The organism is Methylomicrobium lacus (assembly GCF_041897535.1).
Taxonomy (GTDB): Bacteria; Pseudomonadota; Gammaproteobacteria; order Methylococcales; family Methylomonadaceae; genus Methylomicrobium; species Methylomicrobium lacus_A.
Genome location: NZ_CP169217.1, coordinates 689,666 through 746,461, shown reverse-complemented (window position 1 = coordinate 746,461; position 56,796 = coordinate 689,666). Strand labels below are relative to the sequence as shown.

Sequence of the window (56,796 nt, the reverse complement as noted above, 5' to 3'; positions counted from 1 at the left end):
TGGACATCGCCGTGCGCCTGTACTGGCAGGGCGTCGAGGCCATAAATCTGCCGACAGCCGTACACTACCCTTACGATGGCGTGTCACATTTCAGGTTATGGCGTGATAATGTCATGATTGCAAAAACGCATGCCAAATTGTTTTTTGGGATGTTGATACGGATTCCGCAATTACTCTTAAGACACTGGCGATGAAAAAAACACTGCATTGGACGCAAATGGAAGAGGGCGGCGTGATTTGGGGCATGAGGCTTCTGTTGCGTATCTATTTGCTGTTTGGTCGCACGGTTCTGCAACTGTTTTTATACCCGGTCGTGATTTATTACTGGCTCATTAACCGGCAGGCCAGGCAGGCCAGCCAGGCTTATCTGAACAGACTGGCGGCTTTTGCGCCGTCATTAAAACTGAGCGGAAGTTTCCTTTGGAGCTTCAGGCACTTTATCAGTTTTGCCAATGCCATCATTGACAAGCTTGCCGCCTGGTCCGGGGCGCTTACGCGGGCTGATGTGCAGTATCATGGTCGAAATGAAATCATAGCGCAAATCCGCAAAGGGCAGGGCGTTGTATTGCTGGGCTCTCATCTCGGTAATCTTGAAGTTTGTCGGGTGATTGCGGATTTCGATAAAACGCTACACATTAATGTGTTAATCCACAACAAACATGCCCAAAAATTTAATCGGCTGTTAAAGCAGACCAGTGACAGCAGCCAGTTAAATCTGATTCAGATCACTGAAATTACCGCGGCTACGTCGATGTTGCTTCAGGATAAAATTGAGGGGGGAGAACTCGTCATTATCGCCGCCGACAGATCACTGCCGGGCAGCCGGCAGCATGTCGCCAAGGTTAACTTTCTGGGGGGCGAAGCGTTGATGCCACAAGGACCGTTCATCCTGGCCGGCTTGCTGAAATGTCCGGTTTATACCGTGTTTTGTCTCAAACAGCAGGGCAAGCATGTCATTTATTTCGACCACTTTAGTGACATGCTGAACTTCCCCAGAAAAACGCGCGAGCAAGCCATGCAGCAAATAATCCAGCGCTATGCGGAACGCTTGCAGACTTATTGTTTAAAAGAACCGCTACAGTGGTTCAATTTTTTCGATTTTTGGCGTGTTTCGCATGATGATGAATAACAAAAATACCACCCACTTTATTGATTTCCTGTGACATATAAATCAATCCGCAACTGTTTTTTCATCGCGATCAGCATTATGGGTTTGTTGGCTGCGTTTTTTGGAATCAGTCTGGGGTGGCTGGGAGTGCCGGTCATCGTTTATCTGGCATTAGTTACTTATGGTTCGGTCATCATTCAATCCAACTTTCACGTTCAAGCCCATTGTCATGCCAATCCGTCAGAAAAAGTCATTGCCTTGTCGTTTGACGACGGTCCTAACCGGGAGTACACCCCTCAGGTGCTCTCGATATTGGCTCAGTACGGTGCAACGGCAACTTTTTTTGTGATCGGGAAAAACATTCAGGGCAATGAAAGCCTTTTGCAACAGATAGATTCAGGCGGACACAGTATTGGAAACCACAGCTATACGCATTCTTTTTTTATGGATTTTAATGGCTTGCAAGGCTTTAAGGATGAACTAAATCAGACCGCAGAGAGTGTCTTCAATATCATAGGCAAACGGATGAGGTTATTTCGGCCGCCCTATGGCGTCACCACACCCAAACTTGCGCAAGCCTCAAAGGCGTTGAATTACAGCGTCATCGGCTGGAGCATCCGCTCGTTCGATACAACGGCCGCCTCCGCACAATTCATCACCCGGCGCGTACAAACGCAAATAAAACCGGGCGCCATTATTCTGTTTCACGATCGTTCGGATAAAACCCTCCAGGTATTAAAACAAACGCTTAATTTTGCGAAACAAAATGGCTATAAAATTGTCACTGTAGAGCAGCTTTTGAAAATCAAAGCCTATGAATAACTGAACAGGGTTCTGTTGCAAATTTTTCAAAGGGGAAAACATCGGACGCTAATTGACGGAAGATAATTTTTCAACCCTTGGCTAAAAATTCAGTAGTCATCATCATTCATTAGCTTATGTGCTGCGCCGCACCGACCGAGGTCGATTTAACGGATATCCTGATTATTATGCAGTAATCAAAGAAACCCTCTAACAAAACGTACAACAATAGGATACTACTATGAAAACTAAAGAAATTATAGCGATTGGTTTAGTGGCTTTGGCATTGCTGGCTGGCTGCAGCAAAGAAAAGGAGTCCACCTCTTCCACCACGAAAATCGTTACAACACCAGCTCCGTCGGGAGAACCAGCTACAACTAAAACTCAGGAATCGACCTCCACCACGGAAAGCGTTACAACACCAGCTCCGGCTCCGGCTGAACAGCCAGCTACAACCAAAACTCGGGAATCGACCTCCACTACAACCGAGACAAAATAATTAAGGTACGATTTGCCGGTTCCCAATCTCCTGATTGGGAACTCAATCGTGCAAGCTCCGGCCATTCAGCAAGGGAGCGCTAGTGCCTAAGCACGGCCATACACCGGCTCTTTAGCGAAAATCAAAAGAGAAAGTGTTATCTTTTCTGACTGTCAGGAAGATTTGTTAACGTGGACATTTGATTGTCCTCATGGTGAATTTTGGGCGGCTTCACGCAGAGTAACAAATTCTTCGGCAGCAGTAGGGTGTATGCCGATTGTCGAGTCAAAGACCGACTTGGTTGCGCCGGCTCGAATGGCAACCGCCATGCCCTGGATAATTTCAGGGGCGTCAGGCCCTACCATGTGTATGCCGACAACCCGGTCCGAGCTGCGTACCACGACCATCTTCATCAGGGTTTTTTCATCCATTCCGGAAAGCGTATTTTTCATCGGCGTGAAACTGGTTTTATAAATGTCGATGTCCGGGTATTTTTCGCGCGCCTGTGTTTCGGTTAGGCCTACCGTACCAATCGTGGGCTGGCTGAAAACTGCAGTAGGAATGTTGTCATAGTCTACCGGCCTTGGTTGATTGGCATACAATTGATTCACCAGCGCCATACCCTCTGCTATCGCTACCGGAGTCAGGTTCATCCGGTTAGTCACATCACCCAGTGCATAGATCGACGGCACATTGGTTTGATAGTCACTGTTGACTTTAATCGCACCTTCCGTGTCCAGTTCGACGCCAAGCGTCTCTAGTCCGAATCCGGTTGAATTGGGTGTTCTGCCAGTGGCATACATCACCAGGTCTGTGCTCACTTTGCCGCCATCAATTAACCGCGCGGAGAAGCAATCGCCCGATCTTTCTATCGTTTCAATATCGGTATTGAGAAGAATATGAATGCCCTTCTTGGTCATTTCATCAGTCAGAAAATCACGTATATCCTCATCAAAACCACGAAGCAATTTGTCTCCACGATGACAAATTGTCGTCTTCACTCCAAGGCCATGAAGAATGCCGGCAAATTCCACCGCGATATAGCCGCCACCGACAATAACGATACGTTTGGGCAAATGTTCGAGGAAAAACATGGCATTCGATGTGACGATGTGTTGCTTGCCGGGTATGTCGGGAACAGACGGCCAGCCCCCTGTTGCAATCAGTATGCGTTCGGCACTGTATTCGGTACCACCGACAGCGACAGTATGAGCATCGAGCAAATTTGCTCTGCCATTGATAATACTGACGCCTGATTTTTGCAGCAGGTTGTAGTAGACAGTATGTAGGCGCTCAATCTCCTGATTTTTGTTGGCGAGCAAGCTTGTCCAGTTGAAAGTCAATTTACCCACTGTCCAGCCAAAACCCGCTGCCGCATTGAACTGATCTTTGAATTGGGAGGCATAAACAAACAGTTTTTTGGGAACACAACCCACATTGACACAGGTGCCGCCTAAATAACGCTCTTCAGCGATGGCTACCCTGATGCCACGACCGGATGCCATACGGGCTGCACGCACGCCTCCTGAGCCTGCGCCAATTACAAACAGGTCGTAGTCGTATTGAGTCACTGGAGATTCCCGTTGATCAATAAAAGGTACGGAATGAAGGGCAATGCAGGTTATTTTTTGTTAAGCTTTAAATAATCCAGCAGGGTATCGACATCGCTTACAGTAAAGGGGTCATCAGGGCAATTATCAACGCGGCCGGGTTCGCTGAATAATTGGATAATCTTTTTATCCTCGACAAGCATTGAATAGCGCCATGAACGATTGCCAAAACCAAAGTTCTCTTTTTTCACCAGCATGCCCATGGCTCGGGTAAAATCGCCATTGCCGTCGGGCAGCATTTTGACATGCTTGATGTCCAGATGCTTGCCCCATTGAAACATGGTAAAGGCATCATTGACACTCATGCAGTAAACTTCATCAATACCCTGATCAATGAGTTCTTGATATTTGGCCTCATAGCCGGGCAAATGTTTGCTTGAGCAGGTCGGTGTGAAGGCGCCGGGAAGCGCGAAAACAACAATTCTTTTCCCCTTAAAAATATCGTCTGTGCTGACATCCTGCCAGCGAAACGGGTTGTCGCCTCCGATACTTTCGTCGCGAACACGGGTTTTAAAGATCACATCAGGGACAGTTGAAAGCATGTTGAAACTCCTGGGTGTATTAATATATGAGTGCCGCTTTTTATTGGCCATTAATGGGTATTTTCCCATTTTAATAGCTACTAGATAATGTGTTGCAGTCTGGATTAGACTGTTATTTAAAATCCGGTAACGCAATAAATAATGTCAGCGCGAACCCACTAGGATCCTCGCTGGCATCACTAAAAACTGCAGACCAGACTGTGGCAAGCCCTAAGCGGCCGCCTCCAAAAGCCGATCCAGCGTGCTTATATGCGCTTGTTGAGCAGGCAGCAGCTTCATTTGAATCAAAGAACGAACATCCGAAGACAGCTCAGTATCCTGCAGCGCTTCCTCATAATCCTCTGCGCCATTTTTTTCTCCTTTCTGTAAAGCCATTAGTGCAGCTTTTTTACCCAGAATGTTAGCGCCGCCCTGGACTATTTCCGCCCACGTGCCCCGGGCTCCTGAGTCCTCAGCCGGAGTTCCTCCCAGTCGATTGATGAGTGCCTGTAAACTGGAAACCGCATCTTTATGAGCCTCATAAATAGGCATTATTGATTCCGATTCGGCGAGTTCACCATCTTCCCGTAGTTTATCCAATGCCTTTTGATAAGTTTCCGTTGCTGTTAATTCATCTTTGAGCAATTTGTTGAGTATTTCAATGTTATGCATCGTAAAACTCCTCTGTGATTATTTCTTGGTGATGTTCAATAACATCATCAAGTTTAAGTATTTACTGACGATTCCTCAGTCGAGGAAATATCCTCCGCGTGAGCGCGCTCGAAGATTTCTTTTGCCTTATCAATCGCTTCGCTGCTAGATGTATGGACAGAAATCAAGGCGCTTCCTCCCTTGATTTTTCCTTCATAGCGTCTGGCCTCATATTCCGGAATACCCATCCCGATCAAGGCTCCCGCCAAGCCGCCCGTGGCGGCGCCGACTGCCGCACCGCTCAACGCACCCATAATGGGTCCTGCGGCGATAAACGCACCGACACCCGGAATAGCCAAGCTGCCAATCCCGGCCAACAATCCGAGTATAGCGCCAGCACCTAAACCCACTGTTCCACCAATAGTCGCCCCTTCCGGCGCTTTGGTGTGCTTTTCATGAGCAAAATCCTTGGTGGAGGATTTATCGGGAAGTAGCACGGATATATCATTGGTGGAAAAACCCGCGTTCTTCAGGTCATTAACAATGCTCTCTGCCTGATCGATACTTTGGGCGATACAAAAAACTGCTTTACTCATGACACTCTCCCAGCCTTTATGGCGCTATATTTTCAAGTTGATTATCTACCTGCACTACACCAGGCGTTTGCTTGGCGATTTGTTGCAGTTTCATGCTTTCGGCTTCACTTTTAACAGGCCCGCGCAAAGTCACCACCCCATTCCGTGTGATGATTTTTATATTCTGCGCATTGACTGACAGCGACTCATCTTTAACCACGGCTTGACGTATGGTAGCGGTGATAGTGATATCACTTTCGTTTTCCATTTGATCTTCCGGGGTTAAAGTAGCGTCACCCTTGTCGCGTACATTGCGCCCGGTATTGTCCAATGCCGGGTCACCGGCCGCCAAATAGATTGGGGCATTCTGTTCGGCTCGAACGGTACCGGCCATCATGTTTAAACCGACCGTTAAAGTGAACATAATTAACGATAATCGTGCAGACATAGTAAACTCCTCATTTTTTAAATGAATGTGGGCGGATTGCCCAAAGTTATGAGCGGCTAATTGAACAACAAATAAATAATGACCAGAACAACTACCGGCACACCCAACAGCCAGCCAATTAAATATCTACCAATTTTCATGACGTAACTCCACTCAAAGTAAGTAGATGAGAAGTGTACTGGAAAGGCTTTTTAGAGTCTGCTCGGTGTCGTACATTGGAGATAATCGTTTATCTCCAATGTATTGGTTTTGATGCTGTGGGAGCATGATTTGGCTAATCCCGCTGATTCAGAACAGGGCGAAGCGCAATCGTAAATTCAATCCATAGGAGGGTAAGATGTGGAATCGCTTACTTGATACGGTTGGGGGCTGTCCTCAGAAGGGGGATCGGGAAGGGTGATAAGCTGCCACGTGGGTCGCCAGGGGCGCGAATGAACCTGCTGCGATATACCTCTGGCGAGGACAACAGCGGGTCATTAATTTCGTTAGAAATAACTTTCCGGTTGAAGACCTGCCAGGTTTTAAAAACCTGGCAGGTCCATGGTGACTGCAGGTATTTTTGACCGCATCCTTACTTGCCTGGCGGGGACGACAAGGCTTCTTTGCTTTTTTCACAAGCCGCTAAGGAGGCTTTTTCAGCTGCCATGGCATGTTCCTTTGCTTGCTCCGGCTGCTGAGCGTTAGCGGCGGCCTTATGATGCATTGCTGCTTGTTCATGAGCCGCGGCCGCCGCCAAATGTTTCGCGGAGGCATTTTCAGAAGCGGACAGAGTGGATCCCGGATGAGATTGGTCAATGGGGGATCCGGCTGTATGATCCGTGGTTTGCTCTGGAGCGGCCATGCCGGCGACCGGCATGGCCATAAGCACAATGGATGCAATAATTAATTTCTTCATGTTTGAACTCCTCAAGTGATTAATAAAGATATGTTTGGCCGCTATACCGTCATTCACTAATATCCGGGGCAGCCCAATGAGTGCACGATCGTTTTTACGGCTTTCCGCCAATCGACAGGCCGTAATCCCGATTGCCACGGTTTTTAGCCGCATACGGTCTGCTTGGCTTGTGCTCCCTGACCGGCCGCAGCTTTTGCGAACCGGCTTTCTTCACTTCCATTCGGCTAGCACTCGGACCGCCCCCAGACGATAGCCCGGATGACTTGGTCAAAAAGTGCTCCCTCTCTGTGCGCATCCAGTCGATGGCCGCTTGCGCCTCCTTGCGTAATTTGAACGGCCCATGAAACGCGGCGTGACCGTTAAATCGCCTTACCCGAATATGTTCCGGCCAGTTGACGACATAATAGCCGGGCGCCAAGGTCTGGCCGTGGTTGGTGCAATACCTTCGCTGAAAAGACTCCGCATCGACGAGCCAAAAATCACTTATGACTGCGACAATCTCGAAAATATCATAATTCGCATCCATCGATGAGCTCCTCTTGTTATAGAATGATTCAACACCGGATGCAGTCGTTACATGCGCGGCGGGTCCATGTATGGCTTAGTTCCATAGTACGAATGAATTTTATCAACCCAAGACAGGTCTGCCATGTCGGGCCAGTCGTTCTTATCGAATCCCGGTGCATTTTTGAGTCGATCCTTTTCCACGTTGAGCACAAAGCGCTTGTTCGCCGTATCGAGCTTCAATGCACTCCAGGGCACCGCAAAAAGCTTTTCCCCCATTCCGAGGAAACCGCCAAAGGACAACACCGCATAACACACTTTGCCATTGGACGTATCCAACATAATTTCCTTGATTTCACCCAAGTTTTCATCTTTTGGATTAAAGACCTCATTTCCAATCAGGGTGTCGGCGCCCATCAGCCGAGGACCGGGTCCCCTTTCGTGGCCGGGTTTGCGTTTGTATATACCGTAGGTATCTCGATCTTCGTAGTTCATGTTAATCTCCTATCATTAATGAAATTGATGAGGGTCCTTACGCCGATCCTTGCGATCGCCAGAGCCCCATGATCAGAACGTGAATGATGTTTAATCGAACTCGAACCAACATACTCGCGAAGATGAACGCAGTCGGTGCGGCACAGAACATAGATGATGAGTTTTCTTTGGGACTGGCGGTGATGGTGACCATGGTAGGATTTCCTGTTTGAGTTAGAGCGCTAAGAAAGCCTGTCAACACGTTGATCGGCATTGACATTGCCGACAACGCCGGCCGTTGTGATAAAACGCAGAGCGTCCTCAACAGACATATCTAATTCCACTACATTTTCACGTGACACAATGACCGTGATTCCACCCATCTGGTAACTGAATGGCAGAAATACGGCAATCTGGTTATCAGCAATTTTTGTTGTGTACAGGAGTGTTGCTGTTCATGGTGCAGCCCTAAGCAATCCGGAAAGCGATTTTTTGCCACTGGCTTTCATCAATCCCAGTGAGCAAATCTATCATTCGCTTATCTATGTCAGAACGATAATGGTAGATCTGTTCAACAGTAGGACGGGACAATAAATCACGTGCTCACACGCATGCATATTGCCAACGGTTTGATAATAGGAATTAAACAAATAACTATAATCCGGGGTGAAGGGCTAGTAATTAATGCAAATCTGTTACAGACAGATTTGTGTCGGTATAATCGAGGCAATATGAATGTGAGTTATGTATTTGTTACAAATTGGCTATAGATTATTGCTCATCAGCTAGGTTTTTAGCAGTATTCGTTGTAACAAAAGTTTGTTTTAAATAGAATCAACTCAGCTTTTCTCCAGTCGGACTTTAAGCGCGTATTTTTCACGGTCGATTTCTCCCCGGGTACGGATACCAAGCCGGCGTAATAGGGGTAAGGGAGGGCACCATCCTTGCAAACCATGCTGCAAAAGAAACGGCAAAACAATGCCGGGCAGGAATAGCCATTTTCGATTTTTGGTTAAGCCAAGAATTAGACCAGTTAGGGCTAAAGTAGAGGCATTGACCTCAAGCACTCGCTCTATATCCCATTCCTTATCCAGCATTTGAATGCGCTCAAGAATTTCCGCCTTGCTTTTGCCGTTATAACGTTGAATATTTATATCCGTTTGAAGATCTATTTCTTCGTTCACATGGGAAGCGGTGGAGCTACGAACGCGATCCAGGCTTGATCTTGTTGAATCTTCAGCATTAAATATAGACATATGAGCCTCCAAATTAATAAACAATAACAAGATTTCGCCGCATAATCACAGCGATATCTGTTCATTACTTGTTTTTAGCTGTTTCTTTCTATTCAGCTACATTAATAGAATTAACATTTTGCCACTTCCAGTTTACGTACAATTTCATCCGAACTCATAAATTCCTCAAGAGCCGTCTGATCGGCATGGATTTTTTAGCAGAGATGATCCTTGCTAATCAGGATTAAAATTTATTAAATGTGAGCTGGACTTTTATTTAAAATCCGGCAACGGAATAAATTAATCCAGCCCAGTCAAATTATGGCTATAGCTGACATAAATAAAACCGCATATCAGGCGGCTGAAAACTAATCAGTTTACGCGCCCAAAAGCCGATTCAAAGTGCGTATATGCCCTTGTTGAGCAGGCAGCAGCTTCGTTTTAATCAAAGAGCGAATATCTGAAGACAGCTCAGTCTCCTGCAACGCTTCCTCATAAGCTTCTGCTCCACTTTTTTCTCCGGCCTGTAAAGACTTTAGTGCCGTTTCTTTACCCAGCAGATTAGCGCTTCCCTGGACTATTTCCGCCCAAGTTCCCCATGCTCCTGAGTCCTCACAGGGAGTTCCTCCCAGTCGACTGATGAGTGCCTGTAAACTGGAAACGGCCTCTTTATGAGCCTCATAAATGGGCCTTAGTTCCTTCGATTCGCCCAGTCCGGCATCGTCCCGAAGTTTGTCCAACGCCTGTTGATAAGTTTTCGTTGCTGCTAATTCATTTTTCAGCAATTTATTGAGTGTTTCAATGTTATGCATAATAAAACTCCAATGTGATTATTTCTTCATTATCATCGACTGTATTGGTCTTCTCTGTTGCTTTCATAATGGATTCCTTGTAAAAAATGAAAAAGGATTAGTTAGGTTTTAAAATCTGATGCTTTCAAAACCATGCTAACCAAAGATGGAAAACTGACATTTACAACCATTTTAAATGGCTGCAGGTGGACTGACGATTTATGATTGAACACCAAATAAATAATGACAAAAACAATCGTCGGCGCGCCCACGAGCCAGCCTATAAAATATTTACCCATGACGCATCTCCGCTAAAATATTCGTGTAATAATTTGTTAGTTGATTTGGCTTGCCTTCAAACATGCTGTCAAAAAACATGATTATGCACGTTGATTAAAAGTCTAATGGAAATGCGTCCTAGATTCTGGGCGTTGTCGTACATTGGAGATAAACTATTTTTATCTGACCAGACTCAGATTTTTTGAAAATTATTTTGAACTCCCAACGCACTTGCCGGAATGATGCTGAAGCCGGGGCTCTGATTGCAGACGAGCTGGATGGAAGATCCGCCTCCATGACTTTTTTTCAGAATTGATCAATGAAAGCGTCTTGTTCTATTGAACTTCGAGTCCGTATTGATGTGAGCTGTTTTCGATACAGCGTTGCCGTGGGTTTGTCTTATGGTCAATTGCTAATCAGGATTGCTTTTGAAAACCGACGCTCTGAGCCCGCCATTTTCAAAAACCACGGTCCATTGTCCGGTTGGTTCTTCAATATGCCTGCAATGCCACCGGGCCAATCTCGATCGATGATCATTTCATAAAACCGGAGCCTGCTGCCTGCCATCACCGATGCGCAGGGGATTCCGAGCCCGCAAAAAAATCCTACGCTGTGTAAGGTAACGAACCGATTTATCGAACTGATGAACCTATTATGGCTACAAGCGAGACGAACCATCGCCCAGGGCCATAGCTTCTGAGTCAGTCCAGGTTGGCAACCCGCGACATTCCGCAGCCGTAAACAGCCGCGTGACTTGGAACCTCCAAGTTTGATCTTTAAAATTTTTGAGGACAAAGTTTTGACGAAGACCGCACTTAAACCCGCCATGCAGCACGGAGAGGACGCCATCGCGTTACTTACTGAAGACCACAAGAAGTTAAATAAACTGTTAGCGGATTTTGCCAAACTCGCCAAGGGCGATGGCAACGATAAAGCAAAAGCAGAAGTGGTTCGGCAGATATGCATTGAGCTGACCATCCATGCCCAAGCCGGGGAAGAAGTCTTTTACCCGGCGGCTCGCGCCGTCATCAAGGACAACGATTTGATGGACGATGACGTAGAGCATGCCGGAGCCAAGAACCTTATTGCGCAACTAGAGGCCATGACACCAGTCGATATTACCAAAGTGGTGGCAGTGGCACGGGATGAGCGAAGTCAGTCAAGAATGAAATACAATTCAAATAAACTTAAATAGACGAGAAAACTACCATGGAAATTACAGACAAAGTATCCAATTCCGCACATGCGGCTTACGATAAGATCGCCGATGCAACCAGCCAGGCTGCGGAAACGCTTGTCGAAAAAGGCGAACAACTGAAAAAAACCGAGCAGAAATTGATGAAGAATTGCTCAGGTTTTATCAGCGACAACCCCATAACGTCGGTGAGTATCGCGGTAGCGATCGGATTTCTGCTGAGCCGATTGGTGAGCGGCCGTTAGATCGGCAAATATCATAAACCTGAACGCTGCAATGACCTGCGGCTCAAACAGAGATGAATTTATCATGGAAACCATAGACAAAGCAGCTCATTCCGCACATGAGACGGTCGATAAGGTCGCTAGTTAGTGCGACCATTCAGGCTGCAGAAGCGCTTGGCGAAAAAGGAGAACAACTGAAAAATGCCGAGCAGCAATTGATGGAGGATTGCCGCGTTTATATTCGCGACAACACCAGGGTACCGCAGGGGCGGCCGGCTTTCTGCTAGCCGCGTGGTGAGCGGCCGGTAGACCGTCAAACCTCATGAATCAGGATGCCATAGGGGATGAAAATCCCGGGCAAGCTGCAACGCGCGGCGATCCGGTGAGCGGTTTCGGTGTGCTGGAAGAGGCTCAGTCGTTATGGTATGAGCTGTGCGGGCTAACCCACGATCGCTTCCGGCTTGCCGCGCTGGAGACGCAGGGGGTGGGCAAGAGCCTGGTGGACATGATTGTGGCCGGAGTGATGGTTGGCGTGTTGCTGATCGGGGCCTGGCTAGGACTCATGCCTTCGCCGTGCTGGAACTGGTCGAGCATGACGTCGTGGCAACGAGTAGCGACATACTGCTTGCCGTTGCATTCAATTTGATGCTCACACTTTTACTCTTTGGTGTGATACGCCGTAAGAGTCGCTATCTACAATTTCCCGCGACCCTTCGCAGTTTTCAGACCACGTCCTCTGGGCGACGGGATACGGAGAAGACATGATCAAGGGCTACCTTCTAAAGCGAAACAAACCCAAGTCACTGAGGGCTCAAATCAGGGCTGAGGAGCGAAAGCTATTGAACCGTCAACAAAGGGTCGGTGTTCGCACCGCTACGCTGGTCCGAAACATACACCAACAGATGATCGCTCCGGCCACTTTGCTGCTGGCGGGCGGCATCGGTTTTATCCTTGGCGAACTTACCCAGCGTCAAACTATCAAATCACGTGGCGCCGCCGATAAGCTACGTACTAGCGAGACTACACCCTTGAGGATTGCGCTGAACCTCATGACCTCGATCCATACCTTATACACGGCCTTGCCTCTAGCCTGGATGATGAAGTCCTTCTATCAACAGGACGCGTCGGATCACACGTTCGAACGGCAAATCCAACCGGTGGTAGCGGCTTCAGGTGCAGTCAGTAGCCCCGCCGAAGGTCAAAGCGATAACAGCTTGCATCCGACATAACAGGTCATTTTTGAGCGAGGTAGTTCCATCAAAGCTGCGTGATCCATTACGCAAGCTTTAACAATCGTCGCCGCTGGACTCCCAACGCGAGAGCGCTTTTCTTATAAAGTGACATTATTATCACCCATAGCGCCGCGGCAACATGTTGCCGTCGCGCAAAATCAACTGGAGATTCATGATGACCAAAGCCAAAACAGAGGTTCCATCTGTCAAAAGCAAATCGACACAGTCTGGGCCAGAAGAAGTAACAGTTTCAGTCGCTAGCGGTGGAGAGTGGCACCAGACGGCCTCCGGCGATCAGCCTGTGTTGACGACGAATCAGGGTTTGCCGATTTCCGACAATCAGAACTCCCTGAGAGCCAATCCGAGCGGTCCGACGCTGCTGGAAGATTTCATCCTGCGTGAAAAAATCACTCATTTCGACCACGAGCGAATTCCAGAGCGCATCGTCCATGCCCGCGGTACGGGCGCACACGGCTTTTTCGAACTGACCCAATCCCTGGAAAAATACACAACAGCCAAAGTGCTCACCGAAGTGGGCGAACAAACGCCGCTGTTCACGCGTATTTCAACCGTAGCCGGCGGGTCAGGTTCTGCCGATACCCCGCGCGATGTTCGCGGCTTCGCCGTCAAGTTTTATACGAAAGAAGGCAATTGGGATTTGGTCGGCAATAATATCCCCGTGTTTTTCATTCAGGATGCCATCAAATTTCCCGACCTCGTTCATGCCGTCAAAATGGAACCCGATCGTGGCTTTCCTCAGGCAGCGTCGGCGCATGACACCTTCTGGGACTTTATTTCACTGACTCCGGAATCGATGCATATGGTGATGTGGATCATGTCCGACCGCACCTTGCCGCGTTCGCTACGGATGATCGAAGGCTTCGGTATTCATAGCTTTCGTCTGGTCAATGCAGCCGGCGAATCGACCTTCGTGAAATTCCATTGGCGGCCGAAACTCGGTTTGCAATCCACCCTCTGGAACGAGGCGGTCAAGATTGCCGGCGCCGATTCCGACTTTCATCGCCGCGAGCTGTTCGAAGCGATAAGCGCCGGCGATTTTCCGGAATGGGACTTGGCTGTGCAGTTGTTCTCGCAAGAGGAAGCCGATGGCTTCCCATTCGATCATCTCGATGCAACCAAACTGATACCGGAAGAACTCGTGCCGTTGCAAGTTATCGGGCGCATGGTACTCAACCGCTGGCCGGACAATTTTTTTGCGGAGACCGAACAGGTGTCGTTCTGCCCATCCCATGTCGTGCCCGGCATCGATTTCTCGAACGATCCGTTATTGCAGGGGCGCCTGTTCTCATATCAGGACACGCAGTTATCCCGCCTGGGCTCGTCGAATTTTCACCAGATACCCGTCAATGCGCCGAAATGCCCGTTCGCCAATCACCAGCGCGACGGTCATATGCAAATGGCGCAACCGGCCGGACGCGTGTCCTACGAGCCGAATACCCTGGCAGCGGACTCCCCACGCGAACAACCGGAGAGGGGTTTTCGCGGCGCAGCGATGGACGAGACCGGCGCAAAGGGAAGGATTCGGGCGGAGAGCTTTTCCGACCATTACAGCCAGGCACGGCAATTCTATCTCAGTCAGTCTCCTTACGAACAGGCACATCTTGCCTCCGCTTTGGTATTTGAGCTCTCGAAGGTCGAGCATCCGCATATTCGTGAAGCTATGGTCGGTCACCTGCGTCATATCGAAGAGGACCTCGCACAACGGGTCGCCTCTGGTCTCGGTATGAGCGAACTGCCGCAGGCGCCAACTACTGCTGCTGCAGTTCAGGAGTTAGACCTATCCCCGGCGCTGCAGCTTATAGGCAAGATGAAGGATACGCTCGAAGGTCGCGCTATCGGGGTATTGATCGCGGACGGATCGGACGCGGCAAGCATCGACGCTGTCAATCAGGCAATCGCCGCTGCAGGCGCAAAAGTGAAGTTTATCGCCGCGAAAATCGGCGAAGCGAAACTCGCCAACGGCTCGCTTTTGAAAATCGATGGCCAATTGGCCGGCACGCCGTCGGTTATGTTCGACGCGGTCGCCATCATTCTTTCCAGCGAAGCCGCCGCGTTATTGGGCAGAGAAGCCGCCGCCATCGAATTCGTACGCGACGCCTTCGGTCATCTGAAAGCGATCGGCGTTGACAAAGGCGGCGAAGCCTTAGTGAAAACAGCGGGTATCGAACAAGACGCCGGTGTGATTGCCATCGGTAACCTGGATCACTTCATTGCCGCAGCCAAGACACGTCAGTGGGGCAGGGAAGCGAGCATCAGAACACTCGCTTGATAAGGATATTATTGCTCTTGTGGGCGTCAACTCCCTTTTAATTTCAGGCGTGATATCTTTATTACGCCTGAATTGACAGCGGTGGACTCATGGCATTCACTCTCGATTCCACCGGTTTTGGGAACACATCATCCCTATGATAGGATGCCAAACCGATTCAGTTTTTAATCTTGTTTTTCATGCAAAAAAATACCCCTTATATTCTTTTTCTGGCCTTTGTATTGTTAGTAACGGTCTCTTTTTTTCTATTGATTAAAGATTTTTTATTAGCCTGTTTTTGGGCCATTATTCTGGCGGTAGTTTTTGATCCTGTTTATCAGCGGGTTAGGCAATATTTTAAAAATTCGGAAATACTGCCGTTGTTTTTAACCATGATGATGATTATCCTGGTTTTTGTGATCCCTTTGTTAACCATTACCTTGATGATAACGGAGGAAAGTACAATCCTTTATCAAAAAATTCAAAGCGGGGAAATAAACCCTCAGGTCTATTTTCAAGAAACTCTCGCGCTTCTTTTGCCAAAATTCAATAAGCTTTCACATATACAAGCATTGAGCGTTGAGCAGATAAGCGTCTCAGTAGGGGATTCCTTTACACAAGCAGTAAAATATATAGCACAACAACTCCCCGCATTGACCCAGAACTTGTTAAATCTTATCGTTCAATTTGTCTTGGCTTTCTACATTCTGTTTTTTCTATTGCGGGATGGTAATCTCTTGATAAGAAAACTCATTTCTCTGGTTCCAATTGGAGACAACATCGAAACGGAATTATTTGAACGTTTCACCAGCGTAGCCAGAGCGACTGTTAAAGGCGGGTTAATAGTCGCTGTCATTCAGGGAAGTATCGGGGGAATATTATTTTGGTTTGTAGGCATTCCAGCCGCTTTTTTATGGGGTCTGTTAATGATAATTTTATCTTTATTGCCGATAGGCAGCACTCTAATTTGGGGGCCCGCCGCGGTAATTCTATTATTACAAGGGAGAACTTTAAAAGCGACTATCGTTTTTACAGTCGGTATTTTAGTCATTGGCATGATGGATAATTTTCTACGGCCGCGCCTGATAGGTAAAGACAGTAAAATGTCAGATTATCTTGTGCTGGTGTCAACTCTGGGTGGATTAACCTGGTTTTCATTAACAGGATTTGTATTAGGTCCCATCATTGCGGCTTTATTCGTTACTTGTTGGGAGATAATGGGAAAATATAACAAAACAAGTAACATATAATGAAGCCTAACTCTGAAGTAGCCGGTTCAGCAGGTAATAAGCCAGTTTTTAACAATTGCGGTAATCAGTTTAATGAATCTTAACGAATATCCATTTAACCCGCGTGCATGCTTTTAACGATCTTGGCGGCTAAATTTGCCACGCCAGCTATTGCCCTGCTGGAACCCGGTTGGCCTAAATGAGCTGGCCGCAACGCTTAAACAACTGTATGACGGATTGTTATGTCATAGCCGGATTTGACCGCGGTATATTTTTTCTTTTTAGTGAAATTTAAAGCCTTTAACTTTTATTTTTCTCACCATTAACACTGCCCACAACGCCGGCTGTTGCGATAAAACGCAGAGCATCCTCAACAGACATATCTATTTCTACTATATTTTCCCGTGACATAATGACCGTGTTGCCGCCCATCTGATAACTGAATGGCAAAAATACGGCAACTTGGTCATCGGCAATAAAAGTATGTGAATGCTCTTTGATATCAGAAACTGTAATAAAACCTATCTGTTGACCATTGAAGAGAGGTATATTTACCAAAACTACTTTATTAAATTTCCCTTTCTGTTCACTGGAAAAAAGAGAAATAAAATCGCGTATCGCTGTATATATGCTTTTAACAACGGGAATCTGGAGCACAAGCTCTTCAAAGCTAATGAACAGTCTGGGAAAAGTTCGAGTCTCCAGAAAGCTTCCGAAAAAATAGGCTACAGCAAGACCCAATACAAACCCCAAGCCTTTTATGTACCAGCTGTCAGGTAAGAAAAACTTGAAGATATTTCCCAGCACCAATTCTGCAGTGTCGGCAAGCCAGAAGAGCAAATAAAGGGTGAGTATAAGGGGGATAATAGCGATTAACCCTTTGAAAAAGGTTTTACTGACCGGCTTCATTTTTTTATTTCCAATTAAAGTCATTGGCCTACATCATTTGGCGAAGTTGACGACCACTCCTGCATTGCTTGATCTCCCGGACGATCTATTTTAACCTTGCCGCCCTCGGTTGAGGTTACCCAGCTTACCGGAATGTAATGGTGCTGACCGGTCTTATCTTTCTTCAGCTTGATGGTACCCGCACCCTCCATATGATCGACAGTGGCAAACTGGCCGTCCTGGGAACAGATAACGGGCATATCAGGTTTAATCTGGTTGGTGTTAATCATAGGTTTTCTCCGGTTGGCTCAATTTGAAAGTCTGAGCGAATTGAATTGATAATTCTTAAATTAAAAACTGCATTACGTGCACTAGCAACATCAAGTTTAAGTATTTACTGAGGATTCCTCAGTCGAGGAAATATCCTCCGCATGAGCCCGCTCGAAGATTTCTTTTGCCGTATGAATCGCATCGCTGCTTGAAGTATGAACAGAAATCAAGGCGCTTCCTCCCTTGATTTTTCCTTCATAGCGTCTGGCTTCATACTCAGGAATACCCATCCCGATCAAGGCTCCCGCCAAGCCGCCCGTGGCGGCGCCGACTGCCGCACCGCTCAACGCACCCATAATGGGGCCTGCGGCGATAAACGCACCGACACCCGGAATAGCCAAGCTGCCAATCCCGGCCAATAACCCGATCACAGCGCCAGTGCCCAAACCCACTGTCCCACCGATAGCCGCCCCTTCCGGCGCTTTGGTGTGCTTTTCATGAGCAAAATCCTTGGTGGAGGATTTATCGGGAAGTAGCACGGATATATCATTGGTGGAAAAACCCGCGTTCTTCAGGTCATTAACAATACTCTCTGCCTGATCGATACTTTGGGCGATACAAAAAACTGCTTTACTCATGACACTCTCCCAAGCCTTTATGGCGCTATATTTTCAAGTTGATTATCTACCCGCACTACACCAGGCGTTTGCTTGGCGATTTGTTGCAGTTTCATGCTTTCGGCTTCACTTTTAACAGGCCCGCGCAAAGTCACCACCCCATTCCGTGTGATGATTTTTATATTCTGCGCATTGACTGACAGCGACTCATCTTTAACCACGGCTTGACGTATGGTAGCGGTGATAGTGATATCACTTTCGTTTTCCATTTGATCTTCCGGGGTTAAAGTAGCGTCACCCTTGTCGCGTACATTGCGCCCGGTATTGTCCAATGCCGGGTCACCGGCCGCCAAATAGATTGGGGCATTCTGTTCGGCTCGAACGGTACCGGCCATCATGTTTAAACCGACCGTTAAAGTGAACATAATTAACGATAATCGTGCAGACATAGTAAACTCCTCATTTTTTAAATGAATGTGGGCGGATTGCCCAAAGTTATGAGCGGCTAATTGAACAACAAATAAATAATGACCAGAACAACTACCGGCACACCCAACAGCCAGCCAATTAAATATCTACCAATTTTCATGACGTAACTCCACTCAAAGTAAGTAGATGAGAAGTGTACTGGAAAGGCTTTTTAGAGTCTGCTCGGTGTCGTACATTGGAGATAATCGTTTATCTCCAATGTATTGGTTTTGATGCTGTGGGAGCATGATTTGGCTAATCGGTTGAAGACCTGCCAGGTTTTAAAAACCTGGCAGGTCCATGGTGACTGCAGGTATTTTTGACCGCATCCTTACTTGCCTGGCGGGGACGACAAGGCTTCTTTGCTTTTTTCACAAGCCGCTAAGGAGGCTTTTTCAGCTGCCATGGCATGTTCCTTTGCTTGCTCCGGCTGCTGAGCGTTAGCGGCGGCCTTATGATGCATTGCTGCTTGTTCATGAGCCGCGGCCGCCGCCAAATGTTTCGCGGAGGCATTTTCAGAAGCGGACAGAGTGGATCCCGGATGAGATTGGTCAATGGGGGATCCGGCAGTATGACCCGTGGCTTGCTCTGGAGCGGCCATGCCTGCGACCGGCATGGCCATAAGCACAATGGATGCAATAATGAATTTCTTCATGTTTGAACTCCTCAAATGATTAATAAAGATATGTTTGGCTGCTATACCGTCATTCACTAATATCCGGGGCAGCTCTATCATAATTCGCATCCATCGATTAGCTCCTCTTGTTATAGGAATGATTCAACACCGGATGCAGTCGTTACATGCGCGGCGGGTCCATGTATGGCTTAGTTCCATAGTACGAATGAATTTTATCAACCCAAGACTGGTCTGCCATGTCGGGCCAGTCGTTCTTATCGAATCCCGGTGCATTTTTGAGTCGATCCTTTTCCACGTTGAGCACAAAGCGCTTGTTCGCCGTATCGAGCTTCAATGCACTCCAGGGCACCGCAAAAAGCTTTTCCCCCATTCCGAGGAAACCGCCAAAGGACAACACCGCATAACACACTTTGCCATTGGACGTATCCAACATAATTTCCTTGATTTCACCCAAGTTTTCATCTTTTGGATTAAAGACCTCATTTCCAATCAGGGTGTCGGCGCCCATCAGCCGAGGACCGGGTCCCCTTTCGTGGCCGGATTTGCGTTTGTATATACCGTAGGTATCTCGATCTTCGTAGTTCATGTTAATCTCCTGTCAAAATGACATTAAGAAAAAAGGGGGCTTACGGTCATCTTCATGATCACCAGAACCCCCGGGCCGAGCGCGATGATGTTTCCTGCCGCTAAAGGCCAACACAACATGCGAAGCTGAACGCAGTCGGTGCGGCAACGCATAGAGATTGATACTGGCGAGAACCTTTGGGTCTGAAGACTAACTTGAGTTTTGTTCGTCTTGCTCCTTAATCCTTGGGTTTCCATTGCCCGCTGGACTCATCCTTTTCATATTTCCTTTTGACCGCACTCCATGCCACCCGGCTCGCCCGCTCTTCGACTTGCCCATATTCGTCCCAAGCGCTGTTATAAGCCGCACGGTAGATTTCCTGGGCGTGTTTCGGTAAATGTTCCCGCACTGGTTCGGGCAAATCGTTCAAGTCTTTATAGGGCATGTCCTACCTCCGCTAGGATGCTTGCAGCAAAGTCGATATCTGCAACTAAGTCCGTCGCTTAATTTTCTGTTGGCTGCCCCCGATGTGAATCGGGGTTCATGGTCGATGCTGTCACGCGCCAGACGATATTGCCGACATCATCGGCGACCAGTAACGCCGCATGCTTGTCGAGCACGACGCCCACGGGGCGCCCGAACGCATCGCCATCGGCGCTAACAAAGCCCGTCAGCACGTCGATCGGATCGCCGAAGGGCTTGCCCGCTCTAAAAGGTACGAAGATGACCCCGTAGCCACTGCGCGGCTTACGGTTCCATGAACCGTGCTGACCAATGAAAACTCCGTTGTCGAATGGCGCCGGCCATGCTCCGCTCTTGGAAAAAACCAGTCCGAGCGAACCGGTGTGTGGCCCGATTGCATAATCCGGAACCCTGGCCTTGGCGACCAGGTCGGGCCGCTGAGGCTGCACCCGTTCGTCCGGATGCTGGCCATAGTAGCTGTAAGGCCAGCCGAAGAAGCTGCCGTCGGGTACCGAAGTCAGGTAGTCCGGAACCAGGTCGCTGCCGATTTCATCGCGTTCGTTGACCACGGTCCAGAGTGCCCCGCCATCCGGCTCCCAGGCGAGTCCGTTGGGATTGCGCAGACCGGACGCATAGATGCGGTAGCTTCCGCGCTTCGGATCCACCTCCCAGATGGCGGCGCGGCCGACCTCTTGGTCGATGCCGTTCTCGGCGGCATTACTGTTCGATCCCACCGTCACATAAAGTCGTGAACCGTCCCGGCGGGCTATGAGGTTCTTGGTCCAGTGATGATTGATTGGGCCCGCCGGCAGATCCAGCACCTTGGTCCCTGGCTGAGCGATCCGGATTTCGCCCTCGGTATAGGGAAATCTCACCACCGCATCGGAGTTGGCCACGTAGAAGTCGTTGCCAATCAGAGCCATGCCAAAGGGCGAGCTTAGCCCCTCGATGAACACCGACCGTGTTTCGGCCACGCCGTCACCATCGGCATCGCGCAGCAATGTGATGCGATTGGCGCTGGGTACGCCTGCGCCCGCCTTGTTCATGACCCGCTTCATAAACCAGCCTCTGATGCCCTGTGCGTCCTTTGGTCTAGACGGCGCATTGGTCTCGGCGACTAATACGTCGCCGTTGGGAAGCACAGTCAACCAGCGTGGGTGATCGAGTCCGCCAGCAAAGGCGTTTACGGCCATCCCTGGCGCCGCCAGCGGTTTTCCATTCGCGGGCCAGCCCACGGCCTGTGCGATATTCACCGTGGGAATCAACGTGGGGTTGGGCGGCGGCAGTTGGGGGTGAGGGCCGACGCCGGCCGCAACCGGCAACTGCGCCACCTCGCCACATGCTGTTAGCGCTATCGCTGCCACGGTGAACAACAAGGGTCTTGGGTACACAGCCAAAGAACCCGGTTCACCCTTAGTACTTGTCGCTTCCCATTTGCCGGCAACTCTCGGCACATTCCTTACATGCCTCGACGCATTCCTCCATGTCGCCGATTTTTTCGCAATCCGCCGCGCATGCCTCGCAGACTTCGGCGCAGACCGCGCATAGATGATGCGAAAATTGGGAGCTGCTGAGCTGAAAATTGGCCGACGTCTGGCAAATCTCGGCGCAGTTCATCAGCAGGCGGAAATGTTTGGGTTTAACGTGCTTGCCGCCGGCCTCCAGGCAGTGGTTCATCGCGGTTGCCAGACAGACCTGATGGCAGTGACTACAAGCCTCGATACAGGCTTGCGTGGCATGTTCAGAGGGGGTGTGGGTTGATTGGGTCATGGAATTCTCCTGTGCTAAAAAAACAAGCGCGGACAAAGATGTACACGTCATTTCGACCTGGAACCCAGCTTCGGGACGAAATGAGGTTTCGTCAAAACCTTAGAAAATCTTATTGTTTAAATTAGCCGCAGTCAGTACGTTGGCGCGCATACCCGGCTGTTGAAAGAGTCACCATCATTCATCAGCTTATGTGCGGAACCGCATCGACTGCGGTCGACTTTATAGTTAGTCTTGTTTTTGACAACGCTGGAAAGAGTAAGCGAAAGATAGGAGGCACAAACTATGGCGAACTACCAGTATTTAATCATCGGCGGCGGGATGACCGCAGCCGCTGCGGTGGATGGTATCCGCGAAGTTGATCCAACCGGCAGCATAGGGCTGATCAGCGCGGAGCTTGACACTCCGTACGATCGGCCACCTCTGTCAAAGGCGCTCTGGAAGGGCAAGCCCTTGGATAGCATCTGGCGCAAGCTGGAGAGCAAAGAGGCCAAGCCTCACCTTGGCCGTGTCGTCAAAGAAATTGTTCCCACTCAAAAACGTGTCGTGGACGACAAGGGGGATATTTTCACCTATCAAAAACTCTTACTGGCTACGGGCGGCAAGCCACGACGCCTTCCGTTCGGCGACGACAAGATCATTTACTTCCGGACCCTGCCGGACTACCGGCGTCTTCGTGCTCTGACCGAAACGGGGCGGCGGTTTGCCGTGATCGGCGGCGGGTTTATCGGTTCGGAGATCGCAGCGGCGCTCGCTCTGAACGGGAGAGAAGTGGTGATGATTTTCCCCGGTAAAGATATTGGAGATCGCGTCTTCCCGAGTCCTCTCGCTCGTTTTGTGTCCAATTTCTACAAGCAAAAGGGCGTTGAAGTGTTGGCCGGCGAAGAGATTGTTGGTTTGGAAACGCGAGGTAACCAACAAGTTTTGAAAACGCGTACTAATCGCGAAATTATAGTCGACGGCGTGGTGGCAGGAGTCGGCATCGCGCCGAACGTAGAGCTTGCCCAATCAATCGGACTCGAAGTGGAAAACGGAATCGTCGTGGACGAGTTTTTGCGCACCAGCCATCCCGACATCTATGCAGCGGGAGACGTTGCCGCATTCTACAACCCTGCGTTGGGAAAGCGCATCCGGGTCGAACACGAGGACAACGCCAATTCCATGGGACGATTGGCCGGGCTGAACATGGCAGGCAAGTCTGAGCCCTATCACCACCTGCCATTCTTTTACTCCGACATGTTCGATTTGGGATACGAAGCAGTAGGCGAAGTGGACGCACGTTTGGAGACTTTTGCCGACTGGAGGCGACCCGACGAGGAAGGCGTCATCTACTATTTACAGGACGGTAGAGTGCGAGGCGTGTTGTTATGGAATGTATGGGAACAGGTGGAAGCCGCTCGCCAATTGATTGCCGAGCCTGGTCCGTTCACGCTCAAGGATCTCAAAGATCGGTTGCCGGCTAAAACTTCAAATCCGAAACCGCACTCATGAGACCGGATTCGTTTTTGCTGGAGCCCATATCACCTTTCCGACCGAGTCTCTCGGTCTGTGTGTTGCCCCGTCTGAGAGGCCGCAGGGAATAAAAAAGTTGCCGAGTACGAGGAATAAAGCATGCCAAAGGAAAAACCTTTACCGCTGGTAATGACGATAGGCCATTCGACGCGCACGTTAGAGGATTTCATCCGCCTGCTTAAGGCACACGGAGCAACGTGCGTAGTGGATGTGCGCACCATTCCGTGTTCCCGGCACAATCCGCAATTCAACAAGGCTACCTTGCTCTGTTCGCTAAAGAAAGTCGGCTTGGAATATGTTCACATGCCTGGACTCGGCGGACTGCGTCATGCGAAAGTCGATTCGCTGAACATGGGCTGGCGCAATGCCTCCTTTCGAGGATTTGCAGATTACATGCAAACACCCGAGTTTGCGCAGAGTCTCGAAGAATTGATTCGCCTGGCGAACCAATACCGAATCGTCTTGATGTGCGCTGAAGCGGTGCCGTGGCGCTGTCATCGCTCACTCATCGCAGATGCCTTGCTGGTCCGTGGTATTCGCATCGAGGATATCATGAGCGCAACTCACCGTCAGGTTCATACTCTCACGTCGTTTGCCATCGTCCGGGACCGTTCGATCACCTATCCATCCGAGGAGTTTGGGAATACACAAACGCAGCATTCGGCCAAACACGCCCGGCCGCAGCCCATCACGAAAATCATGCCTAAAGAAGATTAAACCGTGAAACCAAACGCACTCATGAAGCACAACTTGGAGCATAAGGTGCGCTTGGATGTCGACTTTTCCCCGCACGCGGTCACGGCGGTTACACCAGATCGCATACGCGAACCGTCAGCTTGTCGCTCCGCCGCATGAACAGCGACGCTTTGATGAACGAACAGAGTCTCGACCAGCTCCAGCGTGCCGCGTTCGGCTACTTCCTGCAAGCCGTAAATCCGGCCAACGGACTGATCGCCGACACCTCGCGCAGGAATTCGCCGGCCAGCATTGCCGCCGTCGGATTCGCTCTGTCGGTCTATCCGGTGGCGGTGGAACGTGGCTGGATGGCGCGGGCCGACGCGGCCAAACGCAGTCTTTCCGTGTTGCGTTTCTTTCGTGACAGCGACCAAAGCGGCAGCCCGGAGGCGACCGGCTTCAAGGGTTTCTACTACCACTTTCTCGACATGCACACCGGCGTCCGCGTCTGGCGTTCGGAGCTGTCGACCATTGACTCCGCGCTGCTGATTGCCGGCGCGCTGACCGCCAGCATGTACTTCACTGCCAATACGCCTGAGGAAACCGAACTGCGCGAACTCGTCGAGACGCTATACTTTCGCGTCGACTGGCGATGGTCGCAGGGTGGAGCTGCAACGATCAGGCAAGGCTGGAAGCCGGAATGCGGATTCCTGCACTACGGGTGGGATGGTTACAACGAGTCTATCATCCTTTACGTCCTCGCGATGGGTTCGCCGACACATCCGCTCAAGGACGACAGCTACGAGGCCTGGACGGCAACCTATCAATGGGAGCATCTATACGGCTACGATTATCTGTATGCGGGACCACTGTTCATGCACCAGTTCTCTCACGCATGGATCGATTTTCGCGGCATTCGGGATCGCTTCATGCGCGAGAAGCGCTGCGACTATTTCGAGAACAGCCGACGAGCCATTGAGGTTCAACGCGAGTATGCGCGGCGCAACCCGCACGGCTTCGCCGGTTATGACGAAAACTGCTGGGGCCTGACGGCCTGTGATGGCCCGAGCAATCTGCTGCCCGAACTGGCCGAGCGGCGCCGCTTGTTCGGCTATGCCGCGCGTGGCGTGCCGTACGGGCCCGATGACGGAACTCTCAGCGGGTGGGCGGCGCTGGCATCGCTGCCGTTCGCGCCCGAGATCGTCTTATGCGCCGCAGGCAACATGCTGCAACGCTATCCCGAGATGCTGACCGCTCAGCAATACACCAGCAGTTTCAATCCGACTCTCGCCAGCGCCGGTTGTAGCGCCTGGGTTTCGGCCGGCCATTTCGGACTAGATCAGGGCATCGTGGTGATGATGATCGAAAACCATCGCACCCAACTGATCTGGCGGCTGATGCGGGACTGCTCCTATGTCGGCGCCGGTTTACGGCGCGCCGGATTCCGAGGCGGCTGGCTTTAGCCGCTGCCTTTATTCAAGGATCACAACCATGCAGCAGCGCAACGCTCCTTACTCGACAGCACCACCGGACGCTCACGATCGCGAGCGGCTGGAAAACGTGCATCCAGCCGAATGGCGCAATCCGCAGCCGGCAGACCGGTACAGCCTGGTGGTCGTCGGTGCCGGTACCGCAGGACTGGTGGCGGCGCACGCTGCAGCGGCACTGGGCGCGAAGGTCGCGCTGATCGAGCGCGACCTGCTCGGAGGCGACTGTCTGAATGTCGGCTGCGTGCCGTCGAAAGCAATCATCCGCACGGCGCGGCTGTACGCCGAAATGCGCAATGCCGAGCAGTATGGCGCGCAAGTCCCGAGCGATATCCGCGTTGACTTTGCTGCCGTAATGGAGCGCATGCGCGGTATTCGCGCCCGTATCAGCCGTTCCGATTCGGTGCACCGGCTGATCGCGGCCGGCGTGGATGTCTTCTTCGGCCAGGCGCGCTTCACCGGACCCGATAAGCTGACCGTGGATGGCGCGAAACTGCGCTTCAAAAAGGCACTTATCGCTACGGGCGCACGGCCGAACACGTCCTGTATTCCCGGCCTCGTCGAGGCCGGCTATCTGACCAACGAGAACATCTTCGACCTGACCGAGCTGCCGCGCCGCCTACTGGTCATCGGCGGCGGCCCGCTCGGCTGCGAACTGGCGCAGGCGTTCTGCCGCTTCGGAGCGCAGACCATTATTGCCCAGGAAAAGCCGCTGTTTTTGCCCAGGGAAGAGCGCGACGCCGCACAGCTCCTCTCGGACGCATTTGCGCGCGACGGCATCGAGGTGCGCCTGAACACCCGAGCTGTCAACGTGCGCGTGGAAGGTGAGCGGAAGCTCGTTGATCTGGTCAGCGACGACTACAAAAGCACGGTAGCGGTCGATGCCATTCTCATCGGCACAGGCCGGTTACCGAATGTCGATGGCCTGCATCTGGAGGCCGCAGGCGTCGATTTCGATACGACCACCGGCATTCGGGTCGATGATTTCCTGTGCAGCAGCAACCGGCGCATCTATGCCGCCGGCGATGCCTGCCTGGAGCACAAGTTCACCCATACCGCCGACGCGTCGGCGCGCATCGTGGTTCAGAATGCGCTGTTCCTCGGTCGTCAGCGTCTGAGTGCACTGACGATTCCGTGGTGCACCTACACCGATCCGGCAATCGCTCATGTCGGCCTTTATGTGCGGCAGGCGCGCGAACGGAACATCCCGGTGAAGACTTTCACCATCCCGATGCATGACGTGGATCGCGCGATCGCCGACGACGAGGAGGTGGGCTTCGTGAAGATCCACATCAAGGAGCGGACGGACCGGATTCTCGGCGCAACAATCGTCGCCCGTCATGCGGGCGATATGATCAACGAGATCACCCTGGCGATGGTCGCGGGGATCGGATTACGTACCCTCGCCCATGTCATCCACGCTTATCCGACCCAGGCTGAAGCGATCAAGAAGGCAGCGGACGCCTACAACCGCACGCGTCTGACGCCGAGACTCCAATGGCTGCTGTGGCGCTGGCTGACATGGTGAGCTCATTTTCGGAATGACTCGCGCGGGCGAAATCTCAAGGCCGGTAAGTCACAATTGATCAAGTCGCTGATACGCTCGACCGTCAGATCGGCAGCCGGATATGTGTTGTCAATTCCAGCAGGAACACCACCTCGTTCGCCGCTGTCATTTTGCCACCGTGACCGATATTGGGTTATGCCAGCTTCCGTCTGCCGCAATGAGCGCATCAGCTTGTTTCGGCCCCCAGCTGCCGGGCTTGTAGCGGTGAGCCTTGTGGTGGGTATTAAGAATGGGATCGACTACAGCCCAGGCGGCCTCGACCGCATCCTCGCGGGTAAAGAGCGCTCCGTCGCCAGCCATGGCGTCTTCCAAAAGTCGCTCGTAGGGTGTCTCCTGTCCAGGCTGTTCATCCAGCAGGTAGAGTTCACGCTGGTCGCCGACGAACTCCTTGCCTGCGCGCTTGACGCGCGCGGCGATGGCGACGGCGGAGTTGGGAGAGAGCCGGAAACGCAGGTAATTGGCGCGCCCGGCCACGGGAGCGGAATCGTCGAACAGCTTTTGCGGTGGCGGTTTTAACTCCACCAGAACCTCGGCCGCTGTTGCAGCCAGGCATTTGCCGGAACGCAGATACCACGGCACTCCTTCCCAGCGCCACGAATCGATAAAAAGCCGAAGGGCGCAGAAGGTTTCGACGTCCGAACCCTTTGCCACGCCAGGCTCTTTCCGGTAGCCTGAATACTGTCCACGCACCACATCGTCAGGATGCAGGGGACGCATGGCCTGGAACACCTTGGCTTTCTCGCTGTGGACTGCCCCAAAGCCCTGATAAGCCGGGGGCTCCATGGCAAGCAACGCGACAATCTGGAACAAATGATTCTGGATAACGTCGCGCAGGCAACCGACACTTTCGTAAAATGCGCTGCGACTTTTCACACCGAAATCCTCGCACAGCGTGATCTGCACGCTGGCCACGTAGTTACGGCTCCAAATCGGCTCAAGGAATGAATTGGCGAACCGGAAATAGAGGATATTCATGATCGCCTCCTTCCCGAGATAGTGGTCGATGCGGAAGATCGAGTCTTCCGCAAACGCCGACAGCGCGATGCGGTTGAGCTCTCGGGCCGAAGCCAGGTCGCGTCCGAAGGGTTTTTCAACGATAACGCGCGCCTGATCGGCTAGGCCCGCCGCACCGAGCCCTTCGATAACCGTCGCGAACAGCGCGGGTGGGATGGCGAGGTAATGCGCCGGGAGCCGGGCATCGCCCAGCGTCTGCTTGAGCGCTTTGAACGTGTCTAGGTCGTTGTAATCACCGCCCACATACTGGAGCAGAGAAAGCAGGCGGTCGAGGGCGCTCCGGTCATCGATCTTGCCGGCTTGCTTGATACTGTCCGTCGCCTGTTTGCGCACTTGCGCGAGGCTCCATTTCGAGGAGGCGACGCCTACAACCGGCACGGTGAGGACACCGCGCTTGGCCATCGCGTAGAGCGCCGGAAAAATCATCTTGTGGGCAAGGTCGCCCGTCACGCCGAAGATCACCAGCGCATCAGCCTGCGCCGTGCGACTATAGTTATTGCTCATCACTGCTGTTTCAACACTAATTCAGGGCACATAATTAAGCAGATTTGAGATGCATTTCATAGTCCTGTGAATCGGCGTCCAATTTTTACTAGGATTGTAAAAAAATTAGCAAAAACAATGTTGTATAAATTGTTTCCGGTCGGTTTTGATGCTACGAATTGGTAAATATTCGACGCCGTTCCTCATCGAGTACATGACCCAAAAACCCGATTCACGCTTAGTGCAGGGCGCTCCCCATTTGCCGGCAACTCTCGGCACATTCCTTACATGCCTCGACGCACTCCTCCATGTCGCCGATTTTTTCGCAATCCGCCGCGCATGCCTCGCAGACTTCGGCGCAGACCGCGCATAGGTGATGCGAAAATTGGGAGCTGCTGAGCTGAAAATTGGCCGATGTCTGGCAAATCTCGGCGCAGTTCATCAGCAGGCGGAAGTGTTTGGGTTTAACGTGCTTGCCGCCGGCCTCCAGGCAATGGTTCATCGCGGTTGCCAGGCAGACCTGATGGCAGTGACTACAGGCCTCGATACAGGCTTGCGTGGCGTGTTCAGAGGGGGTGTGGGCTAATTGGGTCATGGAATTCTCCTGTGCTAAAAACAAGCGCGGACAAAGATGTCCGCGTCATCTCGACCTGGAACCCAGATTCGTGGCGATCCTGGGTAGTGCCAAAATCTTATAAACATATTAGCCGTAAAACGAGCCGCAGTCGGTACGGTATCAAACTTATACCCATCCGCTGAGGTCAGCGATGGGATGCCGCTGCCGTCGGGTAATATCGCCGTCCGGGCGCTTGCGACGACGCGCCCGGTTGACGGAAGGACTGCATCATCCAAACGAGAGGCAATGCTCTGTAAAAAGAGTGGACCGAGGTCACAAGGTTCAGCACGGTCCTCAAGGGTGTAGCCCTGTCGCTGCGTGGTTTATCGGCAGCGTCGCCACGGAATCTTGGGGATGGGCGCTTGGTGATTTCGCCGATGACAAATCCGATGCCGGCCGCCAGCAGTAAGGTCGCAGGAGCGGTCATCTGTTGGTGTATCTTCCGTACCAGCCTATCGGTGCGAACACCGACTTCCCGTCGACGTTCCAACACCTGCCGCTCCGCATGCCTGATTTGAGACGTCAGAGACTTGGGTCTGCTTGGGTTTAGACGAGGGGCCTTGATCATGATTTCTCGGCTTCCTGACGTCCTGGGGGGATGGGCTGAATACTGCGGAGGGTCGCAGGGAATTGTAGATAACGGCTGTTGCGGCGGATTACGCCACAGAGGATCAGAGCGAGCAGCAAATTGGCAGCGACGGCAAGCAGTATGGCGCTACTCATCACGACGCCATACTCGACCAGCCTCGCTACGGCGGCAGCCATGAGTCCCAGCCACGCGGCGCTCAGCAAAACGGCGACCATCACTCCCACCATGATCATGGCCACCAGGCTCTCGCCCGCCCGCTGCGTCTCCAGCGCGGCGAGCCGGAAGCGATCATGGCTTAACTCAAGCAGCTCATGCCATAATGACCGGGCATCTTCCAGCACGCCGGAATCGCTTGCCGTAGCGTCGCACGTGGCAGTACTCCCAGGCGTTTCATCTTTTTCGGCGTCCGGGTCCATGGTGTTTGAAAGCCTAACGGCCGCTCAACAGCCGGCTCAAGAGAAAGCCGGCCGCTACCGCGATACCCAGCGACGTTATGGGGTTATCGCGAACATAACCGCGGCAATTTTCCATTAATTGCTTCTCGGCAGTTTTCAGCTGATTTCCTTTTTCGCCAAGCGCATCTGCGGCCTGATTGGTCGCATTGGCGATCATATCGACCGCCTCATGTGCGGAATGAGATGCTTTGTCTACGGTTTCCATGGCGACATTCTCCTCTATTTGAGCCGCATATCATTCTTGACCGACTTCACGCCCGGGACGCGGCGCGCAACTTCGATCGCTGTATCCATATCGGACCTGGCGTTCACGAAACCGCTCAATTGAACCACGCCCTTGAAGGTTTCTACATTGATCTGGCCGGATCTGAGGTTGGGCTCATCGAATAACTGCGCCTTGACCTTCATGGTGATGACACTGTCGTCAACATACTCGCCGGATCCCTCATGTCTTGGCGTCGATGCGCAACCTGCAACAGCCATCAACGTCAGGGCCAAAAAGAATGTGGAAATAAATTTAATAAGGTTTTGCATGACTAACTCTCCCAGTAAACCATAAACAATCAAAATAAGGTATTGCATGACTCAACCCCTCGTCAGGTGTCTAATCCGATGGATTAAAGCAAACGATTACACATCTGATGCCGAAGTACGCGCCAAAAACCTTGGAGCCACTTTAGCTATAAAATAAGCCGTAGTCGGTACGGTAGTGTACATACGGACAGAACAGGTTTCCTAAAGTGGAAAGGGATCCCGTCTTTCAACTCCGAAGGCGAGGGTATTTTGACACCGTTATTCCAAATAGATGGCGGATATCCGCTGATCGGGTCTTGCATGTTGAAAGCGGACAATTTTTCCTGCCTGGGGTATGGGTTCTAAAGCCTGGGTCACAAGTATCGATACTAGCCGCTTCATGTGCGATACCATACAGACAGGGCCTGATCTTAACGCTAGCATTCTACGAATATTTTCTTAATCTAAATAACGAGGTTTTCTTGCCTCCGATGTTTTAGAAGGTGAGTCCTTCTATGTCTTTTGGCGGACTTTTAAAAACCCAACAATAAGGGATCGCTCATGAAAACGATAAATGAATGCATGCAAAATGTATTAGCCCCTAGAATTCTTCTGATAACCTGTTTATCCGCTGTGCTCGGACTGGCCGGTTGCGAACAAGAAGGAACGGCAGAAAAGGCAGGGCAAAAAATCGATCGAGCGGTTGAAAATGCCGAGCAAAAGATTGAGCAAGCGACGGAAAAGACAGAAAAACGACTGGAAAATGCAAAGGAGTCGGTGACCGACAAAACCCAGTCCGCGGGAGAATACATCGATGATTCTGTGATTACCATGAATGTTAAGGCGGCGCTATTAAATGATCCCTTCCTGAAGTCTTCCCAAATTGAAGTGACTACGGTGAATGGCGTAGTGAAGCTGAGCGGCACGGTGGATTCCGAGCTAAATATCGGCAGAGCGATAGAAGCGGCCAAGAGCCAGTCAAATGTAAAATCAGTGCAAACGGAACTGACTGTCAAAGCCAGTGCGCCGGGTACAAATTAATGGCTTATTGTCGCTTGATGGCGGTTCTGGGCGTGATGGTGGTGCCGGCATCTTTTGCGCATGCCGCGGCTCAGGATGACGCCTACATTGCAGGCTATGCTGCCGGCGTGTTAAAACATGACTTAAACCTTGAGATTAAGTCATTAAGCGTACGCGATGGCGTCATTCATTTCCCGATAGGCGGCCTGGAAGCCGCCGACCGGGCTAGGGCTGTACAGCTATTAGCGAAAATCCCCGGGGTTAATGCGGTAAAGACAACGGGAACCACGGCTCAACCGCTTATGGACTCTTCTGCAGAGGGAGGGCAGGTTCCCGCCGATGAGGCTGAGTCGACGACTGAATCCATTATTTTACCCACAGGGCTTCTTCCTGCCGGTCATTTATTCAAGCCCTTATTGGCGGATCCGCGCTGGGCTCATTTCTCGGCGGCTTTCCGTAATTTCCAGAGTGACAATTTTGATGGAAAAGATATAGCCTCCGTGAGTTTCGGTGAAACCATACCGTTTTACCGCGGCAACTTCGGACAATCCACTGTGCAATGGGAAGCTGGAATTCAGGCCGGGGTCTTTAGTGACTTCAATCTGGATGCGTCATCGTCCGATCTGGTCAATACCGATTTTATTGCATCAATTTATTCAAGCGTGCGCGCCGGTCAATTTTCCGCTTTTGGCCGACTTTATCATCAGAGCTCACATCTTGGCGACGAGTTTCTGCTGCGCAAGATAGATACTAAATTCGAGCGCGTTAACCTCAGTTACGAAGGAGTCGATCTGAGACTCTCTTATGAGCTTCCCTATGGCGTGCGCTTGTATGGCGGCGGGGGCGGTCTGTTCCATACCGAGCCTTCGGCGCTTAAGCCGTGGTCGGCGCAATACGGTATTGAGTTTCGAAGCCCGTGGCGCATCGATGTTGCCTCAATGCGCCCCATCGTTGCGGTTGACATCAAGAATTTTGAGGAAAATAACTGGAATACCGATGTCTCAGCCAGGGCAGGGGTAGAATTCGATAATTTACAAGTCCTGAGTCGGAAGCTTCAGGTTCTTGTGGAATACTATAACGGTTTTTCTCCGAGCGGGCAGTTTTATAAAGATAAAGTGGAGTATATCGGCTTGGGAGCGCATTACCACTTCTAATTCTGTCGCTGCTGAAAAAATAAACAAATTTTAGAACAGCCAGGGCTTTTTCCGACCTACTAACGCAAAGTTTAGTCACTATCATTACAATATTTCAACAATTATTGTATAATTGTCGTATGGATAAGCAACTTGCAACAACATTGTTTGAATCGCTGGCTTCCGGCGTGCGGCTGGATGTGTTCCGCCTATTGGTTAAACGCGCGCCCACCGGACTGGTCGCCGGGGAGATTTCCTCGTTATTGGCCCTGCCACCGACTAATCTGTCGTTTCATCTCAAAGCGATGACACATGCCGGTTTAGTTAGCGTCACCCAAGAAGGTCGTTACCAGCGTTATCGCGCCAATCTGGCCGTCATGCAGGATCTGATTGTTTATATGACCGCCGAATGCTGTGCCGGCCATCCCGAGCAGTGCTTTGAAAGCCAGTCAACAGCGGTCTTATCTGATACGAATCCTTCACCCTCTGATCAAATAGATTCTTACTTATGAATGTGCTTTTTCTTTGTACCGGCAATTCCTGCCGTTCCATTCTCGGCGAGGCCACCTTCAACCACTTGGCGCCGGCAGGCTGGCGAGCCATGAGCGCAGGCAGCAAACCCACGGGGCAAGTTCACCCTCGTTCACTCGCCTTGCTGGCACGAGAAGGTATTGCCTCCGAAGGGTATTACAGCAAATCCTGGAATGATCTGCCGGTCACGCCCGATATCGTGCTGAGCGTCTGCGGCAACGCCGCTAACGAAACCTGCCCGGTTTATCTCGGACCGGTGCTGCGCAGCCATTGGGGCGTCGAAGACCCAGCCCATGTCACCGGCAGCGACGAGAAAATCGACGCCGCCTTTATGATCGCCTATCGTATTCTGCGTTACCGCATCGAAACCTTTCTGGCGCTACCGCTCAACGAATTACAAATCGACCACGAACGCCTGAAAGCGGAACTGGATCACATCGGTACCTTGTTACCCTAAACTTTAAGGAGAACCCTCATGAAAAACATTCAAGTATTTGACCCTGCCTTGTGCTGCAGCACCGGCGTTTGCGGCGTGGATGTGGATCAACAATTAGTCGACTTTTCCGCCGATGTCGATTGGGCCAAACAGAATGGTGCCCAGATCGAGCGTTTCAATCTGGCCCAGCAACCCATGGCCTTCGCCGAAAACGCCACCGCAAAAGCCTTTCTGGAACGTTCCGGCGCGGAAGCGCTGCCATTGATTCTGGTTAACGGCGAAGTCGCGTTGGCCGGCCGTTACCCCAACCGTAGCGAACTGGCACGTTGGGCCGGTATTGTCCAGGCGGAAGCAAAGCCGCAATCCAGTTGCTGCAGCGGCAGTAAATGCTGCTAATCACCATTTAGGACTCTCGCCATGGCTGACATGAAATTTCTCGATCACGCGCCGCGCTTTTTGTTTTTTACCGGCAAGGGCGGCGTCGGCAAGACTTCGATTGCCTGCGCCACGGCAATACAGCTTGCGGATGCCGGCCGCCGCGTACTGCTGGTCAGTACCGATCCGGCGTCCAATGTGGGTCAAGTGTTCGGCATCACCATCGGCAACCAAATTACGGTGATCCCGGGTGTGCCGGGACTGGCGACACTGGAAATTGATCCCCAGGCCGCCGCCCAAGCCTACCGTGACCGTATCGTCGACCCGGTACGCGGCGTGCTGCCGGAAACGGTGCTGAAAGGCATCGAGGAACAGCTGTCCGGCGCTTGTACCACCGAAATCGCGGCGTTTGACGAATTCACCGCGCTGCTGATCGACTCGGCACTGACCGCCGACTACGACCATATCGTGTTCGACACGGCTCCTACCGGTCATACCATTCGCCTGTTGCAACTGCCCGGCGCCTGGAGCGGCTTTCTGGAAGCAGGCAAAGGCGACGCTTCTTGTTTGGGTCCGTTAGCCGGGCTGGAAAAACAGCGCACTCAGTATAAGGCAGCGGTCGACGCGTTGGCCGACGCGGAGCGGACACGCTTGATTTTGGTGGCCCGCGCCCAGCAGGCGACCTTGCGCGAAGTCGCTCACACCCATGAAGAACTGGCAGCCATTGGGCTGTTGCAGCAGTACTTGATCATCAACGGCATTCTGCCGCGCATCGAAGCGGAAAACGATCCGTTGGCCGCCGCCATTCACGAACGCGAACAATCCGCCCTCCAGGCCATCCCGGAGGTGTTGCGAGAACTCCCCTGCGATCATGTCATGCTCAAGCCTTTCAACCTGGTCGGGATCGCGGCGTTACGGCAATTGCTGGTTGATACGCCTCCCGAGGCGCATGTGAATGTCGATTCATCGATTGAACTCGATGAACCTGTCTTGTCGGATTTGGTAGACGACATTGCACGGGATGGGCATGGCTTGGTTATGCTGATGGGTAAGGGTGGGGTCGGCAAAACCACGCTGGCAGCTGCCATCGCCGTCGAACTGGCCCAACGCGGACTGCCGGTACTTCTCACCACCTCGGACCCGGCGGCGCATTTGAGCGAAACCTTGAACGGCACCGTGGATAATCTGACGGTCAGCCGGATCGATCCGCGCGTCGAAACCGAACGTTACCGGCAACATATCCTGGAGACCAAAGGCGCAAAGCTGGATGCTCAGGGCCGAGCCCTGTTGGAAGAAGACCTACGCTCCCCTTGCACCGAGGAAATTGCCGTATTCCAGGCTTTCTCACAGATCATCCGCGAGGCGGGCAAAAAATATGTGGTGATGGACACGGCGCCGACCGGTCATACCTTGCTGTTGCTCGATGCGACAGGAGCCTATCACCGTGAAATCAGCCGGCAGATGGGCGGCACGGGCTTGCACTACACCACGCCGTTGATGCGGCTGCAAGATCAGAAACTGACCAAGGTTCTGATCGTTACCCTGGCGGAAACAACACCGGTCCTGGAAGCGGCCAGCCTCAAGGAAGACCTCAAACGAGCCGGCATAGAGCCATGGGCCTGGATCATTAACCATAGTATCGCGGCGACGTCGGCCACATCGTCTTTGCTGCGGCAGAGAGCCGCGAACGAACTTCGTGAAATTAACGCCGTAGCCAATGATCATGCGCAGCGCTATGCGGTGGTTCCGCTGTTGAGAGAAGAACCGGTAGGCGCGGAACGCCTTCGCATGCTCATCAATCCGCAAGCCTAGGTGTAGCGGCTCGCGTTGGAAATCGGCCGGGCTGGCTTTTAACGCCGATTTCGGCTCGAATTAACGGCAAATTTGCGACACGAGGTCGCTTGGAGAAGTTGTTTCCACAAGGCTGTTGGAAACCACCCGTGTCACCGGGTGAATCTAGGGGCATGAATAAAGAGCTGCCTTGACAACGTAACGAAGCATGACGGTAGTCATGTGGGGTACCAATCGCGAGAGATGTACCCTCCTGGTAACCACAAACCAGGTGAGTGCTAGATAGCTGGTACGGTGAAGATATCTGAACCTGTAATAAAGATCGTTATTAATGACAAGCGGAAGTGGTTTATACGCTTGACCAAAAGGTATTGGAAGCGGGCAGAACGATTATTTGCTGCGTTCTCGTGACCCACACGCTTCCCGGTCGACAGCAGGCACCTAACCCGGCGTACTTCCCAAGGGAAACGTGGAAACCCCGTATCGCTCCCGGCCTTGGCCGGGACAGCGTGCCGTGAGGTACGCCTAGGGCGGTGCGGGTTTGGGATGTCGGAAGAAGCGAAAGCCGTGCTGTAATGGCACGGATACGGGTTTAAACGTTACCCGGTACGAAAGTGCGCCCACGTCCGACGGGTCTTTTATTGCAAGAGAAGAGGTAGAACCGACCCTATGAGGAAAAGCAAATGATGACGGCAGCGATGCCTGTTGGTGCATCCTCAGCCGCATTATCATGGGATGCCATCGACTGGCAGGCTGTGGCAATGCAGGTGAGACGGCTGCAGCTGCGTATTGCAAAGGCAACCCGAGAGCAGCGCTGGGGTAAAGTGAAAGCTTTACAATGGCTGCTCACCCATTCGTTAGCGGCAAAGCTGTTAGCCGTCAAACGGATTGGGCAAAACCGCGGCCGGAACACGGCCGGTATCGATGGCGTCACCTGGAAGACGCCGCAACAGAAATTGCAGGCGGCTTTGGCGTTAAGGCGCAGAGGCTATCAGGCTCAGCCTTTGCGGCGCATTTATATCCCCAAGAAAAACGGCAAGCAACGGCCGTTGAGTATCCCCACGATGAGCGACCGGGCCATGCAAGCCCTGTATTTGCTGGCTCTGGAGCCGGTGGCGGAAATGACAGGGAATCGCAACGCCTACGGTTTCCGGCCGAAAAGGTCGACAGCCGATGCGATCAGTCAATGTTTTAACGCCCTGGCACGCAAACAATCACCGCAATGGATACTCGAGGGCGATATCAAAGCCTGCTTCGATCAAATCAGTCATGACTGGCTGAAAGCCAACATTCCGATGGATAAAACCATCCTGGAGAAATGGCTGGACGCCGGTTATGTGGAAGAGCGAGAGATGTTTCCTACGCTGGCTGGAACGCCACAGGGAGGGATAGCCTCGCCAACGCTGGCTAATATGACGTTAGCCGGTCTGGAACAAGTCGCTATCAAGGCAGCACCGCGTCATCACAAAATCAATGTGGTGATTTATGCGGATGACTTCGTGATTACCGGGTCTTCGAAAGAAGTGCTCGAGATGCAAGTCAAGCCAGCCGTGGAAGCCTTTCTATTGGAGCGCGGGTTAACGCTCTCGCCGGAGAAAACGCAGATCACGCACATCAGTGAGGGATTTGATTTTCTCGGGTTTAATATTCGCAAATACCAAGGCAAATTGCTGACCAAGCCTGCGAAGCAATCGATTCAGTCCTTGTTAGCGGATATAAGAGCCATTATCAAAACTAACCCCACGGTAAAGACGGAACACCTGATTCGGCTTTTAAACCCGAAACTGAGAGGGTGGGCCAACTACTACCGCCATGGCGTAGCCAAAAAGAGCTTTTCCAGGATTGATCACCAGCTTTTTCTGATGTTAATCGCTTGGATCAACCGGAGACATCCGAACAAATCGGCCCGCTGGAAACGGAATCGCTATTTCCGCCGCCAAGGGCTGCAAAATTGGCTGTTTTCAACACGGATTCAGGATAAGCAAGGAGCATCCATACCGCTGGACTTGTTCAGTGCCGCCTCGGTGGCGATTGTTCGGCATATCAAGATCAAAGCTGACGCATCGCCCTATGATCCCGCCTATGACGACTATTTTGCCCAGCGTAAAGCATCACGCCGGGTAAATCCGTTCATGTGGTCTGGAATGGTAGCACAAGCAGAATAGCTTCAGTACGGTAATCAGGTTGCCGGGTCGTTAACTCGGCTTTTATAAAGGCTTGAGCGGTGTGACGGGAAACTGTCACGCACCGTTCTTAGGGGAGGACAAGGCAGTAATGCCTTGTCCTTACCCGGCGAAATAGCCTTTGGGCTCAGATCGGATAATGGGGCCGCCTCTGGACCTTCGCGCCATAGCGGCAAGGGACATTCGAAGCGGCCCCATTTTGGGGATGAATCAAGGCTGCCGGCTAGGGATAGTCAGCCAACACGTTCTCCGCCTCCTGCTTGATGATTGCGTGTACGGCCTTAGTGGGGTGGATCCCATCCCAGAAGAAGAAGCTGTCAGGTTTTTTGCAGGTATAAGGCGGAGTATTCGGCGTTACGCAAGGATCCGTGGCATTCGTCAGACCGAAGTCGCTCGGAGAGCCGATAATAGTCGCCATTTGATCAGCGATATCCAGTTGCGCGATCTGGATGCCTGACAGAACGCTGAGTGGTGTCAATACACTTTGGGCCAGCCCTTGATTGAACCCGTCCGTCAGGGTGCCTGCAACCGTTATCACGTCCGGCCCCAGGGCTGTCACAGCAGGAAGCAAATCTATCCTTGCCGCATTCAAGACGAGAAACTTCCTCGCCCCGGAAGCGTAAAGCGCTTGAATATTGTTGGCGATGCCGCTCAGGGCGTCAGTTATGACGGCGTTCGCCGCAGCCGCCGCCTGGACTGGATCGTTCGTCGTTTGAAACACCGTTAAGAACTCCACCAAGGCATCACGAATGTCATTGTTTCCAAACTCGATGACGTACAGTGCATCTGCCGGGGCCGTTTGCCCAACATCGTCGAGGAAAGCTTGCACCTGTTGCGGCAGATTGACCCTATCCGGGTAAATTGTGGCCCGTGCCCCGCCCACGGCGTAGTTACGCGCCTTGGGACTGTTGCTTTGGAAGGCAGGCCCGGCGTATGCCGCCAAGCCTTGCCCGTGGGCGAATTGCTCGATCCATGTCGCGCCGTTGCTGAAATGATGCCCGCCCTTCGCATAGGGGGCGCTTGGAATGAGAGACTCGTCCAGCAGCGCATCATAAGGCGGCGTGTACTGACTCACATTGCCCTCCAGATTCAAGCCCGATACTGGGTGAGCCAGCAAGGAGAATGCATTGCCAGGGTCGGACACGCTGGTACCAAAGGTCACGATGCTGCTGAATGTCAATTGGGCACTCGCCATGCCCGGTAGGCCAAACACAAGGATAGCCAAAATAAAGCGCGTCCAAATTCCGATCGATAGGTTCTTCATGTTATTCACCTCTGATTAATAATTGGATCGATGTAGATCGCACTCTCGCGATCTAAGGCTCAAGTTCCGTGCCGATGGTTTCCTATTAACTCAAGTAAGCTAGCCTTTATTTAGCAACAAAACCTGGCTCAGTTATGCATTGTCTTATGCTTTAACTAACTTCTACAATTAGTAAATATACTTAAGTAATATTACTTATTGACACTTGATAGTTTGATGGCAATTTGAGGCATCAGGCAGGGAAGCCGATAATGGGGTTAGGTTAAATTAGGGTTTATAATGAAGAAAGTTTCTTACTACCTGCCCAACAGCTATAGCCCGTCTTCCTCGCCTCGACTTGCCGTATGTCCCGCAGCACATCGTGCAGAGCGGCAACAACCGTCAGCCCATTTTCTTTCACGAAGATGATTATGGCGTATTTAAGCGACGCCTTGGTAAAGAACAACTGCCGGCTTTATGCCTTTGTCCTGATGACCAGCCACGTTCACCTGTTGGCATTAGGCGAAACCTCCTCCGGGGTTTCCGGTTTAATGCAATCGGTCTACCGTTGATCAAGTCACCGGCACCCTATTGCAGTAAGTACTATTGATTGGTTGTCGGAACCTGAGGAATATCACCGTTTGGCGGCGAGCCCCAAGGCCCGCGCGCTGGCCTTGTTCTGAGTCAACAATCGAAGCGCAGGAAAGAAGTTGAGCAACTGTCCGCCATACATGCGGTAGAGAGGTGGACTTTTTAGTCCGATTGCACTATCTTGGTTCGAATGATATTTGTGGCCTTAGAGATTTTATTTGAAAGGATCTCTGCTTTTCCTTATTTATGGACGTATAAGCTGAAATGCTAAATTTCAGGAAGTTTAATGATGGTCAGTATTGATTGCTCGCAGCCAATTCGAAACCCATCCTAAAATCTGGCTTAAATCTGGTTGATCTCACCATGGCACAACAGCCAGAAAAATCAAATGCTAAACGGGCTAGATGCCTGTGCATTGATATCGAAACCGCCCGGGATGACCGTTTGAGGCTAAAGGAGGTCGGTGTTTATCGCCCGGATACGGATGCACGTTTTCGCATCGCCGGCAAAGCGCCTGATTTAAAGTCTCGCTTAGATCAAGTCGCCGAAGGAGCAGCGTTTGTGCTGGGCCATAACGTGATCGCCTTCGATCAGCCGGCTTTGTCGCTCCTGCATCCCGATCTGGCCCTGCATCAATTGCCGTTGGTTGACACGCTCGAATTATCGCCGATCGCCTTTCCGCAAAATCCCTATCACCGCCTGGTCAAGGATTACAAACTCTGCACAACAACCCGGAACGACCCGGTGCGGGATGCCGAGCTGGCCTACGAGTTGTTTCTCGATCAGGCCGATGCCTTACGTCAACGTGTCGCTGACCATCCCGATGAAATGCTATGCCTGCATTTTTTACTCGCTTCCGAGAACGGCAAGGGCGTGGCCAATTTCTTCGCAACCTTGCGCGCCGCCTTGCGGCCTTCGTTAGGTGAAGCACAGGCGGCCTGGTGTCGCGCTACCGACGGCAAGGTCTGTCGAGTCGGTCAGCGAGCGGTCGTTAATGATTATTTGGCCGATCCGGAATGGCGCAAGCCGTTGGCTTACGCATTGACTTGGCTGCGGGTCGCGGGCGGCAATTCGGTGCTGCCGCCTTGGGTCAGCCTGTCATTTCCGAAAACGCGCGAGCTGATCACCAGGCTGCGCGATGTGCCCTGTACGGATCCGACCTGTGCCTGGTGCCGAGAACAGCATGACTTGCTCAAGCTGCTGCCGCACTATTTTCCGGGGATCACCCGATTTCGTGATACGCCTACGACGGCCGACGGGCGCTCGCTCCAGCAAGCGATCGTCGAACACGGCTTTGCCGGTAAACCCTCTCTTGCGATTCTGCCGACCGGCGGCGGCAAATCCTTGTGTTACCAGTTGCCGGCGCTGGCCCGCTTTTACCGGAACGGCAGCCTGACGGTGATAGTGTCCCCGCTGCAATCGTTGATGAAGGACCAGGTCGATAATCTGGAAGCACGCGGGATTACCTGCGCCGGCTATTTGAACAGCCTGCTGAATCCCCTTGAACGGCGCGCCATGCTCGATAAACTGCGGCTCGGAGATCTCGGCTTGATCTTTGTGGCGCCGGAACAATTTCGGAGCCCTGCATTTACGAACGCTTTAACGCACCGCGAGATCGGCGCCTGGGTGTTCGATGAAGTTCATTGCCTGTCAAAATGGGGACACGATTTCCGTCCGGACTATCTGTACGTTTCCCGCTTCATCAAAACGCGACAGAAAGACAAACCTTCGCCCGTGTTCTGCTTTACCGCGACGGCGAAGCCCGATGTCGTCCAGGACATTGTCGAGCATTTTCACAAGCGCTTGGGCATCACCTTGGAAACCTTGAGTGGGGGCATTAGCCGCGAGAACCTGCTGTATGAAGTCCATGCCGTGCCCGCCCAGGCCAAATACCCGGAGGTATTGCGACTCTTGCAGGAAGCCTTGCGCGAGCCGGGCGGGGCGATCGTATTTTGTGCGCGCCAGAAGACGGTCGAGGAAATGGCCGATTTTCTGAAGCAGGCGGGGCTGGACTGCGGTTTTTTTCACGGCGGAATGCTGCCGGAACAAAAGCGCCAGGTGCAGGAGGCGTTCATCACTGGGGACGTGCGGGTGATCGCGGCGACCAATGCGTTCGGGATGGGCGTTGATAAGGCTGACGTGCGCTTGGTGATACATCTGGATACGCCGGGCTCGCTGGAAAATTATCTGCAGGAAGCGGGTAGGGCTGGACGCGATCAGGCGCCAGCCCGGTGTGTCCTGTTGTACGACGATGCCGATCTGGATGTGCAGTTTCGCCTGCTGCGCAACTCCCGGCTGACTCAACATGACATTCACGCGATTCTGAAGGCGCTCCGGAGCATCGAGAAGAAAGACCGCAGCGAAGGCGCCGTGGTCGTAACCAGCGGCGAGATCTTGCTCGAGATTCCAGACAAACACGGCATCGATCCGGACGCGGCCGATGCGGATACGAAAGTTCGGATCGCGGTAGCTTGGCTTGAAGAAGCTCACCTCTTGGAGCGCCAGGAAAACCATACGCGCGTCTTTCCCGGTAGCCTCTTGGTGGCCAGTCTGGAGGAAGCCCGTACGGTACTGGAAAAAAAGCTTGGGTCAAAGACGAATATCGAACCTTATATCGAACTGCTGACCCAGTTGTTTTCCTGCGGGGAGGTCGAAGGCATCAGCACCGACGATTTGATGCTGGCGACCGGGCGGACTTCCTATGAAATCCAACAGATGCTGCGCGAACTCGATCGCTTGAAGTTGGTGTCCAACGATACCGAAATCGGGGTGACGCTGTACCGCGATCCGGATACGGCAGAACGCCTGGAAAAACTGCATAAATTGGAAGATGCCTTGATCGCGAATTTGCGCGAGTTGGCGCCCGACGCAGACCGTGAAGACTGTCAGCTACTGAATGTCCGCAGGCTCTGCGATACCCTGCGCCGCGATGCCGGCGTCGACCTGGAGCCGGACCGATTGTCCCGGCTAATGAAATCGTTCGCGGAGGCGTTCGGCAGTGGCGCCGGCCAGCGCGGTTTTTTCGCCTTGCGCCCGGCCGGGCAGGACAACCGCTATGTCAAATTGCTGCGCAGTTGGCAGGACATCGAACTCATTCGGCAGAAACGTATGCGACTGGCGCAGGCGCTGGTTACTCACTTTATCGAGCAGCGCCAAGGCAATAATCTACTGGTCGTCTGCAAGCAGGGCGATTTGGAAGCGGCGCTGCAGGCGGATCTGACGTTGAAGGATGTGGTCATCCGCGATTGGAATGCGGCGCTGGCGGCGGCGCTGCTTTATCTGGACAGCAACGAGGTATTGCATCTGGCCCGTGGCAAGGCCATATTCCGGTCTGCGATGAGCATTCAACTGAATGCCGAGGCGCGCCGCCGGCAATTCAAGAAGTCCGATTATGCCGAACTGGCTTTGCACTATCAGGATAAAATCATCCAGGTGCATGTGATGGCAGAGTACGCCCGCCTGGCATTGGGGAAGATCCAGGCGGCGATGGCGTTTATCGTCGATTATTTCGGGATGGATCGCGACGAATTCGTGCGTCGCTATTTCGCCGGTCGCCAGGAGATTCTGGAAATGGCCACTACCGAAGCATCGCACCGGCGCATTTTGACCGATCTGCAAAATCCGGATCAGCAGGCGATTGTGGCAGCGCCGAAGGAGGGGAATCAACTGGTTTTGGCGGGTCCCGGTTCCGGCAAGACCAAGGTGATCGTGCATCGGGTCGCCTGGCTGCTGCGTGAATGCCTGGTGGCGCCGGAAGACATCATGGTGCTGAGCTTCAACCGCTCGGCGGCGATCGAGATTCGTAGGCGCTTGTGGGATTTGGTCGGCGCCGATGCGGCCGGCGTGAGTGTGCAAACGCTGCATGGCTTGGCGATGCGACTGACCGGCACCAGCTATGCGGTAGCGGCGGAGCGGGGGGAGAGTATCGACTTTTCGGCCGTGATCAACAAGGCGACGGCGCAGCTGAAAAAAGCTGAAACAGGCGACGATCTCGGTCCTTCGGTGCAGCGCGACCGGTTGCTGTCGGGACTGCGCTATTTGCTGGTCGATGAATACCAGGATATCAATGCCGAGCATTATGACTTGATCAGCGCGCTGGCAGGGCGTTCCCTGAACAGCGAGGAAGACAAGTTAGCGTTGATGGTGGTTGGTGACGACGACCAGAATATTTATGCCTTTGGTGGGGCGAATGTGCGTTTTATCCAACAGTTCACGACGGATTATCAGGCCAAGACCTATTACCTGATCGAGAACTATCGCTCCACCGCGCACATCATTCACTGCGCCAACCGGGTGATTGCGCCGCTGAAGGATCGGATGAAGACCCGCCAGACCCTTCGGGTCAATCATGCGCGCCGTGAAGCGCCGGAAGGCGGTGAGTTTGTCGCGCTCGACCCTTTAACCCAAGGCCGGGTTCACATACTCGAAACGCCTTCGCATCTGTATGGCGAAGTCGAGTTAGCCCAGGCGGAACTGATGCGGCTGAATGCGCTGAAAAATGCCACCCAAATGGTTTTTTGGGGACGATTTGCGGTGATTGCCCGGCATTGGGATGCTCTGGAGCCGATGGCGGTCTTATGCCGCCATAAAGGCATTCCCGTGCGGCTGATGCGGGACGAAACTTTGCTCGATTTGCATAGCGCAAGGGAAGGCCACAGCCTGCTGTCGCTGCTCAAGCAGACGCGAAGATCGCATGTGCTGCTACGCTGGGGCGCATTGTCTCGTTGGTTCAAGCGGCGCTACCGGCAATCGGTCAATGACCTGATCGAGCACCCTTATCAGGCCATGCTGGCCCAGTTTATTATCGGTTGCGAATCGATGGCGCCGGGTTGTCCGCTCGTGATATCTGATGTGGTCGAGGCGCTTTATGAATTCCGTACGGGAAGCTCATCAGGCGCCAGTGCGAGTCAACATGCGCCGCTCCTGTTATTGACCGCCCATCGCGCCAAAGGCTTGGAGTTCGACCACGTGTTGATTCTGGACGCAGGCGGGTGGCAGGCAGCGAATGACGAAGAACGGCGCTTGTTCTATGTCGCGATGACCCGGGCGCGCCAAACGCTTACCTTATGCGCCCGATTAGGCAAGCCGCATCCCTTTATCCGGGACTGCGAAGATCTCTGTTTGAAATCGCGTCCCGCTCTTCAACACGAGAGCCAAGTATTGAATCAACGCAGCTGGATTGCAGATCCTGGGCAAGTCATCTTATCGTGGCCAGGCTATTTTGCTTCGGATAAACCCATTCATCGAGCCATTGCAGAATTGGACTATGGTAGTCAATTAATCTTACGGCCACGAAGCGACGGTAAAGCCGGTTGGGAACTGGCCGATCAAAACGGTCTGACGGTATCCCGGATGTCTCAGGCATTTAAGCCTCCGCAAGGTGAAATTATCGCGGTACGGGTTTCGGCCATTTTGGCACGACAAAAAAAGCAAGAGGAAGAGGGTCTTCGGTGTGGGCAATGGGAAGTAGTTTTGCCGGAAATTCTTTATCTACGTGACTAAATTGGTTAATCAGAGCCCAACCATCGTCAGTCGAGCTTCAGGATTATTGTGTGTAGATATGATATGCGTTTGCTTGGAATGAAATCCATGCCGAGTTTTGCCATGATGTGCCGGAATCTACAGTCAACAACACCGAAAGGACCGGTATCGCTGCATTTCGGTAACGAAACTGGCGAATTTCTATTTCCAAGATTATTGGCAGAGAGCTAAGCTTGGGACTTTTGGAACTATGCTTATGACGCTAAAAAACGCGGCGGACACCACCCATATGGTCACCGAACGAAAATTCTGTTCTTTGCGCATAAGGTGCTGAAAAAAAGGCAACGGGACTTTTTGAGCGAAGCATCATTATGCCTCATGGCGATGTCTGATTGGCCTTCGCCGACTAGCGCGCCCGAGAGGATTCGAACCTCTGACCTCAGCTTCGTCGGAAGCCAAGGCCAAGCTTCGGGCAGGTGCTCTTGCTTTTAATGGTGAAATATCCGGGTTAGCCCAAACCCGCCTGCTGCATATGTTGCCGCAGACTCAATGGGCGCATATCGGTCCACACTTCCTTGATGTAGTCCAGGCATTCCCGTTTCATCCCCTTGGGGCCGACGGCGCGCCAGCCGCCGGGGATGTCCTTGTATTCCGGCCAGATCGAATATTGTTCTTCGTGATTGACGACGACTTGGTAAATGGTGGTGTCTTCTTCTTGGTCCCAGGCCATGGGGTTCTCCGATGTTAAGATGATGAGGGAAGATAGGTCAGTGCGTTTACACTGGGTTTCAGGTTTCCTTGGGGAGACGAGTCACGCCTTGATCTTCCTCAGTCGCCGATTAAATCCGAACGGCGGTTTTTGAATTGCTGACGGCAATGCAACAGCGCTCTCGCTAAGAGTTTCTCCACCGCGCTGTCCGAAATGTTCAGTTCTTTGGCGATTTCCGCGTAAGTCATGCCGTAAACCCTGTTCAAAACAAAAGCTTCGCGCGCGCGGGCGGGCAGTTCGTCGACAATCGACGAAAAGATCGTCAGCTTTTCGTCGATGACCGCTAATTTTTCGGCCGAGGGGGATTCTTCGTTTGGCAACAGGGTAGGGTCGGTCGTGTTGAGATGCCTTTCGGTGACTTTGCGGTGCTTGATGTGATCGTATGCGAGATTTCTGGCGGTGCGAAATAAGAATCCGCGTGGATGCTCGATCACCTGTTTTTGGATTTCCTTCGAAAAGATGATGAAGCATTCCTGGACCAATTCGGCGGCGATATCCGGGCAGTCGACGATGCGAGCCAGATGGAGCTGCAGTTCGGATTGATGATTGAGATAAATCGCTTCAAGATTCACGCTGGGTTCCCTGTTGTTGTATTGGTTAGCTAAGCCCTGGTTCGGTAATGTAGCTAAATTAATAGTATTATAAGTATTACTATTCTCTTATATAACATTAATGTAGAGAAAACATCTAACATGTTTGCTTTGGTACAGCAATTTTTAAGCCAACTCCTTTGCGCCAGTTATTTCAATGGCTTAGTCTCAATACAGAGGAAGGCATGGAATAAAGGAACAGGCGTAATGACACAAAAGCATTGTGTTAAATAACATAGATTAATTAATTCCGGCCGCTATCGTTCCCCAAGGCGGAACTCGCCATTTTTGCGGCTGAGGTGATTTAGCGGGCAAGGCGTCTTCAGATAGATACCCGCCGGTGATCTTTTCACTCGGCCTAACCGCATAATGGAGTCGATATGCTGTTATTTCTATGGCGCTCATCTTGGATAACGATTACCGGTGTCTTGCTGACAGGCATTGTCAGCGGCTTAAGCAATGCGGCCTTGATTGCATTCATCAATGCCAGTTTGGCTGGACGAGTGGATCAGTATCTGACTTTCGAGTGGTCTGCCGGCTTGACGCCTGCCGTATGGTTTGCTGGGTTGGCCTCTATCGTATTGGTTTGCCGCTTTGCTTCGCATTATTTGTTGAACCGATTCAGCACAAAACTGGCTCGGGATTTACGGTTGCATGTCAGTCGTTTGATCTTGAACGCGCCCTATCCGAATTTGCAGAAGCTGGGAAAATCCGTCTTGTTGAGTCATTTGACCGAGGATGTGACCGCCATTGCGGCTGCCAGCGAGCTTTTTCCGGTACTCTGCATCAATTTTGCGATTGTGGCGGGGTGCATGGCTTATTTGAGCTGGCTGTCCTGGCAGCTGGCCTGTGTTTTGGCCGGCGTGATCCTGTTCGGCGTCGCGACTTTCCAGTTGTTCAATCACGTGCCGATGCGAGCCGTACGGAGCGCGCGGGACGAATACGACAACTTGAGTCGTGGCTTTTCTGCATTGACCGAAGGGGTTCGCGAATTGAAACTGCATCGCCAGCGCAGCGAGGCATTCGTTTCCCAGTCTCTGGCGGTTAGCGCAGAATCCTACCGCCGTTATTCTTTCCGGGCTACCGTGGCTTATTTACTGATCAACCAGTGGATACAGCTCCTGTATTATCTGACCATCGCCGCGATATTGTACGTGTTTCCGGCGTGGCAGGCGATTAGCCAAGAAGTCGTCAGCGGTTACGTCCTGGTGTTTTTGTTCATGATGTCGCCGCTCACGGTCTTGACCGGCAGTCTGCCGGTGTTCAGCCGCGCCAAAGTGGCCTTGAACAAGGTGCTTCGGTTAGACGATAAGCTGGGAGGGAAAAATTCGGCGCAACGCTCGGCCAAATTACCGGCTCAGCGCCATTTCAAGGCATTGGCCCTGCATGGGGTGACCCACAGTTTTCATCGGGAAAAGGAGAACCGTAACTTTACCCTGGGACCCATCGACCTGGAATTCCATCCGGGCGAACTGGTGTTTTTGATCGGCGGCAACGGCAGCGGCAAGACCACCTTGGCCCTGCTGCTGATCGGTCTTTATCATCCCGAACAAGGCATGATCCACTGGAACGGTCGCCCCGTCGATGCAGGCAGCCGCGATGCCTACCAGCAGAATTTTTCGGTGATTTTTTCCGATTTTTATTTGTTCGACGAACTCTATGGCGTTGATTTAGAAAACAATCGTGGCGCGATAGAGGATTATCTGCAACGCCTGCATCTGCATCACAAGGTGGACATCGTGAATGGCCGCTTCTCTTCGGTGAGTCTGTCCCAAGGCCAGCGTAAACGGCTGGCGCTGCTGGCGGCCTATCTGGAGGACAGGCCGTTTTATGTGTTCGACGAATGGGCGGCCGACCAGGATCCCGAATTCAAGCATTTGTTCTACACCGAACTATTGCCGGCGCTGAAGGCGCGCGGCAAGACGGTGCTGGCGATTACGCACGACGATAAATATTTCCATTTGGCCGACCGCTGCATCAAGCTGGACGAAGGCCGGATTACCGCGGTCGAGTCTCCGCCGGTCGATAAGCGGCCTCAGGCCGCGCACCGGGAACGGCTGGATTCGGCCGCTGCGGAAACGATAACCTCTTGATGACCGGTATCAAACCATGGCAAAGCTTAAAAAATCATGGCTCTATGCGGGCCTAGGCGCGATCGGGATGATCGCCTCTGCGGCCGGCGTCGGATATGGGTGGTGGCTGCAATCGCTGCCGCCTTTGGACGGCAACATCCGATTGGCAAGGCTTGCGGCTCCGGCCACTATCGATACCGATGCGCACGGCATTCCAAGAATTACCGCCGGCAGCCGGATCGATGCGGCCAGGGTATTGGGTTACGTTACCGCCCGCGACCGCCTGTTTCAGATGGATCTGATGCGGCGCAAGAACGCCGGACGCTTGGCGGAGATTTTCGGCGGCGCGGCGGTGAACAGCGACGTCCAGGCGCGGATTTACGGTTTCAATCAGAAGGCCAAGCAAATTTTGCCCAAGTTGCCGCCGCTTCACCGCCAGTATTTGCAGGCCTATGCCGAGGGCGTTAACGGCTATCTCGAACAAAATCCGACCTTGCCCTTTGAGTTCAAGGTTCTGGGTTATGCGCCGGAGCCATGGCAGGCGGAAGACAGCTTGCTGGTGGTCTTCGGAATGTTCGAAAATTTGACCGCCTGGGTTGAAAAGGGCGAACGCATGCTGAGCGTGATGGAGAGCGCGCTGCCCGCCGAAGCCGTGGCGTTTTTGACTCCGGATACCGATCGTTTTACCGATCAGCTGATGAATCACACGAAATCGCTGAGGCCGGCGCAGCCTGTGCCGGTCAATGCGATGCAGACATTGCTGGCAGGACGCATGGGCGATTTCTCCCAGTTGGCGGATGCTTCCCGAGGAGAAAGCTTGGCGGGTTCGAATGCTTGGGCCGTCAGCGGCGGCAAAACCGCGGATGGCCGGGCGATATTGGCCAACGATATGCATCTTGGGATTAGCGTTCCGAATATCTGGTATCGTGCCGAGGTCAATTATCCCGAAGTACGGGCGATAGGCCTGAACCTGCCCGGCACCCCTTTTCTGATCGCGGGCAGTAATCAGCATGTGGCTTGGGGCATGACCAACCTGGCGGGCGATTTTCTGGACTTGGTCAAACTGGAGATCAATCCGGATGACGCCGGGCAGTATAGGGTCGGCGAGCGTTGGCAAACCTTCGCTCAGCGGCAGGAAGTGATCAACATCAAGGGCGGCGGTTCCAAGACGGTGGCGGTCAAGGAAACCGTATGGGGACCGGTCGCTCTCCAGCCTCTCCAGGGGCAGCCGGTGGCCATCCATTGGGTTGCCCTGGATGCGGATGCCGTCAATGTCGATATTTTGGAACTGGAACAGAGCCAAACGTTGTCGCAGTCGCTGGCTATTGCCAATCGGGCCGGCGGGCCGCAATTAAACGTGCTGCTGGCCGATGAAAAGGGCCACATCGCCTGGACGGTGACCGGAAAAATCCCCAAACGCTTCGGCGGCGACGGTTCGGTCAGCCTATCCTGGGCGGATGGCAAAACCGGTTGGCAGGGCTATGTCAACCCCGCCGCTTTGCCGCGCATCATCGATCCGCCGGAAGGCTTTTTGGTGACCGCCAACGAACGGCGCTTTGCGGCCGATTTTCCCTACGTGATCGGGCATCAGTTCGTGAACGGCTATCGCGCTTACCGGATTAACCAGAAGCTCAAGCAGGCGGCACGCCATAGCGAATGGTCGCTGTTTAACCTGCAACAGGATACCGAAAGCGAATTTTATAGTTATTACCAGCAATTGGCCTTGCAGGTGTTGACCCCGGACGTGTTGGCGCAAAAACCGGAATTGAGCGGGCTGCGCGATTATTTGTTGAGCTGGAACGGCAGGGCCGACACCGCAAGCCTGGGTTTGCCGGTATTGATCGAATTTCGCAGAGAGCTGATCGATGCGGTGTTTACGCCGTTTCTATCGGCCTGCAAACAGGCGGACCAAGACTTCGTTTATGCGTGGAATTATGCCGATACGCCTTTGCAGGCCTTGCTGGACGCGAAGCCGGCAGCGTTGTTGCCGGATGCAGGGCACCATAAAAATTGGGACCGTTTCATCCTGGCGCAATTGGAAAAGAGCGCGGCCAAGGTCATGGCGCGCAGCCCCGGCGCGGAATGGCCGGAGTTGACCTGGGGCAAGCAAAACATCGTCGGCCATGCGCATCCCTTTTCGAAGGCCTTACCCTTGTTGTCTGCGGCGCTGGATATGCCGCACCAGCCGGTGGCCGGTTGCGGAGGATATTGTGTGCGGGTCACAGGACCCGATTTTGGCGCCAGCGAAAGGCTGGTGGTTTCGCCGGGCCATGTTGAGGACGGCATACTGCATATGCCGGGCGGGCAATCCGGTCATCCGTTATCGGCTTATTACAGCGATCAACAGGCGTTCTGGGTGGCAGGATTGCCGCTGGCCTTTGCGGGCGGAAAGCCGGAACACAAACTGTCGTTAAGCCCGCAAGCCGCGGACGAACCGGCACAAAATCGGGTAAATGGCGCTGATATTCGGTAAAATGCAAGGTAAAGCATGCCAAGCGAGAGTAGGGGCACAGGGCGTGGAACTTTGTTTGCAACGCTTGCCGAGGGCTTGCCAATAACCGAAATTTGCAGTACCAAAAGTCTATACTCATCTTCTTTGCCAACTGGGAAAACGCTTTGGAATCCGATCTCGACAACACCGTAGATGAACAAGCCGCGGCATGGTTTATTCGTCTGCGCGCCGCCAATGTGAGCCGGCAGGATGAGGCGTGCTTTCTCCAATGGCTCGAACAGACCGATGCGCACCGCAAGGCATTTGATGAAATCAGCGCGCTGTGGGGCGACCCCGATTTGCTGAAGGGTTTGACCGCAAGTGCCCAAAAGCACCGCATCGCCCCTCGATCCGACAAAAAACGCCTCATGCGCTCGAAAATGCCCCTGGCGTTGGCGGCCTGCCTGGTGCTGACGCTGGCGTTTTCCGGACAGTTTCGTATGCTGATCAATGCCGACTACACCTCGGCGGTGGGCGAGCGTAAATCCGTGCGCTTGGAAGACGGTTCCACGGTGATGCTGAATACCGACAGCGCGCTTGCGCTCAGCATGGACGGGACGCAGCGCTGGGTGGAGTTATTGAAAGGCGAGGCGTATTTCGACGTCAAGCCCGACCCTGACCGGCCGTTCATCGTCAAAGCCGATTATTCGACGACCCGGGTGTTGGGCACGCATTTTATTGTGGGGCGGAATGGCGACAGCGACGAGATCAAGGTATTGTCCGGGCGCGTTGAAGTGTCCGAAAACGGGCACTGGAAGGATCCTGTCGTTTTGCACGACGGGCAGGCGGTCTCGGTAAATTCCACCGCGCTTGGGCAACCTAAAATGTTGGACTCGGCGCTCTCGATATCCTGGGTCGATGGTTTTCTGGTGTTCGAAAATGAAACCTTGGAGAGCGTCGTCAAGCAGATTCGCCGCTACCGCACCGGCATGATCCTGTTTAAAGACGACTCGCTGCGCGCGATGAAAATCAACGGACGCCTGAGCATCAGGGAGTCCGGCGACATGTTGAAAGTCCTACAAAAGACCCTGGCGGTCAAAATGACTTATTTGACCGACTGGCTGGTGATCGTCGGCTAATACCGATCGCAATGGGAGAACGCTTGGGGCGCGGCCGGTTTTGCCGCGTTAATGGATGATGCCTTTTTCTTGCAGATAGTCCAGCACGCATTGGACGCATTCGTCGATGCTCCATTGATCGGTATCGACGATTAACTCGGGATTCTCGGGCGCTTCATAAGGGGAGGAGATGCCCGTGAAATTCGCTATGTGTCCGAGCCTTGCTTTTTGGTAGAGGCCTTTGATGTCGCGCTGCTCGCAGACGGTCAAGGCGCATTTGCAGTAAATTTCGATAAAATCCCCCTCGGCTACGATTTGCCGCGCCAGATTTCGCTCCAATCTGAAAGGCGAAATGAAGGCGGTCAGGGTAATGTGGCCGGCTTCGAGCATCAGTTTCGCCACTTGGGCGATTCGCCGAATGTTTTCCTTTCTGTCGGCCTCATCAAAGCCGAGATCGCTGGAAAGCCCATGCCTGACATTGTCGCCATCCAATACGAAGGTGCGGCATTTGCGCTCGTACAGCCGCTTTTCGACCGCATGCGCAAGGGTGGATTTGCCGGCGCCGGATAAGCCCGTGAACCATAAGATCACCGATTTATGGCCGTTCAGCGCTTCCCGGCAGGCGCGGGTGACTTGCGATTGATGCCAGACGAGATGATTGTATTCGTTGCGCATAAGACTACTGGGTCGCTAGATTTGTCGTTCGAGGGGTTCGGCTCGGCGTTATTAATCGAATCAGTTGCCGTAGCTACCTGATAAGACGATTAGCGGGGCAAAAATGCTCATACGCCACGTTACGGACTACCCGTCAAATTCTCCCATTCGGACAAAATAGCCATCGCTTCTTCCGCGCTGCTGCCGCAGGAATCTTCGGTCGCCTGAAAGCCGCGGCACACAAGCGGGCGGCTGGGATGCAGGAAAATCGAGCATTTATTTTGAACATCCAGATGCAGGCAACGCATTCCGGCGGGTTTGCCGAAAGGATGTAAAGGGATTGCCGAAGAAATAGAGGGCGCAATGCAACAAGCGCCGCAGCCGATCCGACACTGCATTCAATGACCTCTCTGTTTTTTGCCGGCAGTCTACCATAGAGCGGCTCACTTAGGTCATTTCATCCTGAAAGCGGTATGGAAGTTGCTGGCCCTGAATCCGGCCTGCAAGATAAAATACCTGCATGTCGATGTGCTAAAAGCACGGAAAAGTAGGCTAGTCAGCCATTAAAGTAAGAGGATAAAATGAGCAACCTGTTTGAACCCATCACTGTGGGAGCGGTTACGCTCCCTAACCGTATCGTCATGGCGCCGCTGACGCGCTGCCGTGCCGGCGCCGGCAGAGTCCCTAACGCGCTGATGGCTGAATACTATGCGCAAAGGGCGAGTGCCGGGCTGATTTTAAGCGAAGCGACCTGTGTTTCTGCGCAGGGAGTCGGTTATCCGGACACGCCGGGGATATGGTCGGATGCTCAAGTCCAGGGCTGGGCCAAGGTAACCCGGGCCGTACACGCCGCCGGAGGACGAATTTTTTTACAGCTGTGGCATGTCGGCCGGGTTTCCCATCCGGATTACCTGAACGGCGAACTTCCCGTCGCTCCGAGCGCGATTGCACCGCTGGGCCATGTCAGCCTGTTGCGGCCTCTTAGGGAATTCGTGACGCCGAGAGCCTTGGACACTTCTGAAATTCCCGGCATTGTCGAAGCCTATCGCAAGGGCGCGGAAAACGCCAAACGGGCCGGTTTCGACGGGGTCGAGTTGCATGGCGCCAATGGTTACCTGCTCGACCAGTTTTTACAGGACAGTACCAACAAGCGCACCGACCTTTATGGCGGTCCGATCGAAAATCGTGCCCGCTTGCTGCTGGAAGCCACCGATGCCGCGATTTCGGTCTGGGGAGCTGACCGGGTCGGAGTCCACCTCGCGCCCAGGGGCGATGCCCATTCAATGGGCGATTCGGACCCCTTGAGCACCTTCGGCTACGTGGCGGAGCAATTGGGCCGGCGGGGTATCGCCTTTATTTTCACTCGCGAGTCATTGGGGGAAAACCGCATCAGTCCCGCCTTGAAAAAACGCTTTGGCGGCGTTTTGATCGCCAACGAGGGCTTCAACCGAGAAACGGCCGAACAGGTGATCGCCGCAGGCGAGGCGGACGCGGTGGCCTTTGGCAAGGACTTCATCTCCAATCCGGATCTGCCTCGCCGCCTGCAACTCAATGCACCGCTCAATCCTTATCATACCGAGACGTTTTACGGCTATGGGCTAAAGGAGCCGGAGACGGGCTACACCGATTACCCTGGTTTGGTGGCGGAAGCAGGTTAGCCGCTTTTCCTGCCGGAACCAGTAAGACGACAGGAGCGACGGCTGATCAAGCAGCGCTTTGCCCGCAATACCGGCTTACCCGGATGGAGCTAAATCTCCGCAACTTTCATATCGATCTCCAGTCGAATTTCTAACTAAAACGCCGGAATGATACTCTCAACGGGCCGAATTCCGGCTTGAATGCGGCCTAAATTGACGATTTTCTGGCGATAGCGCCGCGCGGTTTTGGTAATGGTTAAGGAGGTCTTGTTGATAGAATTCTTAAAAATATCTTATGTGTTTATTGTTTTATCGATACAATAGACGCAAAGGGGAAATCTTTTTGCATTACCCTAGCCAATGGCCGCTTTTTGATCTAGCAACCTGAGTATAAGGCGCCTGGACCTTGAATGACCCAAGCCGCCAATATCGGCCAGGTGCTATGAGTCGAGGTAACGATTATGCGATTATTACTGCGAATCTTCACTCTTGTGATCGGCGTCTCCTTAGCCTCGCATGTTCCCGATGCCGGCGCCGCGACATCGTCAAAAATCATCAAAAACAAGCCCCATTCCGGAAAGAAGGCGTCCGCCGGCGCGATCGATGTGTGGGCGCGTATTCGTTCGGGAATGAAAATTCCCAGTCACGTCGCGGTAAGTACACTGGACCCGGCAGATAACGCGCGAGCCGGATTGAAGGGTGCCCGTTCTTCGGCGGCCGCGATCAAAATGCGCAAAGGTTCTGACGGGATAGCAGGCTATTCAAAACCTACACTGAACAGTTCTCCGCAAACGGTGACCGCGCCTATTAACCACTATACGGAATTAGGCCGCGCGAAATTCGGCCCGCATCGCTATACCGAGCTTGGCAGGAAACTATTGGGCGCGAAAACTTCCGTAACGAATGATAGCGACTGCGCGCCGCCTTCTGTTAAAGAGCATGATGGAAACGCGCTCAAAACGGATAACAAAATTGTTTTACTGAAGAAACTGAAGGGGCAACCGGAAATCGAGGCGGTGCAGCAAGATTTTCGCCAGAGGAAGACTGGTGGGGAATCAACAAGCGGGCTCAACAGCCATAAGCTTTCGACACTCTTATCGAAATCCCTTCTTAGGGGGGAGTCTGAAAAAACGGCACCGCCCTGCGTAGTGTCGCAACTGGCCGCGGTCAAGGCGGATAGTCAACAACAAAAGCGCAAAGACAACCTCCCCGAAAAAGGGGATAGTCAGTCAGGACCGCAAAGTCGACAAGCCGCGATTAATCAGCGCATCGATAAATTCATCGTAGCTTACAGCCGAAATCCTGAGTTTCTTTATCGCGTGGCCGAACGCGCGCAACCCTACCTTTACCATATCGTCGAAGAACTCAGTAAATATCGATTGCCGCTGGAACTGGCATTGCTGCCTATTGTTGAAAGCGCCTATCAGCCCACGGCGGAGTCCCCTAAAAGCGCGAAAGGGCTGTGGCAATTCATTCCCAGCACCGGCATGGATTACAACTTGGTGCAAAGACGGGATTATGACGAACGGCTGGATATTCCAAAATCCACCCAGGCGGCCATTCGTTTTCTGAGCGGTTTGAGTCACCATTTTAACGGGGATTGGCTGCTGGCCTTGGCGGCCTATAATTCAGGCCAA

The 56,796-nt window shown here is 52.6% G+C and carries 57 protein-coding genes and 1 pseudogene (2 of these 58 only partly in view); 29 read left to right on the top strand and 29 right to left on the bottom strand.

All coding sequences use genetic code 11. The features are described from left to right. From ACEPPP_RS03305 to ACEPPP_RS03290, 4 genes are all read left to right on the top strand, one after another. Positions 1-194: the 3' portion of a glycosyltransferase family 2 protein gene (locus ACEPPP_RS03305; protein ID WP_374089632.1), read on the top strand. The gene continues 541 nt to the left of window position 1, outside the view; the window shows 194 of its 735 coding nt (coding positions 542-735); its start codon lies off the left edge, out of view; its stop codon occupies positions 192-194. Next, positions 191-1,129, top strand: a complete 939-nt coding sequence (locus tag ACEPPP_RS03300; RefSeq protein ID WP_374089631.1) for a hypothetical protein — start codon at positions 191-193, stop codon at positions 1,127-1,129. The genes ACEPPP_RS03305 and ACEPPP_RS03300 overlap by 4 nt, the downstream gene beginning before the upstream one ends. Before the next feature lie 78 nt (positions 1,130-1,207). Next, the gene (locus tag ACEPPP_RS03295) at positions 1,208-1,930 is read left to right on the top strand and encodes a polysaccharide deacetylase family protein (protein ID WP_374089630.1); all 723 of its coding nucleotides are present in this window, start codon (positions 1,208-1,210) and stop codon (positions 1,928-1,930) included. Between the two features lie 220 nt (positions 1,931-2,150). After that, on the top strand, positions 2,151-2,408 hold the full coding sequence (locus tag ACEPPP_RS03290) for a hypothetical protein (RefSeq protein ID WP_374089629.1): 258 nt from the start codon (positions 2,151-2,153) through the stop codon (positions 2,406-2,408). Positions 2,409-2,596: 188 nt separating this feature from the next. Here ACEPPP_RS03290 and gorA read toward each other — a convergent pair whose 3' ends face one another. From gorA to ACEPPP_RS03240, 10 genes are all read right to left on the bottom strand, one after another. Next, positions 2,597-3,958: a glutathione-disulfide reductase gene (gene gorA, locus ACEPPP_RS03285; protein ID WP_374089628.1), complete on the bottom strand. Its 1,362-nt coding sequence runs from the start codon at positions 3,956-3,958 to the stop codon at positions 2,597-2,599. 50 nt (positions 3,959-4,008) lie between these two features. Further along, positions 4,009-4,539, bottom strand: a complete 531-nt coding sequence (locus tag ACEPPP_RS03280) for a peroxiredoxin (protein WP_374089627.1) — start codon at positions 4,537-4,539, stop codon at positions 4,009-4,011. A gap of 210 nt (positions 4,540-4,749) precedes the next feature. Then, complete coding sequence (locus tag ACEPPP_RS03275; RefSeq protein ID WP_374089626.1) at positions 4,750-5,190, bottom strand: DUF2383 domain-containing protein; 441 nt, start codon at positions 5,188-5,190, stop codon at positions 4,750-4,752. Positions 5,191-5,243: 53 nt separating this feature from the next. Continuing rightward, positions 5,244-5,765: a hypothetical protein gene (locus ACEPPP_RS03270; protein WP_374089625.1), complete on the bottom strand. Its 522-nt coding sequence runs from the start codon at positions 5,763-5,765 to the stop codon at positions 5,244-5,246. Between the two features lie 16 nt (positions 5,766-5,781). Then, positions 5,782-6,192: a BON domain-containing protein gene (locus tag ACEPPP_RS03265; RefSeq protein ID WP_374089624.1), complete on the bottom strand. Its 411-nt coding sequence runs from the start codon at positions 6,190-6,192 to the stop codon at positions 5,782-5,784. Positions 6,193-6,763: 571 nt separating this feature from the next. Further along, on the bottom strand, positions 6,764-7,087 hold the full coding sequence (locus ACEPPP_RS03260) for a hypothetical protein (RefSeq protein ID WP_374089623.1): 324 nt from the start codon (positions 7,085-7,087) through the stop codon (positions 6,764-6,766). Positions 7,088-7,181: 94 nt separating this feature from the next. Further along, on the bottom strand, positions 7,182-7,613 hold the full coding sequence (locus tag ACEPPP_RS03255; protein ID WP_374089622.1) for a hypothetical protein: 432 nt from the start codon (positions 7,611-7,613) through the stop codon (positions 7,182-7,184). 47 nt (positions 7,614-7,660) lie between these two features. Continuing rightward, positions 7,661-8,086: a PRC-barrel domain-containing protein gene (locus tag ACEPPP_RS03250; RefSeq protein WP_374089621.1), complete on the bottom strand. Its 426-nt coding sequence runs from the start codon at positions 8,084-8,086 to the stop codon at positions 7,661-7,663. Positions 8,087-8,904: 818 nt separating this feature from the next. Beyond that, a complete protein-coding gene (locus ACEPPP_RS03245) occupies positions 8,905-9,321 on the bottom strand; it encodes a DUF2892 domain-containing protein (protein ID WP_024297792.1) in 417 nt (138 codons plus the stop codon). 356 nt (positions 9,322-9,677) lie between these two features. Then, positions 9,678-10,112: a DUF2383 domain-containing protein gene (locus tag ACEPPP_RS03240; RefSeq protein ID WP_374089620.1), complete on the bottom strand. Its 435-nt coding sequence runs from the start codon at positions 10,110-10,112 to the stop codon at positions 9,678-9,680. Positions 10,113-11,169: 1,057 nt separating this feature from the next. On the opposite strand from ACEPPP_RS03240, the gene ACEPPP_RS03235 reads away from it, so the two are divergent. The 7 genes and pseudogenes from ACEPPP_RS03235 to ACEPPP_RS03205 all read left to right on the top strand — a co-directional run bounded on the left by ACEPPP_RS03235 (position 11,170) and on the right by ACEPPP_RS03205 (position 16,540). Next, positions 11,170-11,565, top strand: a complete 396-nt coding sequence (locus ACEPPP_RS03235; RefSeq protein WP_374089619.1) for a hemerythrin domain-containing protein — start codon at positions 11,170-11,172, stop codon at positions 11,563-11,565. Between the two features lie 14 nt (positions 11,566-11,579). Beyond that, positions 11,580-11,810 (top strand): hypothetical protein, encoded by a 231-nt coding sequence (locus tag ACEPPP_RS03230; protein ID WP_374089618.1) that lies wholly within the window; start codon positions 11,580-11,582, stop codon positions 11,808-11,810. A 64-nt stretch (positions 11,811-11,874) separates the two neighbouring features. Continuing rightward, positions 11,875-12,098, top strand: a pseudogene (locus ACEPPP_RS03225) (DUF883 domain-containing protein). A gap of 13 nt (positions 12,099-12,111) precedes the next feature. Beyond that, positions 12,112-12,435, top strand: a complete 324-nt coding sequence (locus ACEPPP_RS03220) for a hypothetical protein (RefSeq protein ID WP_374089617.1) — start codon at positions 12,112-12,114, stop codon at positions 12,433-12,435. Positions 12,436-12,550: 115 nt separating this feature from the next. After that, positions 12,551-13,018 (top strand): hypothetical protein, encoded by a 468-nt coding sequence (locus tag ACEPPP_RS03215; RefSeq protein ID WP_374089616.1) that lies wholly within the window; start codon positions 12,551-12,553, stop codon positions 13,016-13,018. Positions 13,019-13,193: 175 nt separating this feature from the next. Next, positions 13,194-15,311 (top strand): catalase, encoded by a 2,118-nt coding sequence (locus tag ACEPPP_RS03210; RefSeq protein WP_374089615.1) that lies wholly within the window; start codon positions 13,194-13,196, stop codon positions 15,309-15,311. A 179-nt stretch (positions 15,312-15,490) separates the two neighbouring features. Then, complete coding sequence (locus ACEPPP_RS03205) at positions 15,491-16,540, top strand: AI-2E family transporter (RefSeq protein ID WP_374089614.1); 1,050 nt, start codon at positions 15,491-15,493, stop codon at positions 16,538-16,540. Positions 16,541-16,819: 279 nt separating this feature from the next. Here ACEPPP_RS03205 and ACEPPP_RS03200 read toward each other — a convergent pair whose 3' ends face one another. The 9 genes from ACEPPP_RS03200 to ACEPPP_RS03160 form a co-directional block, all read right to left on the bottom strand. Continuing rightward, the gene (locus tag ACEPPP_RS03200; RefSeq protein ID WP_374089613.1) at positions 16,820-17,452 is read right to left on the bottom strand and encodes a DUF502 domain-containing protein; all 633 of its coding nucleotides are present in this window, start codon (positions 17,450-17,452) and stop codon (positions 16,820-16,822) included. After that, positions 17,449-17,697 (bottom strand): DUF2171 domain-containing protein, encoded by a 249-nt coding sequence (locus ACEPPP_RS03195; RefSeq protein ID WP_374089612.1) that lies wholly within the window; start codon positions 17,695-17,697, stop codon positions 17,449-17,451. Before ACEPPP_RS03195 ends, ACEPPP_RS03200 begins: the two co-directional genes overlap by 4 nt. A 96-nt stretch (positions 17,698-17,793) precedes the next feature. Then, positions 17,794-18,315, bottom strand: coding sequence for a hypothetical protein (locus tag ACEPPP_RS03190; RefSeq protein WP_374089611.1), 522 nt, complete (start codon positions 18,313-18,315; stop codon positions 17,794-17,796). 17 nt (positions 18,316-18,332) lie between these two features. After that, positions 18,333-18,743 carry a BON domain-containing protein gene (locus ACEPPP_RS03185; RefSeq protein WP_374089610.1) on the bottom strand — a complete coding sequence of 137 codons (411 nt, stop codon included), beginning with the start codon at positions 18,741-18,743 and terminating at the stop codon, positions 18,333-18,335. Between the two features lie 350 nt (positions 18,744-19,093). Next, entirely contained in the window at positions 19,094-19,417 is a 324-nt protein-coding gene (locus ACEPPP_RS03180; RefSeq protein WP_374089609.1) for a hypothetical protein, read from the bottom strand. A 142-nt stretch (positions 19,418-19,559) separates the two neighbouring features. Then, a complete protein-coding gene (locus ACEPPP_RS03175; RefSeq protein WP_374089608.1) occupies positions 19,560-19,985 on the bottom strand; it encodes a PRC-barrel domain-containing protein in 426 nt (141 codons plus the stop codon). Between the two features lie 217 nt (positions 19,986-20,202). Continuing rightward, a complete protein-coding gene (locus tag ACEPPP_RS03170) occupies positions 20,203-20,409 on the bottom strand; it encodes a ChaB family protein (protein WP_374089607.1) in 207 nt (68 codons plus the stop codon). 58 nt (positions 20,410-20,467) lie between these two features. Beyond that, positions 20,468-21,790 carry a sorbosone dehydrogenase family protein gene (locus ACEPPP_RS03165; RefSeq protein WP_374090877.1) on the bottom strand — a complete coding sequence of 441 codons (1,323 nt, stop codon included), beginning with the start codon at positions 21,788-21,790 and terminating at the stop codon, positions 20,468-20,470. A 49-nt stretch (positions 21,791-21,839) separates the two neighbouring features. Further along, positions 21,840-22,196 carry a four-helix bundle copper-binding protein gene (locus tag ACEPPP_RS03160; RefSeq protein WP_374089606.1) on the bottom strand — a complete coding sequence of 119 codons (357 nt, stop codon included), beginning with the start codon at positions 22,194-22,196 and terminating at the stop codon, positions 21,840-21,842. A gap of 282 nt (positions 22,197-22,478) precedes the next feature. On the opposite strand from ACEPPP_RS03160, the gene ACEPPP_RS03155 reads away from it, so the two are divergent. From ACEPPP_RS03155 to ACEPPP_RS03140, 4 genes are all read left to right on the top strand, one after another. Then, positions 22,479-23,684: an NAD(P)/FAD-dependent oxidoreductase gene (locus ACEPPP_RS03155; RefSeq protein ID WP_374089605.1), complete on the top strand. Its 1,206-nt coding sequence runs from the start codon at positions 22,479-22,481 to the stop codon at positions 23,682-23,684. A 120-nt stretch (positions 23,685-23,804) separates the two neighbouring features. After that, positions 23,805-24,422 (top strand): DUF488 family protein, encoded by a 618-nt coding sequence (locus ACEPPP_RS03150; protein WP_374089604.1) that lies wholly within the window; start codon positions 23,805-23,807, stop codon positions 24,420-24,422. 152 nt (positions 24,423-24,574) lie between these two features. After that, positions 24,575-25,843 (top strand): glucoamylase family protein, encoded by a 1,269-nt coding sequence (locus ACEPPP_RS03145; RefSeq protein ID WP_374089603.1) that lies wholly within the window; start codon positions 24,575-24,577, stop codon positions 25,841-25,843. A 28-nt stretch (positions 25,844-25,871) separates the two neighbouring features. Next, the gene (locus ACEPPP_RS03140) at positions 25,872-27,395 is read left to right on the top strand and encodes a mercuric reductase (protein ID WP_374089602.1); all 1,524 of its coding nucleotides are present in this window, start codon (positions 25,872-25,874) and stop codon (positions 27,393-27,395) included. 144 nt (positions 27,396-27,539) lie between these two features. Here the strand turns inward: ACEPPP_RS03140 and zwf are convergent, their stop codons facing one another. The 5 genes from zwf to ACEPPP_RS03115 all read right to left on the bottom strand — a co-directional run bounded on the left by zwf (position 27,540) and on the right by ACEPPP_RS03115 (position 31,173). Continuing rightward, positions 27,540-28,952 carry a glucose-6-phosphate dehydrogenase gene (gene zwf / locus ACEPPP_RS03135; RefSeq protein WP_374089601.1) on the bottom strand — a complete coding sequence of 471 codons (1,413 nt, stop codon included), beginning with the start codon at positions 28,950-28,952 and terminating at the stop codon, positions 27,540-27,542. Positions 28,953-29,169: 217 nt separating this feature from the next. Next, a complete protein-coding gene (locus ACEPPP_RS03130; RefSeq protein WP_374089600.1) occupies positions 29,170-29,526 on the bottom strand; it encodes a four-helix bundle copper-binding protein in 357 nt (118 codons plus the stop codon). Between the two features lie 585 nt (positions 29,527-30,111). Beyond that, complete coding sequence (locus ACEPPP_RS03125) at positions 30,112-30,552, bottom strand: phage holin family protein (RefSeq protein WP_374089599.1); 441 nt, start codon at positions 30,550-30,552, stop codon at positions 30,112-30,114. A 13-nt stretch (positions 30,553-30,565) separates the two neighbouring features. Continuing rightward, positions 30,566-30,796: a YqjD family protein gene (locus tag ACEPPP_RS03120; RefSeq protein ID WP_024297771.1), complete on the bottom strand. Its 231-nt coding sequence runs from the start codon at positions 30,794-30,796 to the stop codon at positions 30,566-30,568. A 14-nt stretch (positions 30,797-30,810) separates the two neighbouring features. After that, positions 30,811-31,173 (bottom strand): BON domain-containing protein, encoded by a 363-nt coding sequence (locus ACEPPP_RS03115; RefSeq protein WP_374089598.1) that lies wholly within the window; start codon positions 31,171-31,173, stop codon positions 30,811-30,813. Between the two features lie 492 nt (positions 31,174-31,665). On the opposite strand from ACEPPP_RS03115, the gene ACEPPP_RS03110 reads away from it, so the two are divergent. The 7 genes from ACEPPP_RS03110 (at position 31,666) to ltrA (ending at position 38,555) form a co-directional block, all read left to right on the top strand. After that, positions 31,666-32,145 carry a BON domain-containing protein gene (locus ACEPPP_RS03110; protein WP_374089597.1) on the top strand — a complete coding sequence of 160 codons (480 nt, stop codon included), beginning with the start codon at positions 31,666-31,668 and terminating at the stop codon, positions 32,143-32,145. Then, positions 32,145-33,278 (top strand): DUF1207 domain-containing protein, encoded by a 1,134-nt coding sequence (locus ACEPPP_RS03105; RefSeq protein ID WP_374089596.1) that lies wholly within the window; start codon positions 32,145-32,147, stop codon positions 33,276-33,278. The genes ACEPPP_RS03110 and ACEPPP_RS03105 overlap by 1 nt, the downstream gene beginning before the upstream one ends. A gap of 119 nt (positions 33,279-33,397) precedes the next feature. Next, positions 33,398-33,769 carry an ArsR/SmtB family transcription factor gene (locus ACEPPP_RS03100; RefSeq protein WP_374089595.1) on the top strand — a complete coding sequence of 124 codons (372 nt, stop codon included), beginning with the start codon at positions 33,398-33,400 and terminating at the stop codon, positions 33,767-33,769. After that, complete coding sequence (locus ACEPPP_RS03095) at positions 33,766-34,245, top strand: arsenate reductase ArsC (protein WP_374089594.1); 480 nt, start codon at positions 33,766-33,768, stop codon at positions 34,243-34,245. Before ACEPPP_RS03100 ends, ACEPPP_RS03095 begins: the two co-directional genes overlap by 4 nt. Before the next feature lie 18 nt (positions 34,246-34,263). Next, positions 34,264-34,620, top strand: coding sequence for an arsenite efflux transporter metallochaperone ArsD (gene arsD, locus ACEPPP_RS03090; protein ID WP_374089593.1), 357 nt, complete (start codon positions 34,264-34,266; stop codon positions 34,618-34,620). Between the two features lie 30 nt (positions 34,621-34,650). Further along, the gene (gene arsA / locus ACEPPP_RS03085) at positions 34,651-36,411 is read left to right on the top strand and encodes an arsenical pump-driving ATPase (protein WP_374090875.1); all 1,761 of its coding nucleotides are present in this window, start codon (positions 34,651-34,653) and stop codon (positions 36,409-36,411) included. 662 nt (positions 36,412-37,073) lie between these two features. Further along, the gene (gene ltrA / locus ACEPPP_RS03080; protein ID WP_374089592.1) at positions 37,074-38,555 is read left to right on the top strand and encodes a group II intron reverse transcriptase/maturase; all 1,482 of its coding nucleotides are present in this window, start codon (positions 37,074-37,076) and stop codon (positions 38,553-38,555) included. A 241-nt stretch (positions 38,556-38,796) separates the two neighbouring features. Here the strand turns inward: ltrA and ACEPPP_RS03075 are convergent, their stop codons facing one another. After that, positions 38,797-39,837 (bottom strand): SGNH/GDSL hydrolase family protein, encoded by a 1,041-nt coding sequence (locus ACEPPP_RS03075; RefSeq protein WP_374089591.1) that lies wholly within the window; start codon positions 39,835-39,837, stop codon positions 38,797-38,799. Between the two features lie 410 nt (positions 39,838-40,247). Between ACEPPP_RS03075 and ACEPPP_RS03070 the strand changes: the two genes are divergently transcribed. Next, a complete protein-coding gene (locus tag ACEPPP_RS03070; RefSeq protein ID WP_374089590.1) occupies positions 40,248-40,388 on the top strand; it encodes a hypothetical protein in 141 nt (46 codons plus the stop codon). Between the two features lie 580 nt (positions 40,389-40,968). After that, on the top strand, positions 40,969-45,909 hold the full coding sequence (locus tag ACEPPP_RS03065) for a RecQ family ATP-dependent DNA helicase (RefSeq protein WP_374089589.1): 4,941 nt from the start codon (positions 40,969-40,971) through the stop codon (positions 45,907-45,909). Positions 45,910-46,396: 487 nt separating this feature from the next. Here the strand turns inward: ACEPPP_RS03065 and ACEPPP_RS03060 are convergent, their stop codons facing one another. Together ACEPPP_RS03060 and ACEPPP_RS03055 are read right to left on the bottom strand one after the other, a co-directional pair. Next, entirely contained in the window at positions 46,397-46,618 is a 222-nt protein-coding gene (locus ACEPPP_RS03060; protein ID WP_374089588.1) for an MbtH family protein, read from the bottom strand. A gap of 98 nt (positions 46,619-46,716) precedes the next feature. After that, complete coding sequence (locus ACEPPP_RS03055; RefSeq protein WP_374089587.1) at positions 46,717-47,229, bottom strand: RNA polymerase sigma factor; 513 nt, start codon at positions 47,227-47,229, stop codon at positions 46,717-46,719. Positions 47,230-47,627: 398 nt separating this feature from the next. Here ACEPPP_RS03055 and ACEPPP_RS03050 point away from each other — a divergent pair, with 398 nt between their 5' ends. From ACEPPP_RS03050 to ACEPPP_RS03040, 3 genes are all read left to right on the top strand, one after another. Continuing rightward, positions 47,628-49,340 carry a cyclic peptide export ABC transporter gene (locus ACEPPP_RS03050; RefSeq protein ID WP_374089586.1) on the top strand — a complete coding sequence of 571 codons (1,713 nt, stop codon included), beginning with the start codon at positions 47,628-47,630 and terminating at the stop codon, positions 49,338-49,340. A gap of 16 nt (positions 49,341-49,356) precedes the next feature. Further along, positions 49,357-51,792, top strand: a complete 2,436-nt coding sequence (locus ACEPPP_RS03045; RefSeq protein ID WP_374089585.1) for a penicillin acylase family protein — start codon at positions 49,357-49,359, stop codon at positions 51,790-51,792. A 143-nt stretch (positions 51,793-51,935) separates the two neighbouring features. Further along, complete coding sequence (locus tag ACEPPP_RS03040) at positions 51,936-52,889, top strand: FecR domain-containing protein (RefSeq protein WP_374089584.1); 954 nt, start codon at positions 51,936-51,938, stop codon at positions 52,887-52,889. A 48-nt stretch (positions 52,890-52,937) separates the two neighbouring features. Here the strand turns inward: ACEPPP_RS03040 and cysC are convergent, their stop codons facing one another. Further along, on the bottom strand, positions 52,938-53,543 hold the full coding sequence (gene cysC, locus ACEPPP_RS03035; protein ID WP_374089583.1) for an adenylyl-sulfate kinase: 606 nt from the start codon (positions 53,541-53,543) through the stop codon (positions 52,938-52,940). Positions 53,544-53,662: 119 nt separating this feature from the next. Beyond that, complete coding sequence (locus ACEPPP_RS03030) at positions 53,663-53,920, bottom strand: YkgJ family cysteine cluster protein (RefSeq protein ID WP_374089582.1); 258 nt, start codon at positions 53,918-53,920, stop codon at positions 53,663-53,665. A gap of 183 nt (positions 53,921-54,103) precedes the next feature. On the opposite strand from ACEPPP_RS03030, the gene ACEPPP_RS03025 reads away from it, so the two are divergent. Both ACEPPP_RS03025 and ACEPPP_RS03020 read left to right on the top strand, forming a co-directional pair. After that, positions 54,104-55,180 carry an alkene reductase gene (locus tag ACEPPP_RS03025; protein WP_374089581.1) on the top strand — a complete coding sequence of 359 codons (1,077 nt, stop codon included), beginning with the start codon at positions 54,104-54,106 and terminating at the stop codon, positions 55,178-55,180. A gap of 440 nt (positions 55,181-55,620) precedes the next feature. Further along, positions 55,621-56,796, top strand: the 5' portion of a protein-coding gene (locus ACEPPP_RS03020) for a transglycosylase SLT domain-containing protein (RefSeq protein ID WP_374089580.1). 612 nt of this gene lie beyond the right edge of the window; the window shows 1,176 of its 1,788 coding nt (coding positions 1-1,176); the start codon lies at positions 55,621-55,623; the stop codon falls past the right edge of the window.

What these genes read in the sequence shown, in the direction of transcription:
- ACEPPP_RS03300 (WP_374089631.1), top strand. Translation starts at nt 191, where the DNA reads ATGAAAAAAACACTGCATTGGACGCAAATGGAAGAGGGCGGCGTGATT.
- ACEPPP_RS03295 (WP_374089630.1), top strand. Translation starts at nt 1,208, where the DNA reads ATGGGTTTGTTGGCTGCGTTTTTTGGAATCAGTCTGGGGTGGCTGGGA.
- ACEPPP_RS03290 (WP_374089629.1), top strand. Translation starts at nt 2,151, where the DNA reads ATGAAAACTAAAGAAATTATAGCGATTGGTTTAGTGGCTTTGGCATTG.
- ACEPPP_RS03280 (WP_374089627.1), bottom strand. Translation starts at nt 4,539, where the DNA reads ATGCTTTCAACTGTCCCTGATGTGATCTTTAAAACCCGTGTTCGCGAC.
- ACEPPP_RS03275 (WP_374089626.1), bottom strand. Translation starts at nt 5,190, where the DNA reads ATGCATAACATTGAAATACTCAACAAATTGCTCAAAGATGAATTAACA.
- ACEPPP_RS03270 (WP_374089625.1), bottom strand. Translation starts at nt 5,765, where the DNA reads ATGAGTAAAGCAGTTTTTTGTATCGCCCAAAGTATCGATCAGGCAGAG.
- ACEPPP_RS03265 (WP_374089624.1), bottom strand. Translation starts at nt 6,192, where the DNA reads ATGTCTGCACGATTATCGTTAATTATGTTCACTTTAACGGTCGGTTTA.
- ACEPPP_RS03260 (WP_374089623.1), bottom strand. Translation starts at nt 7,087, where the DNA reads ATGAAGAAATTAATTATTGCATCCATTGTGCTTATGGCCATGCCGGTC.
- ACEPPP_RS03255 (WP_374089622.1), bottom strand. Translation starts at nt 7,613, where the DNA reads ATGGATGCGAATTATGATATTTTCGAGATTGTCGCAGTCATAAGTGAT.
- ACEPPP_RS03250 (WP_374089621.1), bottom strand. Translation starts at nt 8,086, where the DNA reads ATGAACTACGAAGATCGAGATACCTACGGTATATACAAACGCAAACCC.
- ACEPPP_RS03245 (WP_024297792.1), bottom strand. Translation starts at nt 9,321, where the DNA reads ATGTCTATATTTAATGCTGAAGATTCAACAAGATCAAGCCTGGATCGC.
- ACEPPP_RS03240 (WP_374089620.1), bottom strand. Translation starts at nt 10,112, where the DNA reads ATGCATAACATTGAAACACTCAATAAATTGCTGAAAAATGAATTAGCA.
- ACEPPP_RS03230 (WP_374089618.1), top strand. Translation starts at nt 11,580, where the DNA reads ATGGAAATTACAGACAAAGTATCCAATTCCGCACATGCGGCTTACGAT.
- ACEPPP_RS03220 (WP_374089617.1), top strand. Translation starts at nt 12,112, where the DNA reads ATGAATCAGGATGCCATAGGGGATGAAAATCCCGGGCAAGCTGCAACG.
- ACEPPP_RS03215 (WP_374089616.1), top strand. Translation starts at nt 12,551, where the DNA reads ATGATCAAGGGCTACCTTCTAAAGCGAAACAAACCCAAGTCACTGAGG.
- ACEPPP_RS03210 (WP_374089615.1), top strand. Translation starts at nt 13,194, where the DNA reads ATGATGACCAAAGCCAAAACAGAGGTTCCATCTGTCAAAAGCAAATCG.
- ACEPPP_RS03205 (WP_374089614.1), top strand. Translation starts at nt 15,491, where the DNA reads ATGCAAAAAAATACCCCTTATATTCTTTTTCTGGCCTTTGTATTGTTA.
- ACEPPP_RS03200 (WP_374089613.1), bottom strand. Translation starts at nt 17,452, where the DNA reads ATGACTTTAATTGGAAATAAAAAAATGAAGCCGGTCAGTAAAACCTTT.
- ACEPPP_RS03195 (WP_374089612.1), bottom strand. Translation starts at nt 17,697, where the DNA reads ATGATTAACACCAACCAGATTAAACCTGATATGCCCGTTATCTGTTCC.
- ACEPPP_RS03190 (WP_374089611.1), bottom strand. Translation starts at nt 18,315, where the DNA reads ATGAGTAAAGCAGTTTTTTGTATCGCCCAAAGTATCGATCAGGCAGAG.
- ACEPPP_RS03185 (WP_374089610.1), bottom strand. Translation starts at nt 18,743, where the DNA reads ATGTCTGCACGATTATCGTTAATTATGTTCACTTTAACGGTCGGTTTA.
- ACEPPP_RS03180 (WP_374089609.1), bottom strand. Translation starts at nt 19,417, where the DNA reads ATGAAGAAATTCATTATTGCATCCATTGTGCTTATGGCCATGCCGGTC.
- ACEPPP_RS03175 (WP_374089608.1), bottom strand. Translation starts at nt 19,985, where the DNA reads ATGAACTACGAAGATCGAGATACCTACGGTATATACAAACGCAAATCC.
- ACEPPP_RS03170 (WP_374089607.1), bottom strand. Translation starts at nt 20,409, where the DNA reads ATGCCCTATAAAGACTTGAACGATTTGCCCGAACCAGTGCGGGAACAT.
- ACEPPP_RS03160 (WP_374089606.1), bottom strand. Translation starts at nt 22,196, where the DNA reads ATGACCCAATCAACCCACACCCCCTCTGAACATGCCACGCAAGCCTGT.
- ACEPPP_RS03155 (WP_374089605.1), top strand. Translation starts at nt 22,479, where the DNA reads ATGGCGAACTACCAGTATTTAATCATCGGCGGCGGGATGACCGCAGCC.
- ACEPPP_RS03150 (WP_374089604.1), top strand. Translation starts at nt 23,805, where the DNA reads ATGCCAAAGGAAAAACCTTTACCGCTGGTAATGACGATAGGCCATTCG.
- ACEPPP_RS03145 (WP_374089603.1), top strand. Translation starts at nt 24,575, where the DNA reads ATGAACGAACAGAGTCTCGACCAGCTCCAGCGTGCCGCGTTCGGCTAC.
- ACEPPP_RS03140 (WP_374089602.1), top strand. Translation starts at nt 25,872, where the DNA reads ATGCAGCAGCGCAACGCTCCTTACTCGACAGCACCACCGGACGCTCAC.
- zwf (WP_374089601.1), bottom strand. Translation starts at nt 28,952, where the DNA reads ATGAGCAATAACTATAGTCGCACGGCGCAGGCTGATGCGCTGGTGATC.
- ACEPPP_RS03130 (WP_374089600.1), bottom strand. Translation starts at nt 29,526, where the DNA reads ATGACCCAATTAGCCCACACCCCCTCTGAACACGCCACGCAAGCCTGT.
- ACEPPP_RS03125 (WP_374089599.1), bottom strand. Translation starts at nt 30,552, where the DNA reads ATGGACCCGGACGCCGAAAAAGATGAAACGCCTGGGAGTACTGCCACG.
- ACEPPP_RS03120 (WP_024297771.1), bottom strand. Translation starts at nt 30,796, where the DNA reads ATGGAAACCGTAGACAAAGCATCTCATTCCGCACATGAGGCGGTCGAT.
- ACEPPP_RS03115 (WP_374089598.1), bottom strand. Translation starts at nt 31,173, where the DNA reads ATGCAATACCTTATTTTGATTGTTTATGGTTTACTGGGAGAGTTAGTC.
- ACEPPP_RS03110 (WP_374089597.1), top strand. Translation starts at nt 31,666, where the DNA reads ATGAAAACGATAAATGAATGCATGCAAAATGTATTAGCCCCTAGAATT.
- ACEPPP_RS03105 (WP_374089596.1), top strand. Translation starts at nt 32,145, where the DNA reads ATGGCTTATTGTCGCTTGATGGCGGTTCTGGGCGTGATGGTGGTGCCG.
- ACEPPP_RS03100 (WP_374089595.1), top strand. Translation starts at nt 33,398, where the DNA reads ATGGATAAGCAACTTGCAACAACATTGTTTGAATCGCTGGCTTCCGGC.
- ACEPPP_RS03095 (WP_374089594.1), top strand. Translation starts at nt 33,766, where the DNA reads ATGAATGTGCTTTTTCTTTGTACCGGCAATTCCTGCCGTTCCATTCTC.
- arsD (WP_374089593.1), top strand. Translation starts at nt 34,264, where the DNA reads ATGAAAAACATTCAAGTATTTGACCCTGCCTTGTGCTGCAGCACCGGC.
- arsA (WP_374090875.1), top strand. Translation starts at nt 34,651, where the DNA reads ATGAAATTTCTCGATCACGCGCCGCGCTTTTTGTTTTTTACCGGCAAG.
- ltrA (WP_374089592.1), top strand. Translation starts at nt 37,074, where the DNA reads ATGATGACGGCAGCGATGCCTGTTGGTGCATCCTCAGCCGCATTATCA.
- ACEPPP_RS03075 (WP_374089591.1), bottom strand. Translation starts at nt 39,837, where the DNA reads ATGAAGAACCTATCGATCGGAATTTGGACGCGCTTTATTTTGGCTATC.
- ACEPPP_RS03070 (WP_374089590.1), top strand. Translation starts at nt 40,248, where the DNA reads ATGGCGTATTTAAGCGACGCCTTGGTAAAGAACAACTGCCGGCTTTAT.
- ACEPPP_RS03060 (WP_374089588.1), bottom strand. Translation starts at nt 46,618, where the DNA reads ATGGCCTGGGACCAAGAAGAAGACACCACCATTTACCAAGTCGTCGTC.
- ACEPPP_RS03050 (WP_374089586.1), top strand. Translation starts at nt 47,628, where the DNA reads ATGCTGTTATTTCTATGGCGCTCATCTTGGATAACGATTACCGGTGTC.
- ACEPPP_RS03045 (WP_374089585.1), top strand. Translation starts at nt 49,357, where the DNA reads ATGGCAAAGCTTAAAAAATCATGGCTCTATGCGGGCCTAGGCGCGATC.
- cysC (WP_374089583.1), bottom strand. Translation starts at nt 53,543, where the DNA reads ATGCGCAACGAATACAATCATCTCGTCTGGCATCAATCGCAAGTCACC.
- ACEPPP_RS03030 (WP_374089582.1), bottom strand. Translation starts at nt 53,920, where the DNA reads ATGCAGTGTCGGATCGGCTGCGGCGCTTGTTGCATTGCGCCCTCTATT.
- ACEPPP_RS03025 (WP_374089581.1), top strand. Translation starts at nt 54,104, where the DNA reads ATGAGCAACCTGTTTGAACCCATCACTGTGGGAGCGGTTACGCTCCCT.